The organism is Bradyrhizobium sp. HKCCYLRH1030, assembly GCF_051168395.1.
Lineage (GTDB): Bacteria > Pseudomonadota > Alphaproteobacteria > Rhizobiales > Xanthobacteraceae > Bradyrhizobium.
Map to the genome: position 1 here is coordinate 1 of NZ_JBNPUY010000005.1, position 55,851 is coordinate 55,851.

The 55,851-nt window shown below is 65.6% G+C and carries 54 protein-coding genes (1 of these 54 only partly in view); 23 read left to right on the forward strand and 31 right to left on the reverse strand.

Annotated features, from left to right (window positions below):
• Nucleotides 1-672 precede the first annotated feature (672 nt).
• Together ACQR1E_RS15770 and ACQR1E_RS15775 are read right to left on the reverse strand one after the other, a co-directional pair.
• On the reverse strand, nt 673-969 hold the full coding sequence (locus ACQR1E_RS15770; RefSeq protein ID WP_434897260.1) for a hypothetical protein: 297 nt from the start codon (nt 967-969) through the stop codon (nt 673-675).
• A 78-nt stretch (nt 970-1,047) separates the two neighbouring features.
• A complete protein-coding gene (locus tag ACQR1E_RS15775; protein WP_434897261.1) occupies nt 1,048-2,241 on the reverse strand; it encodes a lanthionine synthetase C family protein in 1,194 nt (397 codons plus the stop codon).
• Between the two features lie 159 nt (nt 2,242-2,400).
• On the opposite strand from ACQR1E_RS15775, the gene ACQR1E_RS15780 reads away from it, so the two are divergent.
• On the forward strand, nt 2,401-2,862 hold the full coding sequence (locus ACQR1E_RS15780) for an SRPBCC family protein (RefSeq protein ID WP_434897262.1): 462 nt from the start codon (nt 2,401-2,403) through the stop codon (nt 2,860-2,862).
• 85 nt (nt 2,863-2,947) lie between these two features.
• Here the strand turns inward: ACQR1E_RS15780 and ACQR1E_RS15785 are convergent, their stop codons facing one another.
• The 4 genes from ACQR1E_RS15785 to ACQR1E_RS15800 all read right to left on the reverse strand — a co-directional run bounded on the left by ACQR1E_RS15785 (nt 2,948) and on the right by ACQR1E_RS15800 (nt 6,117).
• Nucleotides 2,948-3,109: a hypothetical protein gene (locus tag ACQR1E_RS15785; RefSeq protein WP_434897263.1), complete on the reverse strand. Its 162-nt coding sequence runs from the start codon at nt 3,107-3,109 to the stop codon at nt 2,948-2,950.
• 322 nt (nt 3,110-3,431) lie between these two features.
• Nucleotides 3,432-4,802: a hypothetical protein gene (locus tag ACQR1E_RS15790; RefSeq protein WP_316168074.1), complete on the reverse strand. Its 1,371-nt coding sequence runs from the start codon at nt 4,800-4,802 to the stop codon at nt 3,432-3,434.
• Nucleotides 4,803-5,178: 376 nt separating this feature from the next.
• A complete protein-coding gene (locus tag ACQR1E_RS15795; RefSeq protein ID WP_434897264.1) occupies nt 5,179-5,697 on the reverse strand; it encodes a GNAT family N-acetyltransferase in 519 nt (172 codons plus the stop codon).
• 225 nt (nt 5,698-5,922) lie between these two features.
• Nucleotides 5,923-6,117 (reverse strand): hypothetical protein, encoded by a 195-nt coding sequence (locus ACQR1E_RS15800; RefSeq protein WP_315716598.1) that lies wholly within the window; start codon nt 6,115-6,117, stop codon nt 5,923-5,925.
• A 31-nt stretch (nt 6,118-6,148) separates the two neighbouring features.
• Between ACQR1E_RS15800 and ACQR1E_RS15805 the strand changes: the two genes are divergently transcribed.
• Together ACQR1E_RS15805 and ACQR1E_RS15810 are read left to right on the forward strand one after the other, a co-directional pair.
• Nucleotides 6,149-6,514 carry a hypothetical protein gene (locus ACQR1E_RS15805; RefSeq protein ID WP_315825431.1) on the forward strand — a complete coding sequence of 122 codons (366 nt, stop codon included), beginning with the start codon at nt 6,149-6,151 and terminating at the stop codon, nt 6,512-6,514.
• Between the two features lie 355 nt (nt 6,515-6,869).
• Nucleotides 6,870-7,769 carry an NAD-dependent epimerase/dehydratase family protein gene (locus tag ACQR1E_RS15810; RefSeq protein WP_434897265.1) on the forward strand — a complete coding sequence of 300 codons (900 nt, stop codon included), beginning with the start codon at nt 6,870-6,872 and terminating at the stop codon, nt 7,767-7,769.
• A 125-nt stretch (nt 7,770-7,894) separates the two neighbouring features.
• Here the strand turns inward: ACQR1E_RS15810 and ACQR1E_RS15815 are convergent, their stop codons facing one another.
• The 7 genes from ACQR1E_RS15815 to ACQR1E_RS15845 all read right to left on the reverse strand — a co-directional run bounded on the left by ACQR1E_RS15815 (nt 7,895) and on the right by ACQR1E_RS15845 (nt 17,557).
• Nucleotides 7,895-8,674 carry an ABC transporter permease gene (locus tag ACQR1E_RS15815; protein ID WP_315753338.1) on the reverse strand — a complete coding sequence of 260 codons (780 nt, stop codon included), beginning with the start codon at nt 8,672-8,674 and terminating at the stop codon, nt 7,895-7,897.
• Nucleotides 8,671-9,783 carry an ABC transporter permease gene (locus tag ACQR1E_RS15820; RefSeq protein WP_434843241.1) on the reverse strand — a complete coding sequence of 371 codons (1,113 nt, stop codon included), beginning with the start codon at nt 9,781-9,783 and terminating at the stop codon, nt 8,671-8,673. The genes ACQR1E_RS15815 and ACQR1E_RS15820 overlap by 4 nt, the downstream gene beginning before the upstream one ends.
• Before the next feature lie 35 nt (nt 9,784-9,818).
• Nucleotides 9,819-10,913, reverse strand: a complete 1,095-nt coding sequence (locus ACQR1E_RS15825; protein ID WP_316184247.1) for an ABC transporter ATP-binding protein — start codon at nt 10,911-10,913, stop codon at nt 9,819-9,821.
• A 105-nt stretch (nt 10,914-11,018) separates the two neighbouring features.
• On the reverse strand, nt 11,019-12,020 hold the full coding sequence (locus ACQR1E_RS15830; protein WP_434843240.1) for an ABC transporter substrate-binding protein: 1,002 nt from the start codon (nt 12,018-12,020) through the stop codon (nt 11,019-11,021).
• Nucleotides 12,021-12,338: 318 nt separating this feature from the next.
• Nucleotides 12,339-12,791 carry a hypothetical protein gene (locus tag ACQR1E_RS15835; RefSeq protein WP_316168069.1) on the reverse strand — a complete coding sequence of 151 codons (453 nt, stop codon included), beginning with the start codon at nt 12,789-12,791 and terminating at the stop codon, nt 12,339-12,341.
• A 21-nt stretch (nt 12,792-12,812) separates the two neighbouring features.
• Nucleotides 12,813-15,995 (reverse strand): efflux RND transporter permease subunit, encoded by a 3,183-nt coding sequence (locus tag ACQR1E_RS15840; RefSeq protein WP_434897266.1) that lies wholly within the window; start codon nt 15,993-15,995, stop codon nt 12,813-12,815.
• Between the two features lie 323 nt (nt 15,996-16,318).
• A complete protein-coding gene (locus ACQR1E_RS15845; RefSeq protein ID WP_315716606.1) occupies nt 16,319-17,557 on the reverse strand; it encodes an efflux RND transporter periplasmic adaptor subunit in 1,239 nt (412 codons plus the stop codon).
• A gap of 190 nt (nt 17,558-17,747) precedes the next feature.
• Here ACQR1E_RS15845 and ACQR1E_RS15850 point away from each other — a divergent pair, with 190 nt between their 5' ends.
• Both ACQR1E_RS15850 and ACQR1E_RS15855 read left to right on the forward strand, forming a co-directional pair.
• A complete protein-coding gene (locus tag ACQR1E_RS15850; RefSeq protein WP_315716607.1) occupies nt 17,748-18,365 on the forward strand; it encodes a TetR/AcrR family transcriptional regulator in 618 nt (205 codons plus the stop codon).
• 118 nt (nt 18,366-18,483) lie between these two features.
• Entirely contained in the window at nt 18,484-19,959 is a 1,476-nt protein-coding gene (locus ACQR1E_RS15855) for a M81 family metallopeptidase (RefSeq protein WP_434897267.1), read from the forward strand.
• 259 nt (nt 19,960-20,218) lie between these two features.
• Here ACQR1E_RS15855 and ACQR1E_RS15860 read toward each other — a convergent pair whose 3' ends face one another.
• The gene (locus ACQR1E_RS15860; protein ID WP_315825426.1) at nt 20,219-21,844 is read right to left on the reverse strand and encodes an MFS transporter; all 1,626 of its coding nucleotides are present in this window, start codon (nt 21,842-21,844) and stop codon (nt 20,219-20,221) included.
• Nucleotides 21,831-22,964 carry an HlyD family secretion protein gene (locus ACQR1E_RS15865; RefSeq protein ID WP_434897268.1) on the reverse strand — a complete coding sequence of 378 codons (1,134 nt, stop codon included), beginning with the start codon at nt 22,962-22,964 and terminating at the stop codon, nt 21,831-21,833. Before ACQR1E_RS15865 ends, ACQR1E_RS15860 begins: the two co-directional genes overlap by 14 nt.
• Nucleotides 22,965-23,566: 602 nt before the next feature.
• Here ACQR1E_RS15865 and galE point away from each other — a divergent pair.
• Nucleotides 23,567-24,562, forward strand: a complete 996-nt coding sequence (gene galE / locus ACQR1E_RS15870) for a UDP-glucose 4-epimerase GalE (protein WP_434897269.1) — start codon at nt 23,567-23,569, stop codon at nt 24,560-24,562.
• Nucleotides 24,563-24,600: 38 nt separating this feature from the next.
• Here galE and ACQR1E_RS15875 read toward each other — a convergent pair whose 3' ends face one another.
• The 3 genes from ACQR1E_RS15875 to ACQR1E_RS15885 all read right to left on the reverse strand — a co-directional run bounded on the left by ACQR1E_RS15875 (nt 24,601) and on the right by ACQR1E_RS15885 (nt 27,387).
• Nucleotides 24,601-24,858, reverse strand: coding sequence for a hypothetical protein (locus ACQR1E_RS15875; protein ID WP_316207693.1), 258 nt, complete (start codon nt 24,856-24,858; stop codon nt 24,601-24,603).
• 226 nt (nt 24,859-25,084) lie between these two features.
• Nucleotides 25,085-26,353, reverse strand: coding sequence for a sensor histidine kinase (locus ACQR1E_RS15880; RefSeq protein ID WP_434872152.1), 1,269 nt, complete (start codon nt 26,351-26,353; stop codon nt 25,085-25,087).
• A gap of 857 nt (nt 26,354-27,210) precedes the next feature.
• Nucleotides 27,211-27,387 carry a hypothetical protein gene (locus ACQR1E_RS15885; RefSeq protein WP_315716614.1) on the reverse strand — a complete coding sequence of 59 codons (177 nt, stop codon included), beginning with the start codon at nt 27,385-27,387 and terminating at the stop codon, nt 27,211-27,213.
• A 21-nt stretch (nt 27,388-27,408) separates the two neighbouring features.
• Between ACQR1E_RS15885 and ACQR1E_RS15890 the strand changes: the two genes are divergently transcribed.
• On the forward strand, nt 27,409-27,981 hold the full coding sequence (locus tag ACQR1E_RS15890; protein ID WP_434897270.1) for a Crp/Fnr family transcriptional regulator: 573 nt from the start codon (nt 27,409-27,411) through the stop codon (nt 27,979-27,981).
• 77 nt (nt 27,982-28,058) lie between these two features.
• On the opposite strand, the gene ACQR1E_RS15895 is transcribed toward ACQR1E_RS15890, so the two are convergent.
• From ACQR1E_RS15895 to ACQR1E_RS15910, 4 genes are all read right to left on the reverse strand, one after another.
• A complete protein-coding gene (locus ACQR1E_RS15895) occupies nt 28,059-28,808 on the reverse strand; it encodes a Crp/Fnr family transcriptional regulator (RefSeq protein WP_434897271.1) in 750 nt (249 codons plus the stop codon).
• Between the two features lie 191 nt (nt 28,809-28,999).
• Nucleotides 29,000-30,040, reverse strand: coding sequence for a tryptophan--tRNA ligase (gene trpS / locus ACQR1E_RS15900; protein ID WP_434897272.1), 1,041 nt, complete (start codon nt 30,038-30,040; stop codon nt 29,000-29,002).
• A gap of 264 nt (nt 30,041-30,304) precedes the next feature.
• Complete coding sequence (locus ACQR1E_RS15905) at nt 30,305-31,939, reverse strand: ABC transporter substrate-binding protein (protein ID WP_315825421.1); 1,635 nt, start codon at nt 31,937-31,939, stop codon at nt 30,305-30,307.
• Nucleotides 31,940-32,327: 388 nt separating this feature from the next.
• A complete protein-coding gene (locus ACQR1E_RS15910; RefSeq protein ID WP_315716620.1) occupies nt 32,328-32,945 on the reverse strand; it encodes a TetR/AcrR family transcriptional regulator in 618 nt (205 codons plus the stop codon).
• Between the two features lie 103 nt (nt 32,946-33,048).
• Here ACQR1E_RS15910 and ACQR1E_RS15915 point away from each other — a divergent pair, with 103 nt between their 5' ends.
• The 4 genes from ACQR1E_RS15915 (at nt 33,049) to ACQR1E_RS15930 (ending at nt 36,689) form a co-directional block, all read left to right on the forward strand.
• Nucleotides 33,049-33,747: a PspA/IM30 family protein gene (locus ACQR1E_RS15915; protein ID WP_315716621.1), complete on the forward strand. Its 699-nt coding sequence runs from the start codon at nt 33,049-33,051 to the stop codon at nt 33,745-33,747.
• Nucleotides 33,748-33,802: 55 nt separating this feature from the next.
• Nucleotides 33,803-34,078 carry a YiaA/YiaB family inner membrane protein gene (locus ACQR1E_RS15920; RefSeq protein ID WP_315716622.1) on the forward strand — a complete coding sequence of 92 codons (276 nt, stop codon included), beginning with the start codon at nt 33,803-33,805 and terminating at the stop codon, nt 34,076-34,078.
• A gap of 335 nt (nt 34,079-34,413) precedes the next feature.
• Nucleotides 34,414-35,418, forward strand: coding sequence for a hypothetical protein (locus tag ACQR1E_RS15925; RefSeq protein ID WP_315716623.1), 1,005 nt, complete (start codon nt 34,414-34,416; stop codon nt 35,416-35,418).
• Entirely contained in the window at nt 35,415-36,689 is a 1,275-nt protein-coding gene (locus tag ACQR1E_RS15930; protein ID WP_316174951.1) for a hypothetical protein, read from the forward strand. The genes ACQR1E_RS15925 and ACQR1E_RS15930 overlap by 4 nt, the downstream gene beginning before the upstream one ends.
• Here the strand turns inward: ACQR1E_RS15930 and ACQR1E_RS15935 are convergent.
• From ACQR1E_RS15935 to ACQR1E_RS15945, 3 genes are all read right to left on the reverse strand, one after another.
• On the reverse strand, nt 36,616-38,094 hold the full coding sequence (locus ACQR1E_RS15935; protein ID WP_316174950.1) for a hypothetical protein: 1,479 nt from the start codon (nt 38,092-38,094) through the stop codon (nt 36,616-36,618). The two genes, ACQR1E_RS15930 and ACQR1E_RS15935, sit on opposite strands and share 74 nt — an antisense overlap.
• A gap of 532 nt (nt 38,095-38,626) precedes the next feature.
• Nucleotides 38,627-39,478 (reverse strand): SDR family NAD(P)-dependent oxidoreductase, encoded by an 852-nt coding sequence (locus ACQR1E_RS15940; RefSeq protein WP_316171333.1) that lies wholly within the window; start codon nt 39,476-39,478, stop codon nt 38,627-38,629.
• Nucleotides 39,479-39,629: 151 nt separating this feature from the next.
• The gene (locus ACQR1E_RS15945; RefSeq protein ID WP_316171334.1) at nt 39,630-40,019 is read right to left on the reverse strand and encodes a winged helix-turn-helix domain-containing protein; all 390 of its coding nucleotides are present in this window, start codon (nt 40,017-40,019) and stop codon (nt 39,630-39,632) included.
• Nucleotides 40,020-40,119: 100 nt separating this feature from the next.
• Here ACQR1E_RS15945 and ACQR1E_RS15950 point away from each other — a divergent pair, with 100 nt between their 5' ends.
• The 9 genes from ACQR1E_RS15950 (at nt 40,120) to ACQR1E_RS15990 (ending at nt 50,189) form a co-directional block, all read left to right on the forward strand.
• The gene (locus ACQR1E_RS15950; RefSeq protein ID WP_316171335.1) at nt 40,120-41,244 is read left to right on the forward strand and encodes an alkene reductase; all 1,125 of its coding nucleotides are present in this window, start codon (nt 40,120-40,122) and stop codon (nt 41,242-41,244) included.
• 149 nt (nt 41,245-41,393) lie between these two features.
• The gene (locus tag ACQR1E_RS15955; protein WP_316171336.1) at nt 41,394-43,058 is read left to right on the forward strand and encodes a thiamine pyrophosphate-binding protein; all 1,665 of its coding nucleotides are present in this window, start codon (nt 41,394-41,396) and stop codon (nt 43,056-43,058) included.
• Nucleotides 43,059-43,391: 333 nt separating this feature from the next.
• Nucleotides 43,392-44,774, forward strand: a complete 1,383-nt coding sequence (locus ACQR1E_RS15960; RefSeq protein ID WP_315753372.1) for a M20 family metallopeptidase — start codon at nt 43,392-43,394, stop codon at nt 44,772-44,774.
• Nucleotides 44,775-45,195: 421 nt separating this feature from the next.
• Nucleotides 45,196-46,110 carry an amino acid ABC transporter substrate-binding protein gene (locus tag ACQR1E_RS15965; protein WP_434897273.1) on the forward strand — a complete coding sequence of 305 codons (915 nt, stop codon included), beginning with the start codon at nt 45,196-45,198 and terminating at the stop codon, nt 46,108-46,110.
• A gap of 203 nt (nt 46,111-46,313) precedes the next feature.
• Entirely contained in the window at nt 46,314-47,045 is a 732-nt protein-coding gene (locus tag ACQR1E_RS15970; protein ID WP_315736524.1) for an amino acid ABC transporter permease, read from the forward strand.
• A 1-nt stretch (nt 47,046) separates the two neighbouring features.
• The gene (locus ACQR1E_RS15975) at nt 47,047-47,739 is read left to right on the forward strand and encodes an amino acid ABC transporter permease (RefSeq protein ID WP_315736525.1); all 693 of its coding nucleotides are present in this window, start codon (nt 47,047-47,049) and stop codon (nt 47,737-47,739) included.
• Nucleotides 47,740-47,748: 9 nt separating this feature from the next.
• A complete protein-coding gene (locus ACQR1E_RS15980; protein ID WP_315736526.1) occupies nt 47,749-48,480 on the forward strand; it encodes an amino acid ABC transporter ATP-binding protein in 732 nt (243 codons plus the stop codon).
• Nucleotides 48,481-48,631: 151 nt separating this feature from the next.
• On the forward strand, nt 48,632-49,492 hold the full coding sequence (locus ACQR1E_RS15985) for a D-amino-acid transaminase (RefSeq protein WP_315716635.1): 861 nt from the start codon (nt 48,632-48,634) through the stop codon (nt 49,490-49,492).
• Nucleotides 49,493-49,595: 103 nt separating this feature from the next.
• Nucleotides 49,596-50,189, forward strand: coding sequence for a 3-keto-disaccharide hydrolase (locus tag ACQR1E_RS15990; RefSeq protein WP_315753381.1), 594 nt, complete (start codon nt 49,596-49,598; stop codon nt 50,187-50,189).
• Here the strand turns inward: ACQR1E_RS15990 and ACQR1E_RS15995 are convergent.
• From ACQR1E_RS15995 to ACQR1E_RS16005, 3 genes are all read right to left on the reverse strand, one after another.
• Complete coding sequence (locus tag ACQR1E_RS15995; RefSeq protein ID WP_315736529.1) at nt 50,176-50,325, reverse strand: hypothetical protein; 150 nt, start codon at nt 50,323-50,325, stop codon at nt 50,176-50,178. The genes ACQR1E_RS15990 and ACQR1E_RS15995 overlap by 14 nt on opposite strands.
• Nucleotides 50,326-50,402: 77 nt before the next feature.
• On the reverse strand, nt 50,403-51,002 hold the full coding sequence (wrbA, locus tag ACQR1E_RS16000) for an NAD(P)H:quinone oxidoreductase (RefSeq protein WP_315825412.1): 600 nt from the start codon (nt 51,000-51,002) through the stop codon (nt 50,403-50,405).
• 74 nt (nt 51,003-51,076) lie between these two features.
• Nucleotides 51,077-51,775, reverse strand: coding sequence for a pirin family protein (locus ACQR1E_RS16005; RefSeq protein ID WP_315753387.1), 699 nt, complete (start codon nt 51,773-51,775; stop codon nt 51,077-51,079).
• A 130-nt stretch (nt 51,776-51,905) separates the two neighbouring features.
• Between ACQR1E_RS16005 and ACQR1E_RS16010 the strand changes: the two genes are divergently transcribed.
• The gene (locus tag ACQR1E_RS16010; RefSeq protein ID WP_315716640.1) at nt 51,906-52,814 is read left to right on the forward strand and encodes a LysR family transcriptional regulator; all 909 of its coding nucleotides are present in this window, start codon (nt 51,906-51,908) and stop codon (nt 52,812-52,814) included.
• Between the two features lie 23 nt (nt 52,815-52,837).
• Here ACQR1E_RS16010 and ACQR1E_RS16015 read toward each other — a convergent pair whose 3' ends face one another.
• The 3 genes from ACQR1E_RS16015 to ACQR1E_RS16025 form a co-directional block, all read right to left on the reverse strand.
• Nucleotides 52,838-53,305 (reverse strand): YbaK/EbsC family protein, encoded by a 468-nt coding sequence (locus ACQR1E_RS16015; RefSeq protein WP_315716641.1) that lies wholly within the window; start codon nt 53,303-53,305, stop codon nt 52,838-52,840.
• Entirely contained in the window at nt 53,295-54,041 is a 747-nt protein-coding gene (locus tag ACQR1E_RS16020; RefSeq protein ID WP_434897274.1) for a haloacid dehalogenase type II, read from the reverse strand. The genes ACQR1E_RS16015 and ACQR1E_RS16020 overlap by 11 nt, the downstream gene beginning before the upstream one ends.
• A 97-nt stretch (nt 54,042-54,138) precedes the next feature.
• Nucleotides 54,139-55,023 (reverse strand): amidohydrolase family protein, encoded by an 885-nt coding sequence (locus ACQR1E_RS16025; protein ID WP_315716643.1) that lies wholly within the window; start codon nt 55,021-55,023, stop codon nt 54,139-54,141.
• Between the two features lie 254 nt (nt 55,024-55,277).
• Here ACQR1E_RS16025 and ykgO point away from each other — a divergent pair, with 254 nt between their 5' ends.
• Together ykgO and ACQR1E_RS16035 are read left to right on the forward strand one after the other, a co-directional pair.
• The gene (gene ykgO / locus ACQR1E_RS16030) at nt 55,278-55,403 is read left to right on the forward strand and encodes a type B 50S ribosomal protein L36 (protein ID WP_006611362.1); all 126 of its coding nucleotides are present in this window, start codon (nt 55,278-55,280) and stop codon (nt 55,401-55,403) included.
• A 96-nt stretch (nt 55,404-55,499) separates the two neighbouring features.
• Nucleotides 55,500-55,851 carry the 5' portion of a tetratricopeptide repeat protein gene (locus tag ACQR1E_RS16035; RefSeq protein ID WP_316187081.1) on the forward strand. 278 nt of this gene lie beyond the right edge of the window, so 352 of the gene's 630 nt are visible here — the first part of the coding sequence; the start codon lies at nt 55,500-55,502; the stop codon falls past the right edge of the window.

Consider the following 55,851-nt stretch of genomic DNA (forward strand, 5'->3'; position numbering starts at 1 on the left):
AGCGGCAATCCCACGCCAAAATTTCTGCTGTTCCGCACGCCCCGCAACTGGTGGGCGCCCCAATGATCCCAGCTTGCCCCGCGTTGACCGTTTCTTTCGAATGCCCATCGCAACCTCCTCATCGAGTGTTGCGACGACCAATTGAATCCACCACCCGGCATTCCCCGCGCGATGGTTTTGACGGCTGCTTCGCGATCTCCCCGGTGCGCCGGGCTTTCTGGCCACCGTATCGCACAACGTGCTTGCGCACATTGCGCTGGGCATCAGCGTCGGGATGCCAGGACCACGCGACTTGACCGTGCGCATCGACGTCGTTCGTCGGCGCGGCTCAGCCACGCTGCAACATCGACACGCCCACCGCATCCCGCCTCGACGTTCGTGACGACCGCGAAGCGCCCCTCTTGTGAGACGGGACGGGCAGATAGAAGCATGAATTCTGGAAAAAAGAAACAAGAATCTTCATGCTCGGGAGACTGGACAGAGACATGTGTTTGAGGCCGCAGTCAAAACGAGTTTTTCTGGCGTAGGCGATCTGGATGCGGATGAGGGGCAAAGAGACGACCGCGCACCAATGCCGACAAGACCGGCTCCCCGATCTGAACCGGACGAAAGCACTTGGCGCACTCTATTGGAAGGTCGCCGTTGTCATGCAAACGACCTCCAGCAAGAGGGTTAGACGGAGTGTGCCGCAGGTACGACTTTTACCATCTCGTTTTTGAGATCAAGTCCCTTCCATATTTCGAGTTCATCAGAGTCTTCATAGGCAATGCAGAGGCAGACATCGTCTCGCCCACCGGTTCTACGGGCAAATTCGATGCTGTGAATGGGGGCAGAGATAGATAGCGAAGAGTTTAGCGACACGCTGACGATCATGCCGGCCTGAATCTGCCCACCTGCCATCTCGCCAGCCATAACAAACAACCGGCGACTTTCAAGGGCGAAGGTCTCGTTCACACGAAAGCTGAACATCAGGAAGACCTACATCATGATATCGTGCTTGTCTCTTCCTTGCTCGAAACAGACATTGATAGCAGTCCCCAACTTGCTTCAGAACACGTCGATCGTCGGAAACCGTGGCTCTCCGGTGATGCAATCCCAGAGGTAGGCGGCGAGGCCGACGTCGCCGGTCCATAACGAATAGCGTCCGCGGCCGGCGACCATCTGGCCGCCGCGAACCTGCACGATGGCGGTCATCGCGAACTGGCGCGCGCGGTCGAGCCAGACCGGGTCGTGGGTGCGGCGATAGAGCTTGAGGAAGGCGTAGCCGTTTCCGCCGGTGCCGTGGCAGAGGTTCGAGCCCTTGGTCAGTGGTCCGGCGGCCCAGGTGAAGCGTCCGCCGTCCAGCAGCAGCGCGTCGAAGTCCGGCGTCGCGAACGGCGCGTCGGCAAAGGTCGTGACCATGCCCGGGGCACCATGACAGTGCTGACAGAGGAACAGCCGCTTCTCACGCTTGCTTCGCGGTCCCCATGTGGTTCCGATGTCATAGCGCCATGCGTTGGCCGCGAGCGCCTTCGGGACGAAGGCGGCCACATGAGCCCGCTGGGCCGCCGTCAGCCAGTCCCATCCGAGCAACAGCGGGATGACGTTGCCGGCAAAGCCATGAACGGGTCCGAGAAAGCGGTCCTTGGCGCCATATAGATCCTGGGTCCAGAGCGGGCCCTGCGGTGTGTCCTCCAGCTCGGCCAACAGCCGTGCCGCCTGCACCTCGAACAGGCGGCGCCAGCGCGCTTCCCCGGTCATCCCCGCCATGTGGACCGCCGCGACCATCGACCCCGGCAGACCCCACATGAGCTCCCGGATCGGCAGTTCGTTGTTGTTCTCGGCGTGCCAATGGACAAGGTCGGCGAGGCTTGACATCGGCTCGAGCCGCATGGCGAGCAGGGCCGCACCCATCTCGCCCCGGAGCAGCGAGCCATGTTTCTCGTAGTCGGCCGGCGAATTGACCGCGTGGTCCATGACCGTCCGCTCCATCAGCCTCGGCAGCACGGGACGGAAATCCTTGGTCGCTCGGGTTGCGCCGACACGATGCAGGTAGTCGAGGGCCCAGATCACACCCGCGGCGCCCTTGTAGAAGCTGGGATCGCCGTCGGCGGTCCCGTCGTCGCTGGGGTGGGCCGGCCAGAAATGATCGGGATCGAATTGGGCGATCGCATCTGCCGCGATGTCTTCGATCGCGGCCAGGGCAGTCGCTTCGTCCCAGGGAGTCTGGACCAGCGGCCGATGTCGTCCCAGGGTGATCATCGTGTCGGGCTCTCGGGTGCTGTCCGTCGGTCGCGTCAAGCAGGCAGGCCGCGGGGCGCATGATTGGCAACCAGCCTATCCAAAAGCCTGCCGTCGGTACACCATCGGTCCTATCGGATGATGGCTCGAGACGATGCCCAAGGTCCGCGGGGAATGAACATGCACGAGACCCTTTCGATAAGCCGCTACATCAACGCGCCTCGGCCGGCGGTCTATCGAGCGCTGCTCGATCCGCGCGCGATCGCAAGATGGAAGGTGCCGGACGGGATGACCTGCGACGTGCATGCGTTCGACGCCCGTGAAGGCGGCGCGTTGCGGATTTCGCTTACCTATGACGTGCCGACCGGGACCGGCAAGACGACGGCGCACACGGATACGTATCGCGGTCGCTTTGTGAAGCTCGTCCCGAATGAGCAGGTTGTCGAAGTGGACGAGTTCGAGACCACGGATCCGGCGCTACGCGGCGAGATGACGATCACGATCACGCTCGCCGATGCGGATGGCGGGACCAAACTCCTTGCCACGCATGATGGACTGCCCCGCGGCGTATCGCCCGCCGACAACGAGGCCGGCTGGCGGATGGCGCTCGCGAAGCTCGCGGCACTCGTCGAGGCGCGATAGGCCAGGCGTTCCGCTCATGCCCGCGGCAAACATGGGTATGCCCATGTTTGCTGCTGTTCACCGACGCGGAGCAAGAAAAGACCGATCAGAAAAAGCCGTGGCTCAGATCCGTCCCGTAGGTCAGCGCCATCGCCGACACCAGCAATATGGCGGCACAGAGCAGAAGAAGCTGTTTGAGCAGTTCGTGTTTCGGACTGTCGGATGCTTCGGAAAATGCCTTATGAAATGCCTTGGTCAGAGCCGTCATCGCGACCTCGATCTCCTCCCGCCCTTGAGTAGGTCAAGGCAGCAGGCAGAAGGTTCATCTCGGCACAGATGCTGACCGGCATTGGACGCGGAAGTCCCGGCTGTACGAAGGCCGCCCGGTCTCCTCAAGCGCGGCGGCGGCAAGCCCGAGCAGGACGACGAAACCGCCGATCGGCGGCAAATGCTGGACATCGCAGTGGCGCAGGACGGTCGCTCCTGCCGCGGCAATGAGCGCCGTGCCAAGCGCCAAGCCGACGGTGGGACGGTCGCTCAGTGCTTGATCGCCATCCAACCGCCTTCTTGCGAGATCCGGAGCCGCACGCTTATTGAAACACCTTCACGGTGCGACGCTGTTTGGTGGAGACGGTCCAATTGACGTCGCAGGAGTCACCCGCGTTGATGCTGAGCGTCACGTTGAAGCAGACCTTGCTTTCGTCGGCGACCGCGCTCTTTCCGGTAAAGCACCCCGGACGTGTTTCGGAAAAGGAAAGAGCAGCGGTATCGGGTATCAGCTCCCAACCTGCGTCCGCCGCAGCGCATGTTTGCACCGGGCCTGCTGATTTGCCGACCGGCGCGCCTGTAGGATGATCGAGATGCATAGGTCCGCCGTTGACCGATATGCCTTTTGTCTGCACGATCTCCTTCAAGACCGGTGGTGGAGGTAACGAAACGTCATTTGCAGCGAGACTGAGCGACGGCATCTGTACGACGGCGACAAATTCCGAGTTTGGTACTCGCTTGAAGACGTAGATCCGCTCTCCGGGACCGACGCTAGCCTCGACGATCTTGTCTTTCTGGTCGCCGACAACGCCAAACGACTCTCCGCCAATGACCTGAATGATGAGGGGATTGGGGTTCGGGATCGCGCTCTTAGGCTCGAAGCGGATTCGTAAGCTGACGATCTGCTGGCTGGGGCTCTTGGTCACCACAGCGGTCAGGGGCGATCTCGACTGAAGGCAGGCCGTGTAGGCGGCAAGGCCATTTTCATCGACGCCCGACGTCACCAGATGCTTCGCTTCGTCAACGCTATAGTTGAACCGCGTCTCTTGGTACATGCTGGCGCGCTTTGCCGCGAAGCTCTTGAAATCTCCAGCGAAATATTCGGGGATGATTGCGGAGGCAGACTTCTTTGCCTCTTCATAGTTCGCCTCATTGATCAACTTGAGCTGGGCGAGCATGACTGCAAGGGAAGAATCCTCGATGCGCATCGCCTTGAAAGCTTCGATATTGCAATCGCTCGCCTCACTGAAAGCCGCGCCCGAAGATCCCAACAGGGCCACGACAACAAAAATCGCAAGTCTCACGACAATTCTCCCTTTTCGAATGAGATTGAAGGGGCCAGAAAAGAATGTTTTGGTGAAATCGTGAGGCCAACGAAAAGTCGGCCATCCAGTGTCATCAGATTGCGCCTTGCCAAGAGCCAAAGCAATATCAAAACGCGTCGCAATCTCTGCCGGCAGCCCCGCCGTCAGGCGTCTCGAAGCGAGCAAGTGCAAAGGAACGAAATCATCAGCTGCCCGGATCGGCAGTTCGTCGTTCTTCTCGGCGTGCCAATGAATGAGGTCGGCGAGGCTCGACAGTGGCGTGAGCCGCATGGCGAGAAGGGCGGCCCCCACCTCGCCACGGAGCAGCGAGCCGTGTTTCTCGTAGTCGGCAGGCGAGTTGGCTGCGTGATCGATGACCGTCCGCTCCATTAGCCTCGACAGCACGGGGCGGAAGTCCTTCGCACGGCCTGTCGCACCGATACGGAGCAAGTAGTCCAGCCCCCCAGATCACCCCCGCCGCGCCCTTGTAGAAGCTGGGGTCACCGTCTGCCGTCCCGTCGTCGCTGGGATGGGCCGGCCAGAAATTGTCGGGATCGAACTGGGCGATCGTGTCGGCTGCAATGTCGTCGATCGCGACCCGAACGGCCGCTTCGTCCCAGGGGGTCTGGATCAGCGGCCGGTGGCGTCCGAAGGTGATCGTGATGTCGGGCTCCCCTGTGCTGCGCGCATCTCATCAGCTCGTGACTGCGGCCCATGCCGCCATCGCCTTGAATGGGAGAACCGACCGATCCCAGCAGCTCGGTTGTCAGGTGCTGTCAGCCGCACGACTGAAGTCGAGCGCCATGTGCGCCTCGTCGTAGTATCGGCCGCCGTCCTTCGCGGCTTTCAGCTCCAGGCCAAATTCCACGAAGCCGATGCTTTCGTAGAGCCGTCGCGCCGGCACATTGTCCTGGACGACGATCAGCTGAACGATCTCGACCTGCTCGCGCGCGACATCCAGGATGGCATTCGCCAACAGGCGCGCGAGCCCGCTCCGTCGAAAGGCTGGCTTAACGTACATGCCGAACAGCCGGCCCTTATGGGCGTGCTTCGGCCCCTGCTGGACGACGAAGCCCAGCGTGCCGACAAGCTCGCAGTCTCGAAAGGCGCCGAGGGTGTGGGTGTCCTCAAGCCGCCTGGCGAACCATTCGACGCCAAGCCCGTTCTCCAGCTCGAAGGTGCTGCCCATCGATTCCGGGCTGATCGTCAGCGCCTCCAGACGAAGGGCCTTGAAGCATGCCGCATCGTCGGCCCGCAGGCGCCGGATCGTTGCAGCAGGGCTCATGGACCGGCTTTCCATCGTCCTCGCGTGAAAAAATCTTCGCGTGAAAGCGGCGCCCTTGGGCGAGCGCTTCGCCGCATGCGCGTGCTCGACTCCTCGGCCTACGGGCCTTCACAGGCCGACATGCCAGCCGGCCTGCAAACAATGCGGCCTGCCGCAAGCGCAGGCCGCCAGACGTCACCTCACAGGAGCTGACCTCAGATGAGGCCGAGAGGTGAAGCCATCAAACTACTGGGCGCGCTTCAACCGCTTGATCTCGGCGACCTGAAACTTGCCGCCGGCCAGCAGGCTGCTGCAATGCAGCCAGACCTTGTTGCGATCCCAGCCCAGGAACGCCTTGGTCTCCGCACAGTCCGCGTAGTGCTTGTACCTGAGGGTGTCGGAGCAGGTCGTATCGAAATGCGAAAATTCCTGACCGGACAAGCTGCATCCGACCCAAGGCGCATTGCCCGACTTGAAGCTGGTCTCGCAGCCGCCGTTGCAGCTGCTGGCGGCTCTCTCCAGCTTGGCGATCCTGGCTTCCACGGAGTCCGACGCAACTGACGGCGCGCGCGCCGTCGACGACGCCGTCGACCGCGTGCGGCGCGAGATCCCGGTGTCGGCCGTGGTCTTCGACCTCTGGAGCTTTGTCGCCTGCTTCGGTGCGTCGACGGTTACGCCCGGAAGCGAGGGGGCGGAGCCTGGTGTGATTTGCGATGCGGCAGGACCGCACAGCAGGACGGTTGCCAGCACGGCGGCAGCCGAGGACGCGACGACACTCGACGACAATCTCATGACAATATCCCTTCAGGGACGAACCTGCCGTCCCAATACATTGTGACCGCACTATATTACCTATCCGAAAATGGGAAACTTGGCTACTCAGCGCCGAAAAAATTCTGCGAATGATCGTCGTTTGCATCGCGATCGGGTGATGTGCCGGCGACGCATCCAGAGATTGCCGTGTCGCGATGGGAGGCGATTTCGGATCGGCAGAATGACGCGCAGGCTGGACCGCGGGCGGTTGGCCTGACGTCACCCGTCGGGAGGCGGAGCTATCAACGCAGTGCGGCAATAGGCTTCCACGCGGCATTGAGAGCAGGCCGCGTCCCGCGCGACGCTGCAAGTTCCCTGTGGAGCAGCTTCGCTGGAAACTGCTAGAAGCGATCACGCACTCACAGGGGATGACGAGCTCAATGACAGCCAAGCGCGTGGTGTTCACCGGGGGGACCGGCAAGGCGGGCAGGCATGTGCTGCCGCATCTGCAGAGCAAGGGCTATAAGCTGCTCAACGTCGACCTCAAGCCGTTCGATCACCCCGGCATCGGCACGCTGATCGCCGATCTGACGGACAGCGGCCAGGCCTTCAACGCGCTGACCACGCATTTCGGCTTTGCAGGCTTCAACGCCGGCCGGCCGCCGCAGGCGCCGGATGCCGTCGTGCATTTCGCCGCGATTCCGCGGGTGCTGATCGAGCCCGACAACGAGACCTTTCGCGCCAACACCATCAGCACCTACAACGTCATCGAGGCCGCAGCGAAGCTCGGCGTCCGCAAGATCATCGTCGCCTCCAGCGAGACCACCTATGGCGTCTGCTTTGCGGAAGGCGACAAGGACTTCAGGAGCTTTCCGCTCGAGGAGGACTACGACACCGACCCGATGGATTCCTACGGGTTGTCCAAGGTCGTGAACGAGAAGACCGCGCGCGCCTTTGCGATGCGCTATGGCATCGACATCTACTGCTTGCGCATCGGCAACGTCATCGAGCCGCATGAGTACGACATGTTCCCGCGCTTCCTCGCCGACCCGCCGTCGCGCAAGCGCAATGCGTGGTCCTATATCGACGCCCGCGACCTCGGCGAGATCGTGCATCTGGCGATCGAGAAGGACGGGCTCGGCTTCCAGGTCTTCAACGCGGTCAACGACACCGTCACGGCCACCGTTCCGACGCGCGAGCTGCTGCGCCGCTATTGCCCGAATGTGCCGGTGACCCGCGAGATGGGTGACGACGAGGCGCCGCTGTCGAACCGCAAGACGCGCGAGGTGCTCGGGTTCAAGGAAGCGCACAATTGGCGGAAATACGTGAAGGCGGGGTAGGGCAGCCGTAGGGCGGATGAGCGCAGCGTAATCCGCTATTCCGGCTGTTGTGCGCATAGCGGCTGTTCGCGCACGGGGCGGCGGATTACGCTGCGCTCATCCGCCCTACGGACCGGTGCCTTCCCTCACGTCATCCGCCGCCGGAGCGCGAGCATCGCGAGCGACAGCACGATCGTCCCGACGATGAACACGGCCGCCGCCGAGACGATCGCCGGACTGATGTTCTCGCGGATGGTGGCGAACATCTGCCGCGCCAGGGTGCGCTGATTGGGGCCGGCGACGAACAGCGTCAGCACCACCTCGTCCAGCGACGTCGCGAAAGCGAACAATGCGCCGGAGATCATGCCGGGCAGCGCGATGGGAAACGTCACCGAGCGCAGCACCACGGCGGGCGAAGCGCCGAGGCTCGCGGCGGCCCGCTCGAGCTGGATATCGACGCCCTGCAAGGCCGAGGAGACGTTGACCAGCACGAACGGCACGGCGACGACGGTGTGCGCGATGATGACGCCGAGATAGGTGTTGGTGAGCCCGTAGCGCGAGAACATCAGCTGCATGCCGACGCCGAGCACCACCGCCGGCACGACCATCGGCAGCAGGAACACGGTGCGAAGCGTCGCGAACAGCAGCGAGGCGGGCTTGCCGCGCAGGCCGAGCGCGGCGAGCGTGCCGAGCAACGTTGCAAGGGCTGTGGTCCCCGCGCCGATCAGCAGGCTGTTGACGATCGACAGCCGCCAGGAGTCGGCGGTGACCAGCTCGCGAAACCAGCGCGTCGAATAGCCGGGAATGGGATAGTTCAGGAACACGCTGTCGGTCAGCGATAGCGGCAGCACCGCGATCAACGGCCCGAGCAGGAACACGATGACGGCGATCGCGAACAGCAGCTTGACGAGCGGCAGCCATTTCATGCGCGCTGCTCCTCGGTCGAGGTCAGCCGGATGTAGACGGCGTAGAGCAGGATCGTCATCGCGAGCAGGACGAGGCCGAGCGCGCCGGCCATGCCCCAGTTCGCGGCTCCCGTGGCGTAGTAGGCGATCACCGAGCTGATCATCTGATCGTTGGCGCCGCCGATCAGCGCCGGCGTGATGTAGTAGCCGAGCGCGGCCATGAACACGAGCAGGGCGCCGGAGACGACGCCGCGCATCGACAGCGGCAGCAGGACGTGGACGAAGGCGCGCAGCGGATGCGCGCCGAGCGAGGCCGCCGCCGGCATCAGATTGCGCGGGATCGCGATCAGCACGCTGAAGATCGGCAGCACCATGAACGGCAGCAGCACATGCGTCATGGCGATGACGACGCCGAGCCGGTTGAACATCAGCGGCACCGGCGCTGACGTCAGGCCGAGCCCCTTCAAGGTGGCGTTGATCAGGCCGTTGTCCTGCAGCACGACATACCAGGCCGCGGTGCGTACCAGGAGGGAGGTCCACAGCGGCAGCAGCACCGCGCCGAGCAGGATCTGCCGGCGCCAGCCGTCGACCGAGGCGGCCACCATCGCGAACGGCAGGCCGATGAGGATGCAGGCCAGCGTCACCAGCGCCGAGGTCACGAAGGTCCGGATCATGATCAGGCGGTTGGCCGAGGCGCCCTCCGGCATCGCAGCGATATTGCCGGCGGCGTTGCGCTCGAGGTCGACAGCAGCGAGCAGGTTCTTGTCGGTCCAGGGCGAGGCGACGGCCTCGGCGATGGTCGTCCAATAGGAGGTCTCGCTCCAACGCGAGTCGATTGCGGCGAGGTCGACCGCGCCGGTGCCGTCGAGCGCGCGGCGGGTCTTGCCGAGCAGGCTGCGGAATCCGGACTGCGCGCTGTTGAGGCGGCGAACGAGATCGCCGAACTGCTCGTCATTGGTCAGCTTGCGGATGTCGTCGATGAACGCGGCCTGTGCGGTTGCAGGAGGCACGCTCGTGCGGTCCCAGCGCGCCAGCGCCTTGTGGGTGCGGGGCAGGGACTCGGTCGCGACTGGATCGGATACAGCAGACTTCATCATCGTCACCAGCGGCACGACGAAGAACGACAGCATGAACGCCAGAAGCGGCGCCAGCAGCAGAACTGCCGTCAACCGTTGGCGGAGGTCTGGTCGCATGATCCCACCACCCAGACATCCGACGCCGCGAACGACAGCGCGACCTCGCTGCCGACCTCCGCGGCCTGACCGGCACGATCGCCCTTGATGATCAGCCGCTGCGCGCCGGCCGTGGCGACCAGACGCATGTGATCGCCGAAATACACCGCATCCAGGATGCGCGCGGTCAGGCGGTTCGCGGTCGCCGCTGCATGATCGTTGATCCGGATGGCCTCGGGACGGATCGAAACCTGCACCTTGCCGCCATCGATGCGGGCGGCGCCGGCATGCGCCGACAGCGTGAGGCCCGAGTCTGTCGTCAGCCGCATCACCTCGCCCGCGTGCTCGTCGAGCTTGCACGCCAGCAGGTTGGTCTCGCCGATGAACTCGGCGACGAATGACGTGCGCGGCAGCTCGTAGATCTCGCGCGGCGTGCCGATCTGCTCGATCCTGCCGTGGTTGAACACGGCGATGCGGTCGGACATCGTCAGCGCCTCGTCCTGGTCGTGGGTGACGAAGACGATGGTGAGGCCGAGCCGGCGGTGCAGGTCGCGGATGTCGAGTTGCATCTGCTCGCGCAGCTTCTTGTCGAGCGCACCGAGCGGCTCGTCCATCAGCACCACCTGTGGCTCGAACACCAGGGCGCGGGCGAGTGCGACGCGCTGCTGCTGGCCGCCGGAGAGCTGCGCCGGTTTGCGCTCGGCCATGGCCGACAGCTTGACCATGTCGAGCACGCGGGCGACGCGCTGCGCGATCTCGGGCTTGGACGTGCCGCGCATCCTGAGCGGAAAGGCGATGTTGTCGCGCACGCTCATATGCGGGAACAGCGCGTAGTTCTGGAACACCACGCCCATGTTGCGCTTGTGCGGAGGCAGCCCGTCGACCCTGGCGCCGCCGACCTCGATCGTGCCGCTGGTCGGCTGCTCGAAGCCTGCGAGCATCATCAGGAGCGTGGTCTTGCCGGAGCCGGAGGGCCCGAGCAGGGCGACGAACTCACCGCGCGCGATATCGAGATCGAGATCGTCGACCACGGTCAGCGCAGCGAAGCGCTTGACCACATGCCGGAACGAGATGAAGGGGGTATCCATGACGGAGGCTTTCGGCGCGGACCTCGCCGGGACTCATGCACGAGGAGGGCAGGCGCGCGTCGCGACGACGATCATCGCGCGCCCGGTTTGCTGAAGCGGCGAGCCTCAGCGCGCGAGCCAGGCGTTGAAGCGCTTCGACAGCTCTTCAGAATTGTCGGTCCAGAAGGCGACGTCGAGCGCGATCGCCTGCTTCAGATTGTCCGGCGTGGTCGGCAGCTCGGCGGCGAACTTTTCCGGCACCAGCTTGGCAGCGGCGATGTTCGGCAGGCCATAGGCGATGTATTCCGGCAGCTTGGCCTGGTTCTCGGCCTGGCTCGCAAACGCGATGAAGTTCATCGCGGCGTCCTTGTTTGGCGAGCCCTTCAGCACCACCCAGCTGTCGACAGCGTAGATGCTGCCCGGAAACACGAAGCCGAAATGCTTGCCCTCGGTGCGGTTGATGGCGCTGATGCGGCCGTTATAGACCGAGGTCATCGCGACCTGGCCGGATGACAGGAGCTGCAGCGGCTGCGCGCCGGCCTCCCACCACACGATGTCGGCCTTGAGCGCGTCGAGCTTCTTGAAGGCGCGCTCGACGCCCTCCTTGGTCTTCAGCACCTTGTAGACGTCGCTGGCTGGCACGCCGTCGGCCATCAGCGCGAATTCGAGCGTGTATTTGGCGCCCTTGCGCAGGCCGCGCTTGCCCGGAAACTTCGCCGTGTCCCAGAAGTCCGCCCAGGTCTTCGGCCCATCCTTGATCTTGTCGCCGTCATAGGACATGCCCGTCGACCACACGATGGCGCCGACGCCGCAATCGCTCACGCCGGCCGGGATGAAGCCTTTCTTGTCGCCGATCTTGCTCCAGTCGATCTTCTCATAGATGCCGTCGCTGCAGCCGAGCTCGAGCTCCTCGGCCTCGACCTGCACCGCATCCCAGTTCGGCACCCCGGCCTTCACCTTGGCCTGCAGCACGCCATAGCCGCCGTCCCAGCTCTCGTCGAGCACGGTGGCGCCGAGCTTGGCGGCGAACGGCTGGAAGTAGATCTTGCGCTGCGCGTCCTGATAGTTGCCACCCCACGACACCACCGTGAGATCGCGCGCCTGCGCCGCCGCGGCGACGCTCAGCATGGCTGCCGCCGCCACCAGCACCGTCTTCGAGACGGTGAGGGCCGCGCGTGGCGTCCCGTTCGACACCTTCACACCCGTGGGGCTGGTCCGCCGTGAAAACATGCTCGATGATCCGTCGCGCTTTGAAAGGTTCAAAAAAGCTATCGGCTGTTCCCAGCCGTGGCAAGCGCGAGTTTTGATCGTGAGATGATGCCATTTTGGCGCTAGGCGCCGCGCCGGCCGCGTTGCGGCAGGGCGTGTTGAGATCGTCCGCTGCCGGCGCATGGTCTGGTCCGGCGGGGGTCACGCCCCCGGGGACGTGTTTGGAGCGTTGCGGTCCTACAATCCGGCGCTGCAGCCTTGATCGTCCGGGCAGGCAAGCGCCGGCACCGGTTCGCTCCCCGCCGAATTGTCGACGACGAGACCGAGCGCCGGTGTGCTCGTCGCCCGCGCACGGGTCGGAGCCGGCAGCCGCCGCGATGCACCGTGGGCGCCGATGCGTTCAAAACCCTCTGCTGTCTTCATCAGTCTGGCGGCGACAAGATGATTCAAAAAATCCATGTTGCAACTCCGTGTGGTCAAATGACCCGGCGGCCTGGTGCGGGACAGGCCGCCGGGTCGGCGCAACGTGCTGGAGTTGGCGTCCTCCATCTCGCTGCGCTGGTCTGTGATCCGTTTCACAGTCGTGTAGAATTGATCGTGAATCGGATCATCCGTGGAGCGTGATCGGGACGCCGGCTGCCATTTGTCTCTACGAATCAAGAGACGATCGCGTTTCCGGGCGCTCGACATCACGCGCGTTCACATTCTTGTTTACTCCGCGGGTTGAGCCGCCACCGTGCCGTGGCCGCCATGCTGGGTGAGGGGCTTCATGCCGGTCAGCGTCCGCAGCAGCACGTAGAACACGGGCGTCAGGAACAGGCCGAACACGGTGACGCCGATCATGCCGGAGAACACCGCGACGCCCATCGCGCGCCGCATCTCCGAGCCGGCGCCGGTCGAGAGCACCAGCGGCAGCACGCCCATGATGAACGCCATCGACGTCATCAGGATCGGCCGCAGCCGCAGGCGGCTGGCCTCGATCGCGGCGCGCAACGGCGTCCGCCCGGCGAATTCGAGCTCGCGCGCGAATTCGACGATCAGGATCGCGTTCTTGGCGGAGAGGCCGACGAGCACGATCAGGCCGATCTGGGTGAAGATGTTGTTGTCGCCCTTCGAGAGGTAGACACCGAACATCGCCGCCAGCAGGGCCATCGGCACGATCATCAGGATCGCCAGCGGCAGGGTCAGGCTCTCATACAGCGCGGCCAGCACCAGGAACACCAGCAGGATCGCGAGCGGAAACACCCACAGGCCGGAGTTGCCGGCGATGAACTCCTGGTAGGTCAGGTCGGTCCATTCGAAGGCGAAGCCGGGCGGCAGCACCTCGGCCGCGACCCGCTCGGCGGCCGCCTGCGCCTGGCCGGAGGAGAAGCCGGGCGCCGCTGCCGCGTTGATATCCGACGACAGGAAGCCGTTGTAGCGGATGGCGCGTTCGGGACCTGCGCTCTGTCGCACGTTGAGCAGCGCCGACAGCGGCACCATGTCGCCGGAGGCGGAGCGCACCTTGAGCTGGCGGATATCGTCGGCACGGGCGCGGAACGGCGCGTCGGCCTGCACGCGCACCGAATAGGTGCGGCCGAACTTGTTGAAGTCGTTCACGTAGTACGAGCCGAGGTAGATCTGCAGCGTGTTGAAGACCTCGGTGACGGGCACGCCGAGCTGCAGCGCCTTGGTGCGGTCGATGTCGGCGAACAGTTGCGGCACGTTGACCTGGAAGCTGGAGAACACGCCGGCGATCTCCGGCGACTTCTGCAGGCCGGCCATGAACGCCTTGGTGACGTCGTTCAGAGCTTCGTAGCCGAGGCCGGCGCGGTCCTCGATCTGCAGCTTGAAGCCGCCGATGGTGCCCAAGCCGTTGACCGGTGGCGGCGGGAACATCGCGATGAAGGCGTCCTGGATGCCCGCATATTTCTTGTTGAGCTCCATCGCCAGCGCGCCGCCGGACAGCGATGGATCCTTACGCTCGTCGAACGGCTTCAAGGTCGAGAACACGATGCCGGCATTGGAGGAGTTGGTGAAGCCGGAGATCGACAGGCCGGGGAAGGCGACCGAGCTCTCGATCCCGGGCTGCGTCAGCGCGATGTCGCTCATCTTGCGGATCACCTCCTCGGAGCGGTCGAGCGTGGCGCCGTCCGGCAGCCGCGCGAAGCCGACCAGATACTGCTTGTCCTGGCCCGGCACGAAGCCGCCCGGCACCTGCTTGAACAGCACGGCGGTGGCGCCGACCAGCAGGACATAGAGGATCATCACCGCGGCCTTGCCGGTGATCACCTTGGACACGCTGCCGCTGTAATTGTTGGAGGCGCGGACGAAGGCGCGGTTGAAGCCGCGGAAGAACCAGCCGAGACTCTGGTCGAGGATGCGGGTGAGGCGATCCTTCGGCTCGTGGTGGCCCTTGAGCAGCAGCGCCGACAGGGCCGGCGACAAGGTCAGCGAGTTCACCGCCGAGATCACGGTGGAGATCGCGATCGTCAGGGCGAACTGCTTGTAGAACTGCCCCGTGAGGCCGGAGATGAAGGCGAGCGGCACGAACACCGCGACCAGCACCAGCGCGATCGCGATGATCGGTCCCGACACCTCGCGCATCGCCTGATAGGTGGCGTCGCGCGGCGACAGCCCGCTCTCGATGTTGCGCTCGACGTTCTCGACCACGACGATGGCGTCGTCGACGACGATGCCGATCGCGAGCACCAGGCCGAACAGGCTGAGCGCGTTGATCGAGAAGCCGAACAGATGCATCACGGCAAAGGTGCCGACAATCGAGACGGGCACCGCCAGCAGCGGGATGATCGAGGCGCGCCAGGTCTGCAGGAAGAGGATCACGACGATCACGACCAGCACGATGGCCTCGAACAGCGTGTGCACGACGGCCTCGATCGAGGAGCGCACGAACTGGGTCGGGTCGTAGACGATGTGGTACTCGACGCCCTCCGGCATCGTCTTCTTGATCTCGGCCATGGTGGCGCGGACGTTGTCCGAGATCTGCAGCGCGTTGGAGCCGGGCGCCTGGAAGATCGGGATCGCCACCGCCTGCTTGTTGTCGAGCAGCGAGCGCAGGCCATATTCGGAGGCGCCGAGCTCGATGCGGGCGACGTCGCGCAGCCGCGTGATCTCGCCATGCGTGCCGGTCTTGACGACGATGTCGGCGAACTGGTCCTCGTTCGACAGCCGGCCCTCGGCATTGACCGAGAGCTGCAAATCGAGGCCCTTGACGCTCGGTGATGCCCCGACGACGCCGGCCGCGGCCTCGACGTTCTGCGCCTGGATCGCCTTGACGATGTCGGACGCCGACAGACCGTGCTCGGCCGCCTTCTGCGGATCGACCCAGACCCGCATCGAATAGTCGCCGGCACCGAACAGCTGCACGTCGCCGACGCCGTCGATGCGCGCCAGCCGGTCCTTGACGTTGAGCACCGCGTAGTTGCGCAGGTACGTCGTGTCGTAGCGGCCGTTCGGCGAGATCAGATGCACGACCATGGTGAGGTCGGGCGAGCTCTTCTTGGTGATGACGCCGAGCTGGCGCACGACATTGGGCAGCCGCGGCTCGGCCTGCTGCACGCGGTTCTGCACCAGCTGCGTGGCCTTGTCCGGATCGGTGCCGAGCTTGAAGGTGACCGTGAGCGTCATCGCGCCGTCGGTGGTCGCCTGGCTGCTCATATAGAGCATGTTCTCGACGCCGTTGATCTGCTCCTCGATCGGCGTCGCCACCGTCTCGGCGATCACCTTCGGATTGGCGCCGGGATAGGTCGCGCGCACCACCACGGAGGGCGGCACGACGTCGGGGTATTCGGAGATCGGCATGGAGAACAGCGCGATCAAGCCGCCGAGGAAGATCAGCGTCGACAGCACGCCTGCGAAGATCGGCCGATCGATGAAGAATTTGGAGAGGTTCATGAGAGGCCCCGTGGTCGGGAGAGGTCGGTCGTCGTTATCTGACTTGGTCTAAGGGCTGGCGCGGTGCCCGCCCTCCCCTGGAGGGGGAGGGTCGGCTCGCATGAGCGCAGCGACATGCGAGACGGGGTGGGGTGGCGGCCCCTCCGCGCGTGCGGTGCTCAATTGAGACGAACCCGCGACGCACGGATGCTGAGGAGGTGCGAGCAGGTTTTCACCAACTGAGACCGTCACCCCACCCCGCCGCGCGCTGTGCGCGCGTCGACCCTCCCCCTCCAGGGGAGGGTGGGCATCGCGTGTGTGGTGACGGTTTAGGTCCATCGAAATCAGCGCTGCGCAAGCCGCTTGTTGTCAGACGCCGCTCCATCGCGTGCGCCCATCGCGGCCACCTGCGTCTTCAACAACGCACCTGGCCGCACCCGCTGAAGGCCATTGACCACCACGCGCTCGCCGGGCTTGAGGCCGGCGGAGATGATGCGCAGGCCATCGACGCTGCCGCCGAGGCTGACCGGGCGATAGACAGCGCGCTCGTCGTCGCCGACCACCATCACGAATTTCTTGTCCTGGTCGGTGCCGATGGCGCGCTCGTCGAGCAGCACCAGCGATTGCTGCTGCGGCTGGCCCATGCGCACGCGCGCGAACTGGCCGGGGATCAGCCGGCCGTCCTCGTTCTTGAACACGGCGCGGACGCGGATCGTGCCGCTCTGCCCGTTGACCTGATTGTCGATCAACTGGATATGGCCGGATGCCGTGATGCCGCCCGAGGTCGTCATCTCGACCGGGATTCGGTCGAGATTGCCGCGTTTGCCCGAGCCGTCGGCAATCGCCGACAATGCGCGCAACACCAGCTCTTCGGTGGCGTCGAAGCTCGCATAGATCGGGTTGACGGACACCAGCGAGGTCAGCACCGGCGAGGCCGACCCGGCGGCGACGAGGTTGCCGACCGTGACCTCGATCCGGCCGACCCGGCCGTCGACCGGCGCGCGCACCTGCGTGTAGTCGAGATTGAGCTTGGCTGTCTGCAAGGTCGCTTCGGCGGCCTTGACGTTGGCGATCGCTTCGCGATTGCCGTTGTCGCGCTGGTCGTAATCGCGCTTGGTCACGATGGAATTGCCAACCAGCTGCGCGCCGCGCTCCAGTTCGTTGGCGGCGAAGGCGGCGCGGGCGCGCGCCGCTTCCAGTTGCGCCTGCGCCCGGTCGACCTCGGCGGCGTAGGGCGCCGGGTCGATCTTGAACAGGACGTCGCCAGCCTTGACCAGCGAGCCCTCGGTGAAATTGGTGCCGAGAATGGCACCGGCCACCCGCGGCCGGATCTCGACCCGCTCGACGGCTTCAAGCCGGCCGGAGAACTCGTCCCACAGGCTCGCCTGGCGCGGCTCGACGACGGCAACCGTCACGGGGACGGCCTGTTCGGGGGCCGCGGCGCGGGCCGCATTCGGCGCGGAACTGAAGTGGAAATATTGGGAGCCGGCATAGGAGCCGGCGGCAATCACCAAGCCGGCGGCGGCGACGGTGCTCAGCCACCGCTTCAGGCGGCCGGAAGAACGAATTTCGGACGAAGGCATTGGCGCGCTCCAGATTTGTAGTGCTCGCTACAAATGTGGCGCTGGCAACCCGTTCGCAAGAGACTTATGTAACGGATGCTACGAAAATAGTAGCCCGACTTTCGGCGAACTGCGCCAGATCAAAGAAATCGCGTTCAAGAACAACTAGATAAGAATCAGACGGGGCGGAGACGGAACAGGAGTTTTGCAGATGGGCATCGGACGGCCCCGGACTTTCGATCGCGACACCGCGTTGGACCAGGCGATGGAGGTGTTTTGGCGCCATGGCTATGAGGGCGCCACCATCGCCCAGCTCACCGACGCCATGGGCATCAACCCGCCCAGCCTCTATGCCGCGTTCGGCAGCAAGGAGGCCCTGCTCAGGGCCGCGCTCGACCGCTACACGGCGCGACGGGAGGCCTGGATGGACGAGGTGCTGAGCGCGCCGACCGCCCACGAGGTCACCGCGCGGATGCTGATGGGCGTCGCCGAGAAACAGACCGATCCCTCCAATCCGCCCGGCTGCCTGCTGGTGCAGGGCGGTCTCGCCTGCGGCTCCGGCTCTTCCAACGTGCCGTTCGAGCTCGCGGCCCGCCGCGCGCAGACCGAGGAGCAGCTCCGGCACCGTTTCGAGCGCGCCAAGCGCGAAGGCGATCTGGCTGAAGCCGCCGACCCCGCTGCGCTCGCGCGCTATGTTTCCGCCGTGATCACCGGCATGAGCGTGATGGCGTCGTCAGGCGCCGACCGCGAGGCATTATCCCAGGTCGCCGTCGTCGCGATCAAGGCGATCGAGGATCAGTCGGTGAGGGCGCCGGCGGCGGCGAACTGATCGACATCATGCGCTGAGCGACGGGTGCTCTGCCGTCGCAAAGTCTTGTGCTCGTGGGCGCGATGCGATCCCCTGCGGCCGCCTCATTGTCATCGCGCGAACCAAGAGCAATTCCTCCATGCGTGTCTTCTCCGCCGCCCTTGCCACCGAGACCAACACTTTTGCGCCGATGCCGACGGGGCTCGCGACCTTCCACGAGCGCGCCTACTTCCCGGCCGGAACGCATCCGGACAAGATGCAGATGCATGGCGGGCCACTATGGGCGGCGCGGCAGGTCGGGCCATCGAAAGGTTGGACCTTGATCGAGGGGCTGGTCGCCGCAGCGGTGCCGAACGGGCTCGTCACCCGCGCCGCGTTCGAAACCCTACGCGACCAGATCCTCGCCGACCTCGAAGCCGCGCTGCCGGTCGACATGGCGTTGATCGGCCTGCACGGCGCGATGATCGCCGACGGCTATGATGATTGCGAGGGCGAGCTGCTCGCGCGCATCCGCGACATCGTCGGACCCGATGTGGTCATCGGCGCGACGCTCGACCCCCACGTTCACATGAGCGAGCTGATGGTCAGAAGCGCCAATCTTCTGATCTGCTGGAAGGAATATCCGCACACCGACATTCTCGAGCGGGCCCAGGATCTGGTGAAACATTGCACCGAGCTCGCCGAGAAGCGGCTCAAGCTGCGCTCGGCGCTGGTCGACACCGACATGATCGTGACCCTGCACACCACGCGCGAGCCGGTGCGCAGCTTCGTCGACCGCGTCACCGCGCTGGAAGGCAAGGACGGCATCATCTCGGTCTCGATCGTTCACGGCTTCGGCTGGGGCGACACGCCGTCCATGGGCACCAAGGTGCTGGTCTATAGCGATGCCGCCGTCGATCCCGATGGCGCCAAGGCGCAGGCGCTGGCGCGCAAGCTCGCGGACGAGCTGATCGGCATGCGCGAGGCGGTGACCGAACGCATGCCCGGCGTCGATGCTGCGCTCGACCAGGCCTTGGCGAAGGACGGCACCATCGTGCTCGGCGATGCCAGCGACAATCCCGGCGGCGGTGCGCCCGGCGATTCCACGTTCATCCTGCGCCGGCTGCTCGACCGCAACATCGGCAATGCCTGCCTCGGTCCGCTCTGGGATCCGATCGCGGTGCGCATCGCCTTCGATGCCGGCGTCGGCGCCAAGCTGCCGCTGCGGATCGGCGGCAAGATCGGGCCGCTGTCGGGTGATCCCGTCGATGCGACCTGGGAGATCAAGGCGCTGAAGAAGAATATGGTGATGACGGGCCTTGCCGGCACGCCCGCCAAGCTCGGCGATTGCGCGTTGATCGGGAGCAATGGCGTCGAGGTCGTGATCACGACGTTCCGCTGCCAGGCGTTCGGCACCGACTTCTTCACGCAGCTCGGCTGTGATCCTGCCACGCGCAAGCTCATCGTGGTGAAATCCGCCCAGCATTTCCGTGCGGCATTTGCGCCGATCGCGGCCGACATCATCATGGTCGATGCGCCCGGCGTGGTCGCGCGCGACGTCACGACGTTGCCCTACAAGAAGATCAAGCGTCCGAAATGGCCGCTCGATGAGTTGCCGCAACCATCGCGAGCATGATGTCCCAGAATGCGACGATCATCGCACCGCCATTAACGTTCGGAACGCGGCTGGAACGAACCGCGTCCGAATCGCTTGCGAAGCACGGTTTGAAATCTGTTCACGGCTAGATGTCGTAGCTCTCGGAGATGGCGCGCAACATGCAGCGCCGGCGATTCTGATCGTGCGGCTCGGCTTTCGTCAGAAGGTTAAAGGCGCAGAGGCGCGCCGGCGTTGTTGGAGAGAACGCGACGCCCCCGCATGCTGCGGGCGGGCCCGCTCACGTCGTCGACGTTCCGAACCGTCGCATCCACGCCGCCCTCAGACCGATCGGTGTCGGCGAGAACGGGCCCGGCGGTGCGCGCGTGATCAGGGCGACCAGCAGGAGCGCGGCGATCGCGAGCCAGAAGCACAGCCAGAACGCATCGAGATAAGCGAGCACGTTGGCCTCGCGCTGCACCTGCGCGGCCAAGGTCCCGACGGCGCGGGCCTTGGCCTGGCCGCCGCCATGCGCGGCGAAATAGCCGGTCAGTCGTTGCAGCGCGCGCGCGACGTCGAGATCGCCGCTCTGGATGTTGAGGCCGAGATAGGCCGAATGCACCTGCTCGCGCACCCGCAGCCACGTTCCCATCAGGGCGACGCCGATTTCGGCGCCGCCGAGCCGCATCACCTGGATATAGGCCGCAAAGGACGTCGCCCGCGCCGGATCGGAATTCGACAGCGCGAGGATGATGATCGGAAGCAAGGTCAGGGCCTGTCCGATCGACTGCAGCACGACGATGACGATGAAATCCTCGCGCGCCCAGGCATGGGTGATCTGGGTGCCGAGCAGATTGGCCGCCGCGAAGGCACTGAGACCGAGCACGACGACGATGCGAGGATCGAGATGGCGAAGCAGGACGATCGACAGCGGCACCAGCACGACCATCGGCAGCGCGCCGTAGAACAACAGCAGCGAGCCGCTCTGCTCCGGCCGCAACTGCGTGATGGTGACGAGGAAGTTCGGCACCAGCGACGCATTCGAGAGGCTGGTCAGCGTGTAGAGCAGGATCACGACCAGCGACAGCCCGATGTTGCGCGAGAACAGCACGTTGAAATGCGCCCATGGCTGCGGGGCGAGCGCCTCGTTGACGAGGAACAGGACGAACAGCGCGGCGCCACCGCACAGCAGCGCCATCACCGTGCCTGATTGCAGCCAGTCGAGTCGGTTGCCCTGGTCGAGACCGGCATAGATCATCGCCACGGCGCTGCCGAGCAGCAGCATCCCGCCCCAGTCGGCGTTCTCGAGCAGCGCGCGGTTGACGGGCTCGGCCGGGGTGCCGAGATAGACCATCAGCGCCATCAGCGGCGCCAGCACGACGCCCTGCCAGTACAGCCACTGCCAGCCGAGATGCTCGACATAGAAGCCGACCAGCGAGGTCGAGGTATCCAGCGCGAAGCCGACCCGGATCGCATAGATCGAGATCGCCGGCAGCCACCAGCGGATCGGCAGGTTGCGGAAGATGATCATGAGCGTGGCCGGCACGAAGGTGCCGAGCAGCATGCCGTGCAGGATCGCGAGCGCGATCAAGGTCGGATAGTCGCGCACGAACGGAATGATTAGGGACAGCACCGCATAGATCAGGCTGGGAATACCCAGCACACGGCGCAGACCGAACACGGTCGCGAGCCACGCCACGGCCGGCGCGATCACGATCTGCGAGCCGATCGCCGCGGTGGACAGCCAGGCGCCCTCGTCAAAACCGAGCGAGAACGCGCCGCGCAGATCGGGCAGGCCGACCGAGGTCAGCCGGCTGTCGAAATTCGCCAGGAACGAGCCGAGCAGGACGGCGCCGACGGCAAACAGCGGATGCGCCGCCTGGCCGCCGCGCGACAGCGGTCCGCGATCGGTCTCACTTGGCGCCATCGGCCTGGCCGGTGGTGCGGATGTGGGTCACGACCGACATGCCCGGCAGCAGCCGCGCGAGCAGCGGCTGGTCGCCGTCGAGGGCGATGCGGACCGGAATGCGCTGCACGACCTTGGTGAAGTTGCCGGTGGCATTGTCGGGCGGCAGCAGCGCGAATTGCGAGCCGGAGGCCGGCGCGATCCGCTCGACGCGGCCATGCAGCCTCTGGCCCGGGAACGAATCCACGGTGATCTCGACCGGCTGGCCGGGCGCGACATGGGTGAGCTGCGTTTCCTTGTAGTTGGCGATGACGAAGACATGCGGCAGCGGCACCACCGCGATCAGGCTGCTGCCGATATTGACGTAGTCGCCGACCTGCACCTGGCGCTGTCCGACGACGCCGTCGAACGGCGCGGTGATCCTGGTGTAGCCGAGCTTGAGCCGCGCGGCGGCGAGCGCGGCCTTGGCGCCGGCGAGATCGGCGCCGCGCTGCTTCTTGGTGCCGGTGAGCACCTCGAGCTGATGACGCTGCGCGGCGATCACCGCGCGGCTCGCGCGCACGTCGGCCTGCGCCTTGGCATAGGCGGCGGTGGCTTGTTCCAGCCGCTGCTTGGTACCCGCTTCGCTCTGCGACAGCGACTGCTGGCGCTCTTCCTCCTGCCTGGCCTGCACCTCGGCCGCGCCGGCCGAGACCTGCTGCGCCTCGGCCTGGGCGATGGTCGCGTATTGCAGCTCGACCTGGTTGCTGAGGTTGTCGAGCGCCGCCTGCGCCGCTTCGACATTAGCCTCGGCCTGCGACACCTGTGCCTCGTAGTCGGCCGGATCGATCTGGACCAGCAGGTCGCCGGCCTTGACCTGCTGGAAATCGCTGACCGCAACCTTCGTCACCTCCCCGGCCACGCGGCTCGAGAGCTGCGTCAGGTCGGCGCGCACATAGGCATCGTTGGTCGATTGGGACGTTGCGTTGCCGGTCCAGGCGTTCCAGCGCGTGGTCGCGAGCGCCACGAAGGCGAGCGCTGCGATCACCGCAAGCAGTGGAACGCCGAGACGCGCCCAGAGCCCGGGTGCTGCGGCGGACGAGGGTGCCGGCGTCGATGCAGCGCGCGCCGCCGCGTCGACGTTGCTCGGTGTTTCACTCAAGGGACGCCTCCTGCATCGGCCGACGCTGATCAGTCCGACGACTCGTACCCCATTCTGCGCCGCGTGCCACCTGGACTCTGGGTCGTGAGCCATGCGTCGCGGGGCATGGACATCTGCGCGCCGAACGGAACCCGCGGGCGATCGGACCGTGATGAACCAGCTAACAGGCCAGCAGGTTGAGCACAGGCACAGCCCGCGATCGCCGCGCCGGGATCGCGCCAGCGACATCGGCGCTGGATTCGCTGCCGCGACCAGCCCGCGCATGATGTCCCAGAATGCGACGTCGCGCGCGCTCACGTTAACGTTCAGAACGCGACTTGAACGAACCGCGTCCGAATCAGCGGCGCAGCCCGGTACGAGGTCTGTTCACGGCTAGATGTCGTGCCGTCATCGCGTGACATCAGCTATTCGGCGTCACTTGACCGCAATTTGGACGACCGGCTGGGTGCGAGAGCGTTAAGAGCACGGAGCGGCCTGCCGCCAAGCGGTTGTCGGTGACGCCGGCCGGCGCGCGCTGCCCGGTTGCAGCGGTCGCCTCGCTGGGTCACATTTCTCATCCGCGACTTGGGTCCAGCCGTTTGCTGATCAGAAGGCTTTCATGCATGGGTCACAACGGAGCGATCCTGGTTGCCGGCGGCGCCGGCTACATCGGGGCTCATTGCTGCAAGGCTGTCGCCGGGGCCGGCTACGTGCCGATCTGCTATGACAATCTGTCCACCGGCCATCGCCGCTTCGTGCGATGGGGACCGCTGGTGGTCGGCGACATTGCCGACAGCGCCAGGGTGGCTGACACCATCCGCGCCCACGCGGTCGACGCGGTGATGCACTTGGCCGGGCCGAGCACGATCGGCGAATCCGTCGCCGATCCGCACAAATATTATCTGAACAACGTCGTCGGCACCTTGGGCCTGCTGCAGGGCATGCGCGAGGCCGGCTGCGCGCGGCTGGTGTTCTCCTCGACCGGCGCGGTCTATGGCGACGCCGGGCGGGATCCGATTCCCGAGAGCGCCGCGGGATCGGCCCTGAATCCATACGGCCGCTCGAAATACATGATCGAGCAGATCCTGGCGGACTATCAGGCAGCCTACGGCCTGTCGGCCATCGTGCTGCGCTACTTCAACGCCGGCGGCGCCGACGCGTCAGGCCTGATCGGTGAGTTGCGCGATCCCGAGACGCACCTGATCCCGCGCGCGCTGATGGCGATCCTCGGCCACGTGCCGGACTTTGCGATCTTCGGCACCGACTATGACACACCCGACGGGACCGCCGTGCGCGACTACGTTCACGTCGATGATCTCGCGGCAGCCCACATCGCGGCGATGGAGCGTCTGCTGCAGACCGGTTCGGGCGGCACCTACAATCTCGGGACCGGCCGCGGCCATTCGGTGCGCGAGATCGTCGATGCAATCGGCAGGGAGACCGGCGAGCGGGTCCCGCTGATGGTGCGCGCGCGCCGCGCCGGCGATCCACCGGTCCTGGTCGCAGATCCCCATCTTGCCCGGCAGGAGCTCGGCTTCGCGGCGCATCGGTCCGATCTCGGCACGATCATCCGCTCGGCCTGGACCTGGCACCAGACCGCGCACCCCCGGATCGCATGAGGCCGATGCCGCGTGCCGGGGGCTCGTCGGGGAAGCTGTTACGCCGCGGCCGGCGGCGTGTGGGCGAACTCGTCCACGAAGCTCATCTCCGCGCGCTCGTCGTCGACCGACCAGCAGCCGATCTCGGAAGCGCCCCGGAAGAAGTGGACACTGTGGACCGGTGAGCGGAAGTCGTCGCCGCGAATGATCCGGAGCAGGGTCTGCGCCACGCGGCGGTGATCGCCGGGGAGCCTGAGGTCGAAGAATGCGTCGCCATAGCCCGGCAGGATGGTGCCGGCCGAATCGCGAACTTCCATGCGCAACTGTGCCATGCTCGCATTCAACGACAGCAACGGTTTCCGCCCGGTAAATGCCGCCGTGCCTGCGCAGGTGGTCTCACCATGGAGCGCGTAGCGCGCTGGTCGCCATCAGCGAAGCGTGGACGAGGTGCTCTGACAAGAGGCGCCGTTCGAGCAAGCGGCCAGCCTTGTCAGCAGCGGATCGCATCGGCCGCGGTGGCCGTTGGGATGATCGCGCAAGGGATCACCGGGCCTTCTCCAGCACCGGGCGCTCTGTGGTGACGAGGGCTGCCGGGACAACCGCTTCATTGCGGGGGAGGATCGGCAGTTCGAACAGGACACGCGTGCCAGTCGGCTGGTTGGCGCTCAGGGTGAGACGGCCGCGAAGCTGCTGGACCATCCCCTTGATCATCCGGAACCCCAGGCTTGTGCGCGGTTGATCGATGTCGAAACCATCGGGCAGACCGACGCCCTGATCGGACACGCTGAGCTGCAGGCAACCGTCGATGTCGCGGGCGGAGATGTCGATCGGTCCGTCCTGGCCAGGATAGGCATGTTTCACGGCGTTGCTGACCAACTCATTGAGCAGGAGACCGAGAGGCACGGCGTGATCGGCCGACAGCCGCATCGGATGGGCATCGCAGTTCAGGATATGCGCTCCCGCGACGCGTTGCAGCCTCTTGCAGAAGTCTATGAGGAAGACGTCGACGTCGATGAAGCCGATCTGTGATGCCCGCGAGAGATGATCATGGACCTGGGCAATGGCTGCTACGCGCGATCCGGCCTCGCCGAGGGCAAGCTTGGCCTCAACGGAATCCGTCCCGAATGCCTGCACCCGGAGCATGGCCACGACGGAAGACAGGCTGTTCTTGACGCGGTGACCCATTTCGCGCGTCAGCATGGTTTGATGGTCCAAGGCGTCCCGGAGCCGCGTCTCCTCATGCAGGCGCTCGATTGCAATCCCGACGATGTCGGCGAATTCGGTGAGGAAGGCAGCGTCCGCCTCGTCGAAGCGGCGGGGGGCCGGACTGTCGACCTGGAGCACGCCGAAATAGCCGCCGCCTCGTCCGCCGCGTTCGATCCGGACGCTGATCGACGTCTTGATGCCGCGGTCTACTGGAAGCCCCGGTATCTCGAAGCGACCATCCGGGGGGGCGCGACCGGTGATGATGGCTTGACCCGTCTGGAAGGCGCGCCCGGCAGGCGAGGTACTGTCCACGACGAACGATGATTGTTCGACCGAGCTCGGCCATCCGTACCCCGCGCGGACCAGCTGTCTCTTTCCGTCCGCCACGAATTCCATCACCATCGCGAACGGTGCATTGAGGCCCTTGGCACCGAGCGCGGCGGCGCGCTGAAGAGCGACGTGGATGTCGCGGGTCTGCAATGCAGCACGACTGAATTCGGCGAGCGCAGATTGTTGGATGAGCCTGTAGCTGCGCATGTCATTCCGGACGCCCGCGCGCTCGAGAAGGATCGGAAAAGCGGTATCTTGGCTCTGATGTCCCAACACGCGGATTCTCCAAAACAGAACGCACCCCGACTACAAATTCCCCGCGGCTCTCTTCCTTACGATTTGATATTTTAGGGCTATTGTGTTGCCGTTCACCGGCCGGAGTCTGAGCAAAAGCGGACATGGTCCAGTTTGCCGCAGCGCAATTCGTCGCGAGCCGAATCGAGGCGAAAGGCTCCCCGGCTCGCGTCGAGGGGGCGCTTGGCAGTTGCTCCTGACGCTTGCCGTGCCCGCGCGCTCATCCAGAGGACCTTCCACGGAGAGCGGGCACCGACGCCGCGGCGAGACGCGCGCTCTTGCAGCCCGTCAGAGGGTGGGCGGCACCATCCTCACGGAAACCGCCATATGCGCGATCGGCCAGCCTTGAGCCGGACGGCAGGCCGGGTTGGCGCGCCGGCCAGATCCGCTCATTCGGCGGCGATTCTTTTGGGCCGCTCGGTGGTGTGGCCCACCGACAGCGAGCCGTGGGGCGTGTGACAGATGGATCCCGTCGAAGGGGTGTGTCCTGTCCGAATCCGTCAACGACCTCAATTTCATCCGTGAATGCCTGCGTCTGGCGGCGGATTTCACGCAACTTGCGCGCGATGCCGTCGATCCGGACCTGCAGGCGCATTGCCTGCGGATGGCCGCCTTCTGGACCGATCGGGCCGCCGGAAATCCCGGCGCGGAATCGGACGATCCGAGTCAGTGAAATCGCCGGATGCGTGATGAGCGAGCAGGGCCGTTGTTGCGGCGCGGCGGGGAAGCCTTGCGTGCGGGAGCTCGTGAGCAATTTTGCTCAGACTTGCCGGTCGAGAGCGCCCAAGAAACGGGGGCGACGGCGCGGACAGCCGCCTCTGCGCCGTGGCCTCCGTCCCTCATCGTGGCTTGTCAGTTTTGGAATGATCAAGGCGCAAACCGATCGCGATCTGCGGAGCAATCAGCTGCTCGATGCCCTGGCGCCGGACAGCCGCGGCCGGATCGAGCCGCACCTCGAGCCCGTTGATTTCAAGCTCGGCGCCGTGGTCTGCGAGGCGGGCGGCCATCTCCGGCATGCCTATTTCCCGAGAGGATCGGTGTTGTCGCTGTTGACCGTGCTGGAGAACGGCGACGCCATCGAGACGGCCAATATCGGTCGCGAGGGCGCCTTCGGCCTCTTCGCCGCCATGTACAGCCGGGCCTCCTTCAACCGTTGCATCGTTCAACTCGAAGGGCATACCGTCCGGTGTCCGATCGAGCTGCTGCAGCACGAGTTCGACTCCAGCGAACATGTGCGCAATCTTCTCGTCAGCTACTCGGAGACGCTGCTGTCCCAGGTTCAGCAGACGGTGGCCTGCAACGCCATGCATTCGACGGATGAGCGCATCTGCAGATGGCTGCTGATGATGCACGACCGGGCCGAAGGGGCGGTGCTTCCGTATACGCACGAGTTCCTGTCGCAGATTCTCGGGGCCAATCGCAAGTCGGTGACGCTTGCCGCGCAATCCATGCAGGCGGCCGGTCTGATCAGCTATCGTCGCGGCACCATTCAGGTGCTCGACCGGCCCGGCCTCGAGAAAGCATCGTGCGAATGCTACGCCATCGTCAAGCAGCGGTTCGATGCGTTTCTCCAGCCGCCTACGACGGCGGTGCGCAGTCAGCTGCAATGACGTGATGGTGGCAATGATGTGATGGTGGCGTGGATCGAGCCGAGCAGGGCGGCCCAGCTCGATCTCGCGATGCCCGGTCACAAGCTCTTCAGCGGACCTTTGCCTCCGACCGACTTGTCGCCTGCGATATGCGGCTGATCGTGCAGGACGACGTTCAGCAGGGAGCTGTTGATCTCGAGGTGGCCGTTGTAGTCGATGAAGCCCAGCTTGCGGAACTTGTTCATGAAGTGACTGACGCGCGAGCGGGTGGTGCCGATCATGTCGGCCAGCATCTCCTGGCTGACCTTCGCGATGACCCGCTGCGGCTTGCCGTCGTTGCCGAAATTGGCCAGCAGCAGTAGCGCCCGCGCAAGGCGCTTTTCGCTCGAATTGAACAGCTGATCGATGAGATCGGCCTCGACGCGGATCGTGCGGGCGAGAATGTGCGAAACGAAGATCTCGGAGAACGCCGGCTGCTCACGCAGGGCGCTCAGCGCAGCCGATTTGGTGATCCGCAGGATTTCGCTGTCCGTGATGGCCGACGCCGCCGCCAGCCGATGAGACTGGCCGGCCAGGCACCCTTCGCCGAAAAAATCGTCCCGACCGAGCAGCGCGATGACCGCCTCCTTGCCCTGCTCGGAATGGACGACGATCTTGACCGTGCCCGTGATGATATAGAACAGCACATCGGCGGGGCTGCCCTGGGAAAAGATCTGCTGGTCCTTTCGGTATTTCCCGATCGTCCGGCCCGGGCCTTCGGTCTTGAGGAACACCGCCGGATCGAAAGCCTGCTTCCTTGGCGGCGGCTTTGCGGCCGTCTGCGGCTTTACGATGGGTCGCTTCGCCATGTGTTCTCCCGGGTGAAACGCGAGTGCTGGATGCTTCGAAGCCGGATCTCGGCATCACGGTTGGGCAGGCGCTAACACAGCATAGCGCCTTTCGCGGACGCTTGACAGCGCGGCGTCTATTTCAACGGGACACGCACTGCCGCTTCGTGTTCCAGTGACGCAGCGGCGCGAGAATTAGTTAATTCATGTTATCAAGCATTAGCATCGCACCGCTCATGCAGCGCGAACAGGCCCAGGGCCTCGCGGACGTCACGCAAGGTCGTATCGGTGACGGTGCGCGCCAGTTGGGTGCCGCGCCTGACGATCTCGAGAACGTGGCCGGGATCACGCGCAAACGCCGCCCGCCGGTCGCGGATCGGCGCGACCACGGCCTGCAGCACGTCATCAAGTCGCTGCTTCACGACGCTGTCGCCGAGGCCACCGCGGACGTAGCGCGCCTTCAGGTCCGCAACCGCCGCAGGATCGTCGTCGAACGCGTCGAGATAGGTGAAGACGACATTGCCTTCGACGCGGCCCGGATCGGCGGCCCTGACGTGGCCGGGATCGGTGAACATGCGGCGGACGGCATCGCGAATCTGGTCCGCGGTGGCGGAGAGCGGAATCGTGTTGCCCTGTGATTTGCTCATCTTGGCCTTGCCGTCCACGCCAGGCAGGCGTCCGACGCTCGGGATCAGTGCGCGTGCCTCGGGGAGCACTTCCGTGCCCGCCTGGCGGTTGATGCGGCGGACGATCTCGTTGGTCTGCTCGATCAGCGGCGCCTGGTCGTCTCCGACCGGCACGATGGTCGCCTTGAAGGCGGTGATGTCGGCGGCCTGCGCAACGGGATAGCACAGGAAGCCGGCCGGAATATCGCGGCCGAAGCCGCGCGCCTGGATCTCGTCCTTGATGGTCGGGTTGCGCTCGAGCCGCGCCACCGTGACGAAGTTCATGTAGAGCAGCGTGAGATCGGCCAGCGCCGGCAGGTGCGATTGCAGGCAGATGGTCGTCATCTCCGGATCGATGCCGACGGCGAGATAGTCGGTCGCGATCTCCAGGACGTTCCGGCTCACCTTGGCCGGATCGTGGGCGTGGTCCGTGAGCGCCTGGGCATCGGCCAGCAGCAGGAATTGCCGATGCGTCGATTGCAGCGCGACGCGGGTTTGCAGCGAGCCGACATAGTGGCCGAGGTGCAGCGGGCCGGTGGTTCTGTCGCCGGTCAGGATGACGGGACGTTCTGGCATTGAGAGTGGCATCGTGGTTCTCCAGGAGTGAGAACCGCCGCTCGATCGAACTCTTCGATGCTGTTGATGACAAGAACCGCGTCGCAGGCCGATGAACGGCGGCGACGGGCGAATGAATGACGAGGCCGTGCCGCTCCTAGATGGAGCGCCACCACGTGTTCGCGTGCAAGGTCTCAGTCTTGATCATGCGACCGATATGGCCGAAACCGCCGATGAATGCAACCCGCTCAGGCACGCTGCGCAGAGCGCGGCCTCAGGCCAGTTCAGCCATTCCGCCTATTCGAGATCAATCGCATGATACTGGCCGGTCTTGTCGAGCTGCGTGCCCCAGACCTTGTGCAGCGCCTGGTGGTCGGAGGGGCCGAAGCTCACCTTCGATCCGACGCCCAGCTCGTAATTCTGCATCGATTCGAGGACATCGACCAGCGTTTCCGTGTCCACCGCGGGACCGGCGCGGCGCAGCCCTTCGATCAGGATGTTGGCCGTGAGATAGGCTTCCAGGGACGAGTAATCCGCCGGCTCTCCCGGAAAATATCTGTCGAGCGCCTTCTTGTAGTTCAGGGTGACGGACGCGTAGCCGTCGACCGCCGGCGTGACCTGGGTGCAGATGACGCCGTCCGCATAGCGCGGGCCGAGCACCATCAGCTCACTGGCGAGGCCGGTGCTGCCGACGCCGGAGATCGTCGCGTAGGTCATATCCGGATAGAGATCGCGGGTCTTCTCGATGAACTTGGCCGCGGCGCGAAAGGTGGCGACCAGCACCACCGCCTTGATCGCATGCTTCTGCCGGCGCAGTTGCGCGATGGCCTCGTCGACATTGACGGTGTTGCGGCTGTAGCTCATGCGGAAGGCGTCGCCCGCGCCGCCGCGCAGCCCGTGCATCGCCCTGCTGACGCCCTCCCACCCCGCGTCGCCATAGGCATCCTGCTGGGTGAGAACTCCGATCTCCTGCGGACGCAGCTTGCGGATCTTGACGAGATAGTTCACGAGCGCATGGGCTTCCTCGGCGTAGCCGGCGCGGTAGTTGAAGACGTAGCGGTCCGGCGGATCGCGGCGAAGCGAAGGAGCCCCGGTGAAGGCGCCGAAATACAGCGCATGATGCTCGAGCGCGTACGGCACCGAGATCAGGGCCGTCGGACTGCCGTAGTTCTCGACGAATCCGAACACCTTGTGCTGCTCGTAAAGCTCCTTCATCGCGTTCAGCGTCCGCGTCGGCTCATAGGCATCGTCGGCCGTGTAGAGCTTGAGCTGCCGGCCATGCACGCCGCCTTCCTCGTTGACCTGAGCGAATGCGAGGTCGATGCCGAGCTTGAGCTGATGGCCCATCTCCCTGGCCGGCCCGGAAAACGGCGCCGCCATTCCGAAGCTGATTTCGGTATCGGTCACGCCCTGGACCGGGGCGCGCGTGCTGGTCGGCTGCGCCGACGCGGCATTGGCCACCCGCGTGTCGAACTTCGGCACACGGTCGTCCTCCCTCAGCGGCATGTTCTGGTCCGGCGCGACCGCCGGAGCGGCGCTCGCGAGCGCTCCGGTCCGGAGAGTATCCTGGACTGGCGCAACGGTCTGCGCGGCTTGGACCGGCGGCGATGGGACTGTTGCCGTCGTTGTCGCCGCCGCGCTGCTCTTGGCGGAGAGCGCAGCGGTCCACCGCGTCGGAAGTCTCGTCGCTGCAAAGCCGGCCACGCCCGCGGCAACAGCCACGAGCCCCATCACGCTCAACGCGCCGAGGAGACGCCGTTCCCGTGGCGGCGGAGGAACCTCCTGCACGCCGTAACGGGACGAGAATTCAGCAGGGGTAGGCCGATCGTGCTCGTCGCGCCACGGTTGTTCATACAGCGGACGCCGGCCGTCGTCGTAGCCGGACGGGAATGGCGGATCGCGGTCGTCATTGGGCGCACGCAGATGTCTCACGATTTTCCCCTTGGCTCGCGCGTCATGGACTCGTTGGAGTTTTTTCTGGATCGCGCGGCATACGCTGCAGGTTCTGCCGGCCGGATGAGCGTGGCCATGCGCCGAGATCTGCACATGTCACACGAACTAACACTCGTCGCCGAGCGTCAGTGGAACGGCAGTTCCAGACATGTTGTCTGGAACAAGTCCGAACGTCGGCATGATACTGCGAAGCAATGGGGCGGTTGTTTGTTCTCGCCGTCAATTCCAGCTGAACAAGGAGGGAGCCGCGCCGCCATGGCAGCAAATTGGCTCTGACAGCAAGCAGGAGAGAAGTGCCGTGAAGCAGTCGGACTTGTTGTTGGCATCAGCATCCGATGACGCTGCGCCCCCGACGCCGAGCTCCGCGTCACCGGCCGGTCGTCTCCTCCGCCACCAGTCCCGTCACCATCGCCTTCACCATGGTCGCGATCTGCGCGCGCAAGGCCGCGAGCGGCACAGCGATCAGCTTCTGCTCCAAGCCGAGCGCGACCATGCCGTGGACGGCCGAGAACAGGCTGCGCGCGGTGACGCTGATGTCGTCGAAAGAGCGCCGTGGAAACAACGCCGCCAGTGGCTGGTGGATGTGACGGAACAGGTGCATCTGGTCGGCGATCGCCCAGTCGGGCAGCGGCTTCTCGGGCGGCATGCGGTGCTCGAACAGTGCGCGCCAGAGCTCGAGATTGTGGGCGGCGAAGTCGCAATAGGCGATCGCGATGCGCACCAGCGCAGCCTCGGGGCCGGGAGGGCCCGCGCTCTCGGCTGCGGACAGGTCGGCGTCGAGCCGCGCCAAGGTGCGTGATCCGACCATCAGCACCAGTTCGTCGACGTCGGCGACGAGATTGTAGACCGCGCCATTGGCGACGCCGATCTCCTGGGCGAGATCGCGCGTCTTCAGACCCGCGAGACCCCGCGTCCGGATCATCCGCTCGGCGGCCTCGATCAAGGCTTCGCGCTGTTTCGCACGTCTTTCCAGTGTCTTGGACATTGTTAACCAAAATATTGAGCGATGCTCAAAATAATTCTTGAGCGTCGCTCATGGTTGCGCTAGAAGAAACGTCATGAGCGATGCTCATAACAGGGAGTTCACAATGTTCAAGACCGTTCTCACGCTGTTTCGGGGCACCGTGGCCGTCGCGGAGGAGGAGCTGCAGGACCGGACCGCGCTGGTGATCCTGGATCAGCAGCTGCGTGACGCCGCCGCCGCCGTCGATCGCAGCAAGCGCGCGCTGGCGCTGGCCATTGCGCAGGACCAGCAGGAGGGCAAGCGGCTCGAGGCGACCTTGGCACGGATCACCGATCTCGAGGTGCGCGCCACCGCAGCGCTCGACGGCGGCCGCGAGGATCTGGCCCGCGAGGCGGCGCAGGCGATCGCCGGCCTCGAGGCCGAGTGTGACGCGGCGCGGACGGCGCGGGCGCTGTTCGCGACCGAGATCACCAGGCTGAAGAAACATGTCGCCAACGCCGAGGCGCGCATTGCCGAGCTCGATCGCGGCCGGCGGATTGCGCGCGCCTCCGAGGCCGTGCGCAATCTGCGCCGCGGCGGCATCGAGGCGGCGCGTCCTTACGAGTGCACGCTGCCCGAGGCCGAAGCGACGCTGAAACGGCTGCGGGAGCGGCAGATCGAGGCGCAGGCCGCCGACGAGGCGCTCATGGAGCTCGATGCCGCGACGGGGCCGATCACCACGGCCGAGAAGCTCGCCGAGCAGGGCTTTGGCCCACGCATCAAGACCACTGCCGACGACGTGCTGGCGCGGCTGAAGGCCGGCCGCGCCGCACCGGCCAACTGATTTTCGTCACGACCAATCGAACGCATCAACAACCACGTCATCATAGGAGCCGACCATGAACCAGAACACCCAGCCGCACAGCAGCGCCTTCATCACCTTCTCCTACGCCTCGTTCGCCGCCTCCGCCTTCCTCGTCGCTCTCGGCGTCTTCTTCATGCCGATCGATCTCTGGATGAAGGGCTATCTGACGATGGGCATTGTCATGCTGGTGCAGACCTGCGTCACCCTGACCAAGACGCTGCGCGACCGCCACGAGAGCGGCAAGCTCGTCAATCGCATCGAAGACGCTCGCGCCGAGCGCCTGCTGATGGAGGTGTCGAAGGCAGCTTAGGGCGGCCGCAGTCGTCTCGCTCTCTTGGCCTCTCCCCGCTCTTGTCCACCGTAGCTCGACGAGCGAAGGCGGATGCGGGGAGAGGCCGGATTGCATCGAAGATGCAATCCGGGTGAGGGGAAGTTTGCGGGGCAAGCTCCGACTTCGGCGAGACAGCGCCGGCAGGCGGTGGGCGCGAAGGCGTCCGCCGCTCACGTCGTTCAACCTGCGTTTACCCTCGCTCACGCTCCGTCCCGCGTCGTTATCGTGAATTAACAGCACCAGGGCATAAGGCGGCCAGGGCGGCCGTGATCCCGGCTGCGCCGCTTCCTGATCACGCCGTGCTAGGTTGAGGCATGAACATCGTCGCAGCAGTGGGGCGTATCCGACGCAGCATCGGCTTCTGGCTGACCGCGCTCGGCCAGGAGGCGATGGACCTGTCGCTACGCACCCATGCGGAGTTGCGCACGCGCATCGTCGAGAGCCCGGGCACGACCCTGGACGATGCGGCGCTGGCGGCGCTCGTGGCCGATCTCCGCACCATTGCCGGCAAGACGCTGCCCGCCGGCGAGCTCACCTACGGCATCTTCTCCGGAGCGCGCGAGCCGCTCGCGCGCGCCATCATCACGGTGGTGTCGGAGGAGGCGGGCGGCCGGCCGATCGCCTTCAATGCGCTCGCGGTGATGCAGGTCGAGCGCGATGGCGACAGCCAGCAGGTGATCCATCTCGGATTGGTCATGGTCGATCCGGAAGCGCGCGGCAAAGGCCTGTCCGGCGTGCTCTACGGCCTCACGACGCTGCTGCTGTTCGTCCGCGACGGGCTGCGGCCGAAATGGATCTCCAACGTCACGCAGGTGCCGGCGGTGGCCGGCATGGTCTGCGAGACCTTCTCCGACGTCTATCCGTCGCCGCTGCCGCAGGCCCGACAGAGCTTTGCGCATCTTCAGCTCGCGCGCGGCATCATGCGGGCGCATCGCGCGGTGTTCGGTGTCGGCGACGAGGCCGGGTTCGACGAACAGCGCTTTGTCATCACCAACGCCTATACCGGCGGCTCCGACGCGCTCAAGAAGACGTATGACGATGCGCCGAAGCATCGCGACGCCGTCTACAACGGCTTCTGCGCGCGCGAGCTGGACTACACCAGGGGCGACGACCTGCTGCAGCTCGGCCGGATCGATCTCGCCGCCGCCCGGCGCTATCTGCTGCGCGAAATCCCCTCGGGCTCGCTGCCGGCGCTGCTGGCGACCTCGGGCGTGCTGGCGCTGCAGCGGATGATCCTGCCGCTGGTACATTGGCTCGACGACACCAGGACGTTCGGCACGCTGCGTCCGCGCCTGCCGCCCGGCGAGCCCGCGCCATGACGGCCGGCATCGTTGCGGACTCCGTCGTCAACCTCTGCGGCGCGATCGGCCTCGCGGTGGCCGCCGCCATGCTGCACCGGCGCGACCCGAGGGGACCGCTGACGGCGCGGCTCGTCGTTCTGCTCGGGACCGTCGCCTCGCTGTTCCTGCTGCGCGGCGTCGCCTGGTGGACGGACAATGCTTTTCTCGACCGCATCTCGCTGGTTCCGGCGGCGCTGATCCCGCTCGGCGCGCTGGTGGTGACGGAAGGTCTGCTGCGCCGACACGCGCATCGCGCGCTCAAGGCGATCGCGCTGGCCGGCGGCGTGGTGCTCGCGCTCGCCGGCGCGCTCGGTCCGGCCGAGTTCGAAAGCCACCACACGGTCATGCTGTCGGCCTTTCAGCTCGCGGGCTTTGCGACCTGCGCCTGGCTGCTGCTTCGCCGCGACCGCGCGCGCCTGCTGGCCTGGGAGAACCGCGCCATCGATCGCGTCGCGTTCGGCGCCATCATCGTCATCCCCTTCATCATCACCGATTTTCGCGTACTGGCGCCGAGCATGCCGGTGCGGCTCGGCGCATTGGGCGCGCTGCTGGCGGTGACCGCGATCCTCATCGCCGGCGCCAGCGCGGAGACGCAGCGTCAGGGCGGGCTGCTGACATTGTTGCGGATCCTCGGCGCCGCCCTGCTCGGCGCTGCCGCGGCCGCGCTGTCGCCGGACGTCGATGCGGCGCAACTGATGCGCTTCTGCGCGGTCGCGGTGGCCGGCGTGCTCACGATCGGGCTGATCGGCGATGCCTTGCGCGCGATGCTGCAAGCGCGCGAGCCGGGCGTACTCGACTCGATCGGGGCGTCGATCGCGGCGACGCCCGACGACCTGATCGCCGAGCTCACGCGCCAGCCGGTCTTCGAAAGCGCACGCCGCTGTCGCGAGGCTGAGCTGACCGCCTATGATCCGCCGCTGCTGCGCGACTTTCTCGCGTCAAGCCGCGTGCTGCGCCGGGCCGATGCGCCGTGGCGCCGGGCGGCCACCGACCCCGCCGTCGAGCGCATGGTGGCGCTGATGGATGCGCGGCATGCGACGCATGTGATCGTGCTGTCGCACCAGCCGGTCGATCTCATCGTGCTCGCGGTCTCCGTGATCTCGGCCGATCCGGCCACGGAAACCGCGCTCGCGCTCGTCAGGCGCCTGCTGGTGCAGGCGCCCGAGCGACAGGTGATCACGCCCACATGTGATGATGCTGATGCTGTGACATCTCCATCGTCGGCCCCTCCATCATCGGACCGTCCATGACCAGGGTTGCCGGGGCGGCGCTGGCGTGTGCTGCCGGCGCGGCGCTGGGAAGCATGATCACGTTCGAGGCCGGCGCGCTGGTGACCGCGGCCAGCAGCGCGGCGGCGTCGGCACTGTTGCCGCCGCCGGTGGTCGCCAGCACCTGGCCGATCGTGGTGCCGTCGACATTGTAGGCGCCGCCATTGACCGGGATGTTGTTGCCGCCGACATCGGCTGCGTTCTGGTGCATCTGGTCGGCGGCCGCGGCGACCAGCGCCTTGTTGCCGGCCTGGAAGCCCTCGAGGATCTTGGCGATCTCGGCGCCGAGCGTGCTCTGGTCGCCGAGCAGCTCGTTGTCGAAGCGGGCCTGGAAGATGCCGCCCTGCGCCGCGTCGAAATCGGTGACGTCCTTCTTGAAGGTCATCAGGTCGGCGGTGACCTGCGCCATCGCGGCGGCGTCGCCGGAATTGACGGCCGCGATCGCAGCCTTGCCGAGCGCGTTCGACTGGGCGATGAACATGGCCCAGAAATCGGTCTGTGCCTGGTTGTCCTGATAGGCCGGCGTCGGGTTGAGGAAGTCGCCGAAGCCGCTCCAGCCGTTCAGGCCGTTCTGCTGCGCCATGTTGGCGAGATTGGTGTCGCCGGCGACGATGTCGATGATGTCGAGGAAGTCGTCGTTCAGCGCGCGGCCGATGTCGACATTGCCGGCCGCGCCGTTGATGTGGGTGTTGACGAGCGCGAGCTGGTCGATGATGGCGAGCGCGTGCACGCCGGTCAGGCCGCCGAACTGCAGCGGATTGGCGGCGACCAGCGCATTGAGGCCGGCGATCAGCGCGTCGACATCGTCCTGGATGACGTCGACGTTGCTCTCGTTGACGCCGCCGATCAGCCGGTTGGCGGCGTCGTTGAAGATCAGGCCGAGCTCGGCCAGCGTGCCCTTGGCGGCGGTTGCGGCCGTCACGCCTTCGGGCAGCAGCGCCGGCGCCTGCAGGAAGCCGGTGACGCCGTCGGCGTTGGTCGCATTGCCCGCAAGGTTCGGATCGTTGTTGACGACGTTGAGGATGTCGAGGTGCGCGTTGCGCAGCGCGGTCTCCGCGGCGGCGATGCTGCCGAACGCGCCGCCGCCGGTCACCGAAGCCATCGCGGCATCCTGCGCGACCGTGATGTCGGCGAGGATCTTGTTGATGTTGGTGAGCGTCTGCCCGGTGAACTGGCCGGCGGCAACCATCGCCTTCAGACCATCCTGAATCACGGTGAGATCGCCGGTGTAGTTGTAGACGCTGCCAAGCCCCTGGCCGCCTTCCTCGACCACGTTGCGCCACAGCCCGCCTTCGAGAAAGCGCGTCGCGTCGTTGAAGACGACGCCGAGATCGGCAAAGCCGAGCGCGGGCGTCGGCGGCGTGGGTGTGGGCGGCGTCGGAGGCATCGGAGGCATCGGCGCAGGAGCCGGCTGGCAGTGATGATCGTGATGATGATGGTGGTGGTGGTGGTCGCTGTGATGATGGTGACCGTGGTGACTGTCGTGATGGTGACGGTGATGGCGCGACATGTCCGACGTACTCCCCAAAGCTGCGCACCACTGCGGATGAGCCGAAGCAATGCGGCGCGGCTGACGCGGGTGCGGATGATGAGGGCCATCTGCTGCCTGCTTCGTGGCTGCTTCGCGCAGGGATTGTGGAATGCGTCTGCGTCAGATTGTCGTGCGGCGTACGGGTGGTGCTCCCGCAGAGCTGCGACATCTCACCGCTTGACGGTCGAGGCGCGCTTCGGGAGCCGGCTCTCAGCGACGATGTCGCGCCCGCGGCAAATCAGTGAGTTGCAAGAGCGTTCGACCGTAGCGATTCGGTCGATGGTAGACGTTCCGAGCGCACGCGGACCGCCTTGCGACGATCCGACGCGTCCGGGAACTTGTGATGAGACCGGGAGCAGCTACGCGCCGCCGCTCCGATGTGGCCGGATCATGGCGATTTCTTTACGAACGCGGCGAATGCGTCGGCGTAGTCGGCATGCCAGCGCGACAGCGGCGGCCGGTTCTCGACGATGTCGCCGGCCGCCCACAGGATGCGCCGCTCGTCCAGCGCGCGCGGCACGTCGTTGTCAGGGCACAGCACGTAGAAGTCGCCGGCCGCGACGCGCTCCAGCATGAAGTCGACCGTCTGCTCCGGCGTCCAGGCGGCGGCCGGCTTCTCGACGCGGCCATTCGCCGTCAGCGGCGTGAACACGAAGCCCGGAATGAACAGATGCGCCGTCACCTGGCAGCCGGGCGTGTTGCGCAGCTCGTGCTGCAGCGCCTCGGTGAACGCCTTCACGCCGGCCTTCGAGACGTTGTAGGCGGGATCGCCGGGCGGCGTGGTGATGCCCTGCTTGGAGCCGGTATTGATGATCAGCGCCGGCTTGCTCTGCGCGATCATGTTGGCTGCGAACACCTGCGCGCCGTGGATGATGCCCCACAGATTGACGTCGAGGATGCGCTGCCAATTGTCGTCGGCAAGCATCTTGCTGCCCGGCTGGATGCCGGCATTGTTCATCAGCACGTCGATCGCGCCGAAGCGCTGCCGCACCGCCGTTTCGAGCGCGACCACGCTGTCCCGGTGGCTCACATCGACCGTGGCGGTCATGACCGCAGCCTCGCCACGCTTGGCCGCAGCCGCAAGCCTGGCGGCGGCGTCGCGCAGCCGGGCCTCGTCGACATCGGCGATGCAGACGTTCATGCCGCGCTCTGCGAAGCGCGTGGCGGCGGCGAGCCCGATGCCGGAGGCGCCTCCGGTGACGACGGCGGTGTGGTCGGCGGACAAGGCAGGGTGAGACACGGCAGGTTCTCCGGCATGACGACGAGATGCTGGTGTATGACGTCTTGGCGCGGCCGCAAGATCATCCGGCTGACGGCAAGACGGTTTTTTGCGGCTGCAACGCGAGGCGCATCAGTCCGGTCGCGGATGCATCGCGTCGGCTGGAACCGGCTTACGACGCGGCCCTGGCCCCGCGGGTCTTCCTTGGCTTCTCGATGTCGCTGCGCAGCGCGGCGAGATCCTTCCTCACGGCGTCAGCTGCGTCACGCTCGATGCGCCGGTAACGTTCGACCAACTGCGTGCCGAACGCCGTCAGCGCCGCGCCACCGCCATTGCGGCCGCCGGTCTGGCGCGCCACCGCCGGCTGCCGGCACACCCGGTTGATCTCGTCGACGAGGTCCCAGGCCCGCTTGTAGGACATGTCCATCGCGCGCCCGGCCGCAGAGATCGAGCCGTGTCGCGCGATGTTCTCCAGCAGCGCGATCTTGCCCGGCCCGATCCGGCCGCCGTCATCGAGATCGATGCGCAGGCTGAGCGAGGGCAGGGCGTTCGCTTTCGGCATGGAGGGTCTGCTCGTACTGACGTGGGGCGGACATTGCCACCATCATGTTTTGCGAACAAGATGATCCAAATCGACAATCGCAACGACATCTGGGGACGAAATGCTGCCTGCGCTGTTTTCACCGCTTACGATCGGTCCTTATCGCCTCAAGCACCGCGTCGTGATGGCGCCGTTGACCCGCATGCGCGCCGCAAGGGAGACGCTCGCGCCGCGGCCGCTCAACGTCGAGTATTATGCGCAGCGCGCGACGCCGGGCGGCCTGATCATCGCCGAGGCCTCGCCGGTGCTGCCGACCGGCACCGGCAGCCCGAACGTGCCGGGCATCTACAGCGCGGTGCAGATCGCCGGCTGGAAGCAGGTCGTCGACGCCGTGCATGCCAAGGGCGGATTCATCTTCCTGCAGCTCTGGCACGTCGGCCGCGTCTCGCACTCCTCGTTCCAGCCCGGCGGCGTGCTGCCGGTGGCGCCGTCGGCGATCGCGATCGGCGACGATCTCAAGGCGATGACGGCGGAGGGCAAAGGCGCAGCTTACGAGACGCCGCGTGCGCTCGACACCGACGAGATCCCCGCGCTTGTCGCCGCCTATGGCCAAGCCGCGCGCAATGCGATGGCCGCCGGCTTCGACGGCGTCGAGGTGCACGGTGCGAACGGTTACCTGATCGAGCAGTTCCTGCAGACCCGCAGCAACCAGCGCACCGACCGCTACGGCGGCGCAATCGCGAACCGCTGCCGCTTCCTGCTCGAGGTGACCGAGGCCGTGATCGCCGCCTGCGGCGCCGACAAGGTCGGCGTGCGGCTGTCGCCCTATGGCATCGCCAATGGCTCCGGCGAGGCCGAGCCGATGCCGCTCTATACCTACGCGATCGAGGCGCTCAACAAGCTCGGCATCGCCTATCTGCATCTGATCGAGCCGCGCTCCTCCGGCGCCGGCCGCGCCGACGTCAACTGGCAGAACGTGCCGTCGGCCATCGCTCTGTTCCGGCCGGTGTGGAAGGGCGTCCTGATCGGCGCCGGCGGCTTCACGGGCGAGCCGGCCGACGCCGCGATCCGGGCCGGCCTCGCCGACGCCATCGCCTTCGGCCGCACCTTCATCTCCAACCCGGACCTGCCCGCCCGGCTGCAGCACGGCTGGCCGCTGACGCCCTATCACCGCCCGACCTTCTACGGCGGCGAGGAGAAGGGCTACACGGACTATCCGGTGTATCAGGAGATGGCGAAGGTGTAGTCCGCGCTCTCTCCACCGTCATTGCGAGGAGCGCAGCGACGAAGCAATCCAGAGTCGCGTACGCCGCCCTGGATTGCTTCGCTTCGCTCGCAATGACGGAGAGAGAGCTCGCCCGCATACTGAGGCCGCGTTGCTCGGAGGAAACCTGAATGAAGAACCGCATCACCGGACGCTCGGCCTTCCTCACGCTGCTCAAGGACGAGGGCATCACTCATCTGTTCGGCAATCCCGGCACCACCGAATTACCGATCATGCATGCGCTGAAGGATCATCCCGATCTCACCTACGTCATGGCGATGCAGGAGAGCCTGGTGGTGGCGATCGCCGACGGCTTCAGTCGCGCCTCGGGACGCCTCGTCGCCTGCAACGTCCACGTCGCGCCGGGTCTCGGCAACGCCATGGGCGCGCTCTACAATGCGCAGTTCACCGGGACGCCGATGATCCTCACCGCCGGCCAGCAGGAGCAGGGCCACGGCCTGATGGAGCCATTGCTCTACGGCCCGCTGGTGCGGATGGCCGAGCCGCTGGTGAAATGGGCGGTCGAGGTGACGAGGCTGGAGGACCTGCCGCGCATCATCAGGCGCGCCGCCAAGGTGGCGACCACGCCGCCGACCGGTCCCGTCTTCATCTCGCTGCCCGGCGATATCCTCAATGCCGAAGCCGGCATCGAGCTCGGCCGTTCCACCCGGGTCGATGCGCGCGTGTTGCCGGCCGCGGACGCGTTGCAGGGGCTGGCGCAGCGCATTCTCAAGGCGCAGCGGCCGGTGGTCATCACCGGCGACGAGGTCGTCAAGAGCGATGCGCTGCGGGAGGCGGCCGAGTTCGCGTCGGCGATCGGCGCTCCCGTGCATCAGCAGTCCGCGCCCTATGGCGCGCATTTTCTGTCCGAGCATCCCTGCTACATCGGCTCATTGTCGCGCGCGCAGCAGCAGGTCCGCGACCTGCTCGCGCCACACGATCTTCTCATCGTGCTCGGCGCCGATCCCTTGCGGATGTCCGTGCACAGCGAGATCGAGCCGCTGCCCGAGGGCTTGCCGATCGTGCAGATCGGCCTCGTCGATTGGGAGCTGGGAAAGAATTTCGGTGCCGAGATCGCGCTGAAGGCCGACGTTCGCGAGACGCTGCTTCAGCTCACGCCGCTCTTGCGCGAGCTCGGCGGTGCGGCCCTGCAGGCGCGTGCGCAGGAGCGCGTGGCCGAATTGTCCTCGAAGAACTGGAGCGCGCGGCGGCGCAAGCTGGCCGCGCAGATCGAAGCGGCGCGCGAGCGGACGCCGATCGATCCGGACTACCTGGCGCTGCAGGTCGCCGAGGCCATGCCGGAGCACGGCATCATGGTCGACGAGGGCCTGACCTCGGCGCGCTACATGACGGCGCTGTGGCCGTATCGCGACCGCTACAACTATCACGCGCTCGCCTCGGGGGGCATCGGCTGGGGCCTGCCGGCCTCGGTCGGCGTCAGCCTCGCCAATCCCGATCGCCCCGTGGTCTGCTACTCCGGCGACGGCAGCGCGATGTATTCGATCCAGGCGCTGTGGACCGCAGCGCATCACAAGCTGCCGCTGTCGGTGGTCATCGTCAACAATGGCGGCTACCGCATCATCAAGCAGCGGCTGCTGTCGTTCCACGGTGACGACAACTATATCGGCATGGATTTTGTCGATCCGCAGGTGGATTTTGCCGGGCTCGCCCGCTCGCTCGGCTGCGAGGCAATGCGCATCAGCGATCCCCGTGAATTGCAGCCGACGCTCTCGGCGGCGTTCCGCCGCCCCGGCGCCAAGCTGATCGAGGTGATGGTCAGCAACGCGGTGAACTGAGCGTTACTCCCGTCGCGCGGGGAATGCCGGACGTCCGGCCGAACCTGTGGTGACTGCCGCCTGCTTTTCTTCTGCAGGCGAGCCATGGGTGAGGCCTTCGCCGGGCATCCCCGCGCCCTCCGCCTTGCGAGGGCACCGGACCGGCAAACCTCGGACGCTCCTGGCGCCGCGAGAACGGAAGCGCGCATCCCGACACACGCCCATCATCGATCTCTGCGACAAGTTCCGAAATCCGAGACTTGCTTGATGTCAGCATTGAATTCAAACCCAGCCCCTTCCGCTCGTCGCGCGATCCCGATATGACGCCGCCTTCGTTGTGACTGGAAAAGCGCCATGACCAGGATTGATGCAATCGCCCGTGCCCGTCAGAGCCTGACGAGCGGTGACTTCTTGGCCGAGCTCGGCCGCCGGGTCGCCTATCGCACCGAGAGCCTCAATCCCGAGCGCAAGGACGACCTCGCGGCCTATCTGACCAACGAGCTGACGTCGTCCTTTGCTGCGCTCGGCTTTTCCTCCGAGATCGTGCCCTCGCCGAGCGGCAAGTCGCCCTTCCTGATCGCGACCTACCACGAGAGCGACAGCGCCCCGACGATGCTCAGCTATGGCCACGGCGACACCGTCGACGGCATGGCCGGCGAATGGCGCGACGGCCGCGATCCCTGGGCGGTGACGCCAGCGGGCAATCGTCTCTATGGCCGCGGCACCGCCGACAACAAGGGCCAGCACAGCATCAACATGGCGGCGCTGCGCGCGGTGCGCGAGGCCCGCGGCGGCAAGCTCGGCTTCAATGCCAAGTTCATCATGGAGATGGGCGAGGAGATCGGCTCGCCCGATCTCGCCAGGGTGGCCGATCTGCATCGCGACGCCTTGAAGGCCGACGTCTTCATCGGCTCGGACGGCCCGCGGCTATCGACCGCACGCCCCACCATCTTTCTCGGCTGCCGTGGCGGCATCCGGTTGCATCTCGACGTCAACCTGCGCGAGGGCGGCAACCATTCCGGCAATTGGGGCGGCGTGCTCGCCAATCCCGCGACCATCCTTGCCAATGCCATTTCCACGCTGGTCGACGGCCATGGCCGTATCAAGCTCGATACCTTGAAGCCGCCGCGCCTCACCAATGCCATCCGCGCCATCCTCGCCGACGTGAAGGTGGAGCCGACCGCCGACGAGCCGGCGCTGTCGGACCATTGGGGCGAGGAGGGGCTGACGCCGGCGGAGCGGCTCTATGCCTGGAATACGCTCGAGGTGCTCGCGATCTCCTCCGGCAATATCGACAAGCCGGCGAATGCGATCCCCGGCCGCGCCCGCGCCGTGCTGCAGCTGCGCTTCGTGGTCGGCACCAAGGTCGACAGCATCGTGGAGGACGTGAGGAGCCATCTCGTCGCGCACGGCTTCCCGATGGTCGAGGTCAGCATGACGCAAGGCTTCGCGGCCTCGCGCGCCGACATCGACAGCCCCTGGATCAAATGGGCCGCGGAGTCCATCAAGATGAGCACCGGCAAAGCGCCCGCCGTGCTGCCGAACTTCGGCGGCTCGCTGCCCAATGACGTGTTTGCCGACGTGTTGAAGATGCCGACCATGTGGGTGCCGCATTCCTATCCGGGCTGCTCGCAGCACGCGCCGGATGAGCACATCCTGCTGGATGTCACGGACGAGGCGCTCGGCCTGATGGCCGGGCTGTTCTGGGATCTTGGTGAATTGCGGAAGCCGCTGTGAGCAGAGAAGGAGGCATGAGCACATATCGCCTGGCGTCTGGTGAGGAGCGCCGCGCCGGCCAGGAAGACGGAAGGCGGGGTTGCTGCGCGCGGCGCGTCTCGAACCATGAGGCCCGTGTGCCGTGCGGTTGCATTGCCGCGCGCGGGAACCGCCCGCCTGCAACTTTCGTCTGGTCGCGGGGCCTGCGAGCCCCTCGTAGTTTACCATCCCGACGTTCGGCGCTGCTGTTTCAGCCCGGACGTCTTGTCGAAGGGGACGCGGGACAGGCAATTTGTCGCAATCGTCCGAGGACGTCCCGCCGCGGGGCGGTCTATGGTGCCCGCGCTCGTCCGGCCGGAGATCGTCCGGGGGCGGGGGCCATTTTGAGTTCGCTGTGGTTTATGCAAGCATCCGGCGATCAGCCGGATTGAGGAGATCAGTTATGAAGCAGCTTCGCCTATTCGGTCTTGCCGTCGCCGCCGCGCTCTGCGCCGGCCAGGTGCAGGCCGAGGACCTGACGGGGACCCTGAAGAACATCAAGGAGACCGGCACCATTACGCTCGGCGTCCGCGACTCCTCGATCCCGTTCTCCTATCTCGACGACAAACAGAAGCCGATCGGCTTTGCCATCGACATCTGCATGGGCATCGTCGATGCCGTGAAGAAGGAGCTCAAGCTCGACAAGCTCGACGTGAAGCTCAACCCGGTGACGTCATCGACCCGCATCCCGCTGCTCGCCAACGGCACCATCGATCTGGAATGCGGCTCGACCACCAACAATGCCGAGCGCCAGAAGCAGATCTCCTTCACCAACACCCACTTTCTGACGGCGAGCCGCTACGTCTCGAAGAAGGCGAGCAAGATCAACGCGATCGACGATCTGAAGGGTAAATCGGTCGTGTCGACCGCCGGCACCACCAACATCAAGCAGTTGACCGAAGCCAACGCGGCGCGCAACCTCGGCATCAACATCATCCCGGCCAAGGATCATGCCGAGGCCTTCCTGATGGTGGAGACCGATCGCGCCGTCGCCTTCGTGATGGACGACATTCTTCTGGCGAGCCTCGTCGCCGGCTCCAAGGATCCGGCCGCCTATGTCGTCTCCAAGGACGCGTTCTCGAAGCCCGAGCCCTACGGCATCATGCTGCGCAAGGACGATCCGCAGTTCAAGAAGGTGGTCGATGCGGCGACCGCCAAGATCTACACCAGCGGCGAGGGCGCCAAGCTGTATGACAAATGGTTCATGCAGAAGATCCCGCCGAAGGGCCTGAACCTCAACACCCCGCTGTCGGCCGAACTGAAGGCCGAGTTCGCCAAGCCGTCGGACTCGCCGGATCCGGATTCGTACAAGCCGTAACGTGAGGCCGCAGCTCTCGCGCCGAATTCGATGCGCCCCCCTCCCCCTTGCGGGGAGGGGGCGGGGGTGGGGGTCTCAGGAAAGACTGCCCGTGTGGACCCCCCACCCCGACCCTCCCCCGCAAGGGGGGAGGGAGCGCAGCGAGTTTTTGGCAAAGACTGTGTAATGCGACTTGCGAGCTAATTCCCTCTCAGGATGTCCCCGTGAACTACACCTGGAACTGGCACATCTTCCTGGAGCCGAACCCGACCGGGGCCGGCACCTATTTCGACATGCTGCTGGCGGGGCTGAAGGTCACCATCGTGACCTCGCTGTCGGCCTGGGTGATCGCGCTGATCTGCGGCACGATCGTCGGCATCCTGCGCAGCTTGCCGTCCAAGCTGGCGACCTGGATCGCCTTCGCCTATGTCGAGTTCTTCCGCAACATGCCGCTTTTGGTGCAGCTGTTCCTGTGGTTCTTCGTGCTGCCGGAGCTGTTGCCGCCCACGATCGGCCTGTGGCTGAAGCAGATGCCCAATGCGCCATTCTATACGGCGGCCGTCGGCATCGGCCTGTTCATGTCGGCGCGTGTCGCCGTGCAATTGGCGGCCGGCATCGGCTCGCTGCCGCGCGGCCAGAAGCTGGCGGCGACCGCGCTCGGCCTCACCACCTTGCAGGCCTACCGCTACGTGCTGCTGCCGATGGCTTTCCGCATCATCCTGCCGCCGCTGACGTCCGAATTTCTCAACACGGTCAAGAACAGCGCCGTCGCAATCACGATCGGTCTGATCGAACTGACGGGCGCTGCGCGCGCCATGCAGGAATTCTCGTTCCAGGTGTTCGAGGCCTTCAGCGCCGCCACCTTGATGTATCTCGTCATCAACGTCATCGTCGTGATCGGCATGCGGCTCCTGGAGCGCGCGGTGGCGGTCCCTGGCTACATCACGGGCAAATGAGATGCTGGCCAATTTCGATTTCGACGTCATCCGCCGCTCGCTGAGCTATCTTTTCATCGACGGCATGACCTTCACGCTGACCTTGACGGCGCTGTCGGCGACGGGCGGTCTTGTGTTCGGCACCCTGATCGCGCTGATGCGGCTGTCCGGCTATCGGGTGATGGGCTTTATCGCCGGGCTCTATGTCGACTTCATGCGCTCGCTGCCGCTGGTTCTGGTGATCTTCTGGTTCTACTTCTTGGTGCCCTATATCGGGCAGTGGATCACCGGCTCGTCGCGGCCGATCAAGGTCGGCGCGTTCGCGTCCTCCCTGATCACCTTCATCCTGTTCGAGGCGGCCTATTTCTCCGAGATCATGCGCGCCGGCATCCAGTCGATCTCGCGCGGCCAGCCGGCCGCGGCCTCGGCGCTCGGCCTGACCTATGCGCAGACCATGCGCTACGTCGTGTTGCCGCAGGCGTTCCGCAACATGCTGCCGGTGCTGCTGACCCAGACCATCGTGCTGTTCCAGGACACGTCGCTGGTCTACGTGCTCTCGATTCCGGACTTCCTCGGCGCTGCTTCGAAAGTCGCCCAGCGCGACGGCCGCCTGGTCGAGATGTACCTGTTCGCGGCCCTGGTCTACTTCACCATCTCCTGTGTCGCGTCCTACGGCGTCCGCCGCCTGCAGTCGCGCATCTCCATCATCAGATAGTCGGCTCCCATGATCGAAATCAGCCACGTCAACAAATGGTACAGCCCGAGCTTCCAGGTGCTGAAGGACTGCACGACCTCGGTCGCCAAGGGCGAGGTGGTGGTGGTCTGCGGCCCCTCCGGCTCCGGCAAGTCGACCCTGATCAAATGCGTCAACGCGCTGGAGCCGTTCCAAGACGGCGTGATCACGATCGACGGCCTCAAGGTCAATGATTCCAAGACCAACCTGCCGAAGCTGCGCTCGCGGGTCGGCATGGTGTTCCAGCACTTCGAGCTGTTTCCGCATCTCAAGATCATCGACAACCTCTGCCTCGCCCAGCAGAAGGTGCTGGGTCGTGGCCATGAGGAAGCGACCGCGAAGGGCATGAAGCTCCTGGATCGCGTCGGTCTCAAGGAGCAGGCGCAGAAGTTTCCGGCGCAGCTCTCCGGCGGCCAGCAGCAGCGCGTGGCGATCGCACGTGCGCTCGCCATGGATCCGATCGCGATGCTGTTCGACGAGCCGACCTCGGCGCTCGATCCGGAGATGATCAGCGAGGTGCTCGATGTCATGGTTGATCTCGCCCGCGAGGGCATGACCATGATGGTCGTGACCCACGAGATGGGCTTCGCCAGGAAGGTCGCGCACCGCGTCATCTTCATGGACCGCGGCGAGATCGTCGAGGACGCCAAGAAGGAGGATTTCTTCGGCCAGCCGCGCAGCGAGCGGGCGCAGCAGTTCTTGTCGAAGATCCTGTCGCATTAGTCCGGTGAGTCATTCCGGGGCGCCCGCAGGGCGAACCCGGAATCTCGAGATTCCGGGTTCGATGCTGCGCATCGCCCCGGAATGACGGCGAGAGTAACAATTGGTGTACGCAGATGGCTTTGCGTGCGCAGATGAGAATGGAGACACGTCCTTGGACCCGATCGCTTACGTCAACGGCGCCTTCGTGCCCCTGTCCGAGGCCAAGGTCTCGGTCCTCGATCGCGGCTTCCTGTTTGCCGACGGCATCTACGAAGTGGCGGCGGTGCTCGATGGCAAGCTGGTCGACAGTGCCCCGCATCTTGCCCGCCTGGAGCGCTCGGTCGGCGAGATCGGGCTGGCGCTGCCGGAGAGCCTGGCGCGGATCGAGGAGCTGCAGAAGGAGCTGGTCGCACGCAACCGGCTCGACCAGGGTATGGTCTATCTGCAGGTGACGCGCGGTGCCGACAAGGGCCGCGACTTCCCGTTTCCCAAGGGCGACGTCAAGCCGACCTTGGTGATGTTCGTCACCGCCAAGGACATCATCAATGCGCCCTCGGCGAAGACGGGAATTGGCGTCATCACCGTGCCCGACATCCGCTGGGCGCGCCGCGACATCAAGAGCGTGGCGCTGCTCGCGCAGGTGCTCGCGAAGCAGGCGGCCGCCGCGGCCGGGGCCGGCGAGGCGTGGATGGTCGAGGACGGTCATGTCACCGAGGGCGGCTCGTCCTCGGCCTTCATCCTGACCAAGGACGACGTCATCGTGACGCGGCCGAACTCGAACGCGATCCTGCCGGGCTGCACCCGCAAGGCCGTGGTGAAGCTCGCCGAGGAGCGCCAGCTCAAGGTCGAGGAGCGGCTGTTCACGGTGGAGGAGGCGCTCGGGGCGAAGGAAGCCTTCATCACCAGCGCGAGCTCGTTCGTGCAGCCGGTAGTCACGATCGACGGCAAGCCCGTCGGCGACGGCAAGCCGGGACCGGTGGCGGCGCGGCTGCGCGAGATCTATGTCGATTTTGCGCGCGCCACGGCGGTGTAGTTGGAGGAGACGATAGAGCAGGTGCAGCATCGAAACCCGTTTGCATTGTCCGGCGCTTTGCTATCGTGGCGACGAACGAAACAGAAATCAGGGAGGAGTTTCGATGCGGTATCGCTTGAGAGGGCTCGCGGCCGGACTATTGATTGCGGGCGCAGGAATGACGGGAGCGGCATTGGCCGATGACGGCTGGGTGACCCTGGTCGACTCCACGACCAAGGCCGACTTCACCGAGGTCGGCAAGGCCAATTGGGAGATGAAGGACGGCGCGCTGTCGGCCGACAAGCTCGATGGCAAGGATCCATCGTATCTGGTGACCAAGGAGAGCTACAAGGACTTCCAGATCAAGGCCGAGTTCTGGGTCGATGACGCCGCCAACAGCGGCATCTTCATCCGCTGCGACCAGTCGGCGAAGATCGACTCCAACATCTGCTACGAGGTCAACATCTTCGACAAGCGGCCCGATCCGAAATACGGCACCGGCGCGATCGTCGACGTGTCCAAGGTCGATCCGATGCCGAAGGCCGGCGGCAAGTGGAATACCTATGAGATCACCGCCAAGGGTACGCGGCTGACCGTGATCCTCAACGGCGAGAAAACCGCCGATGTCGACGACAGCAAGCACGCGGCGGGACCGATCGCCCTGCAGTACGGCTCGGGCGTCGTGAAGTTCAGGAAGGTGCAGATCAAGCCGCTGTAGCGGCCGTGCATTCCGGGCAGCGGCGCTGGCCGCGGCTCGCGCGGTACAGGCTCTTGCAGTACCAGCGGCGCGCCATCATCTGCAGGGGATGGCGGGCCAACCGGGCCAGCGTCACCAGTTCGAGCATGGCGGGCATTGCAGCCTCCTTGACATCCTTCCGACTTTTGCGAGATGGGGCGGCACTTCGTTTGCGGAAGTGCCGCCGCAGTCGCATCAGCCATGCAGCTTCTTTGCGGTCTCGGCGATGACGCGGCCCTGATAGCGCGCCCCCGCCAGCTCGTTCGCGCTCGGCTGCCGGCTGCCGTCACCGCCGGTGATGGTGGTGGCGCCATAGGGCGAGCCGCCGGTGACCTCGTCGAGCTTCATCTGGCCGGCGAAGCCGTAGTTGAGGCCGACGATGGTCATGCCGAAATGCAAGAGGTTGGTGATGATCGAGAACAGCGTGACCTCCTGGCCGCCGTGCTGGGTCGCGGTCGAGGTGAAGGCGCCGCCGACCTTGCCGTGGAGCGCGCCCTTGGCCCACAGGCCGCCGGCCTGATCGAGGAAGTTGGCCATCTGCGAGGCCATGCGGCCGAAGCGGGTGCCGGTACCGACGATGATCGCGTCGTAGTCGGCGAGCTCCTCGACCTTTGCTATCGGAGCGGCCTGGTCGAGCTTGTAGTGGGAGGCCTTGGCGACGTCGGCCGGCACCAGTTCGGGCACGCGCTTGACGTCGACGGTGGCGCCGGTCTCGCGGGCGCCTTCGGCCACCGCGTTGGCCATCGCTTCGATGTGGCCGTATGCGGAGTAGTAGAGAACGAGAACCTTGGTCATGGCAGTCTCCGTGGGGACGAGGATGATCGGGGAGAGCGTCCCGGCCGGATGCCCGGCCGGGATCGCGTGAGAGGTCAGGCGGCGTCGACGAGCACCAGCTCGGAATCTTCGAGCGCGGTGATCTTGAGCGTGGCCTCGTCGCGGATGGCGGCGCCGTCACGGGCGTTGACTCGGACGCCGTTCACTTCGACGCTGCCGGCTGCGGGCACCAGATAGATGTGCCGGGCCTTGTCGGCGCTGTACTCGGCGGTCTCGCCGGCCTTCAGCGTGGTGCCGAGTACGCGCGCCTTGGCACGGATCGGCAACGCGTCGCCGTCATCTGCGAAGCCGCTCGCCAGCGTGACCAGCTTGCCGGAGCGGTCGGACTTCGGGAACGGCTTGGCGCCCCAGGTCGGTTGTCCGCCATCGGTGGTCGGCTCGATCCAGATCTGGAAGATCCGCGTCGTGGTCGGCTCCAGATTGTATTCGGAGTGGCGGATGCCGCTGCCCGCACTCATCACCTGGACGTCGCCGGCCTCGGTGCGGCCCTTGTTGCCGAGGCTGTCCTGATGGGTGATCGCACCCTCGCGGACATAGGTGATGATCTCCATGTTCCGGTGCGGATGCGCCGGGAAGCCGGTGTTCGGCGCGATCTCGTCGTCGTTCCAGACGCGCAGGGCGCCGTGGCCCATGTTGCTGGGGTCGTAGTAGCTCGCGAACGAGAAATGGTGCTTGGCCTTCAGCCAGCCGTGGTCGGCGCCGCCCAGCGCCGCAAAGGGCTTCAATTCGATCATGGGTCTGCTCCTGTGGTTGCAACGGCCGGCCGGGGCCGCCGTGCTGTTGGGCATTGGAATAAGGAAGCGACCGGAGTATAGAAATAGAAACTATTGAAACCTATTGTTTCCAAAAACGAGATTTGAGGCGATGGCGCGACTTCCGGATTTCGAGGCGATGGCGATCTTCGCCAAGGTCGTCGAGCTGCGCTCCTTCGCGGGCGCCGCGCAGGAGCTGGGCCTCTCCAAGGCCTCCGTCTCCAAGGCGGTGAGCCGGCTGGAGGAGCGTCTGGGTACGCGGCTGTTCAACCGCACCTCGCGGCGCTTGGCGCTGACAGACGCCGGCCAGCGCCTGTCCGAGCGTGCCGCGCAGCTGCTCGCCGATGGCGAGGCTGCCGAGACCGAGGCGCTCGCGCAGTCGCTGACGCCGCGCGGCCTGGTGCGCTTCGCGGTGCCGATGACGTTCGGCGTCAAGAAGATCGCGCCGCTGCTGCCGGCGTTCCTAGAGCAATATCCGGAGGTCTCGATCGACCTCCACATGAGCGACGCCACCGTCGATCTGATCGGCGAAGGGTTCGACCTCGCGCTGCGGATCGCGCGGCTTCCGGACTCGTCGCTGGTCGCGCGCCGCCTTTGCCCCATGCCGCGCTACACGGTGGCGGCGCCGTCCTATCTGAAGCGCCACGGACGGCCGACGCATCCGATGCATCTCGCCGAGCACAAATGCTTCGGCTACGCCTATCTCTCCACCGCCGGCGTCTGGCACTACACCAATGCGGCCGGCGAGCAGGCCAGCGTACGGCCGGCGGGACAGCTGCGCGTCAACAATGGCGAGGCGCTGTTGCCGGCGGTGCTCGCGGGGCTCGGCATCGCGGACCTGCCGGATTTCATCGTTGGCGACGCGATCGCGTCTGGCGAGGTCGAGGTGGTGCTGAAGGGCTGGAGCCAGCCCGAAGGCGCAATGCATCTGGTGATGCCGCCCGGCGGCCCGCGCCCCGCGCGGGTCGAGGTGCTGACGGAGTTTCTGGTGAAGGAACTCGCGAAGGGGAAGAAGCGATGATCGCGGCCGCCGATCCCAGCCGATCAGGACTGCACCTCGCATACATCGACCCATGCGGCTCCCGTCAGCTCGGCCAAGCGATCCGGCGTGATCTTCACCGCGCTGTGGGTCGAGCCCGCGGCGGGCACCACGATGTCGAAGGCCTTCAGCGAGACGTCGCAATACACCGGTAGCGGCGACTTCAAGCCGAACGGGCAGACGCCGCCGACCTCGTGTCCGGTGATGTCGGCGACCTCGTCGAGGCCGAGCATCTTCGGCTTGCCGCCGAACAGTGCCTTCACCTTCTTGTTGTCCATGCGCGCGTGGCCCGCGGCGACGATCAGGATGACGCGCTCGCCGACGCGCAACGACAGCGTCTTGGCGATGCGGGCCGGCTCCACGCCATAGGCTTCCGCCGCGAGCGCCACGGTTGCGGAGCTCTGGCTGGAGACGAGAACGTCGATGTCGGGGGCTTTTTCGGCGAAGAAGGCGCGGACGGATTCAAGGCTCATGCGTGTTGACGATCTCAGGCAATTCGGAAAGCGCAGCAATACGATGATCGGGCGCAAAACCCAACTCGTCCATCTGGGTCCGCAGCGCCTTGAACATCGTGAGCGGGGATACGAGATCGGTCTTGATGCAGGCGGCCGCCATGGCTTCGGGAGTGACGCGCTCGATCCAGGCAACGTTGAGGCCGAAGGCCTTGGCGCCGCAGATGTCCCATGGATTGGAGGACACGAACAGCACCTCGTCGGGCGCAAGCCCGAGTGTCTCCTCGATCAGCGCATAGGCTTGCGAGCTCGGCTTGAAGATCTTGTGGGCATCGACGCTGATGACGGCATCGAGCAGCGTGTCGAAGGCGCTGGCTTTCACCAGGCCGTCGAGCATCGCTGGGCTGCCGTTGGAGAGGATCGCGAGCCGGCGGTCCTTCATCGCGGCGAGCGCGGCACGTGCATCAGGGTAGGGATCGAGATCGAGATATTTGGCGATGATGCGATCGCGTGTGATCGCATCCGCCTGCAGGCCGAGAACGCGCAGCGTATAGAGCAGCGACTCGCGGGTAACGACCGAAAAATCCTCGTAGCGCTGCATCAGCGAGCGCAGCCAGGTGTATTCGAGCTGCTTGATGCGCCAGATCTGGGTGATGATGTCGCCGTGGCCGGGAAAGGCCTGCTCGGTGACCGCCGCTACCGACTGGATGTCGTACAGCGTGCCATAGGCATCGAAGACCACGGCTTTGAAGGGCACGGCGCTCACCTCATCAGAGAAGCAGGCGCGATGGCCGATGGCCGCCGCGCCCGCGGATGATAGCACGATCCTCGACGATACGAGCCGTCGGACGGCCTCAAATCCCGAGCAGCCTGCGCGCGTTGGCCTTCAACACTTTCGGCCGGATCTCCTCGCGGATGTCGAGCTTGGCGAAATCGGCGAGCCAGCGGTCGGGCGTGATCACCGGCCAGTCGGAGCCGAACAGCATCTTGTCCTGCAGGATCGAGTTGATGTAGCGCACCAGGATCGGCGGGAAGTACTTTGGCGACCAGCCGGAGAGGTCGATGTACACGTTCGGCTTGTGGGTCGCGACCGACAGCGCCTCCTCCTGCCAGGGGAAGGAGGGGTGGGCGAGAATGATCTTGAGGTCGGGGAAGTCGGCCGCGACGTCATCCATGTACATCGGGTTCGAGTACTTCAGCCGCATCCCCATGCCGCCCGGCATGCCCGAGCCGACGCCGGTCTGGCCGGTGTGGAACAGCGCGATCGCGCCGCCGTCGTTGATCGCCTCATACAGCGGATAGGCCAGCCGGTCGTTGGCGTAGAAGCCCTGCATGGTCGGGTGGAACTTGAAGCCGCGGACGCCATACTCCTCGATCAGCTTGCGCGCCTCGCGGACGCCGAGCTTGCCCTTGTGCGGATCGATGCTGACGAAGGGGATCAGCACATCGAGATGGTCGGAGGCGACCTCGAGCATCTCGTAATTGTTGTAGCGGCGGAAGCCGGTCTCGCGCTCGGCGTCGACCGGGAAGATCACGGCGGCGATGTTCTTGGAGCGGTAATAGGCCGCCGTCTCCGGCACCGTCGGCGGGTGCTTGTGCGGCGACTTGAAGTAGTCGGCCATCTGGGCCTGGAAATCGTCGTAGCCGTCATCCGCATGCATGCCGCAGGGCTCCTCGGCATGGGTGTGGATGTCGATGGCGACGACATCGTCGATCTTGGGCAGAGCGAGTTTGGGCATGGGCGTTCCCGGCGGTTGGTTCTTGGCTTTGGAAAATTGATTATAGGATATAACAAATTTGGCAATCGCCAAGTTGGATCGAGGGGCCCGTCGCCGGCCGGTCCTGTTGAAGCCGGGGCCCGCCATGATTGACATCCGGCGGGCTGGTGGTTAGAAACCGGCCAATCCGGGCGACTTGGTCGCTTGCGGAACTCCCTTTGTATTTGCCACTTCCGGCCTGTCCAACACGGCCTTTCAACGTATCAGGATGTCCCATGAAGGTCCGTAACTCGCTGAAGTCGCTGCGTGGCCGCCATCGCGCCAACCGTCTGGTCCGCCGCAAGGGCCGCGTCTACGTGATCAACAAGGTCCAGCGCCGCTTCAAGGCTCGCCAGGGCTGATCCCGTAGATCTCCCCTCGAGAAGAGGGGCCTTCTCACAGGTCTTTGAGGCGCGTGCTGCTTTGCAGGACGCGCCGACTGCGTTTAGACTTGGGGCATGGCCAAGCGATCCTTGCGGGCGATTCTTCTCGCCGTTGTCGTCATTTCGGTACCGCACCTTGCGCAAGCGCAGGGCGAGCCGCGCGCGACGCCCAAGCCGAAGCCGCCCGAGGCGCCCGCCAAGCTGCCCAAGGTCGGAGCCGACAAGACCAAGGGCCTCGATTTCCTGTTCGGCGCCCTGAAGGCGGCGCCCGACGAGATCAGCGCCAAGCATGTCGAGGCGCGGATCTGGGCGATCTGGCTGCAGACCCCCAGTGACACCGTCGCCCTGCTGATGGCGCGGTCCAAGGCAGCGATGGACGCGAAGCAGAACGAGGTTGCGCTCAAGCTGCTCGATTCGGTCATCAAGC

Coding starts and splice junctions, on each gene's coding strand:
- ACQR1E_RS15770 (WP_434897260.1), bottom strand. CDS start 969: ATGTTCAGCTTTCGTGTGAACGAGACCTTCGCCCTTGAAAGTCGCCGG.
- ACQR1E_RS15775 (WP_434897261.1), bottom strand. CDS start 2,241: ATGATCACCCTGGGACGACATCGGCCGCTGGTCCAGACTCCCTGGGAC.
- ACQR1E_RS15780 (WP_434897262.1), top strand. CDS start 2,401: ATGCACGAGACCCTTTCGATAAGCCGCTACATCAACGCGCCTCGGCCG.
- ACQR1E_RS15785 (WP_434897263.1), bottom strand. CDS start 3,109: ATGACGGCTCTGACCAAGGCATTTCATAAGGCATTTTCCGAAGCATCC.
- ACQR1E_RS15790 (WP_316168074.1), bottom strand. CDS start 4,802: ATGGAGCGGACGGTCATCGATCACGCAGCCAACTCGCCTGCCGACTAC.
- ACQR1E_RS15795 (WP_434897264.1), bottom strand. CDS start 5,697: ATGAGCCCTGCTGCAACGATCCGGCGCCTGCGGGCCGACGATGCGGCA.
- ACQR1E_RS15810 (WP_434897265.1), top strand. CDS start 6,870: ATGACAGCCAAGCGCGTGGTGTTCACCGGGGGGACCGGCAAGGCGGGC.
- ACQR1E_RS15815 (WP_315753338.1), bottom strand. CDS start 8,674: ATGAAATGGCTGCCGCTCGTCAAGCTGCTGTTCGCGATCGCCGTCATC.
- ACQR1E_RS15820 (WP_434843241.1), bottom strand. CDS start 9,783: ATGCTGTCGTTCTTCGTCGTGCCGCTGGTGACGATGATGAAGTCTGCT.
- ACQR1E_RS15825 (WP_316184247.1), bottom strand. CDS start 10,913: ATGGATACCCCCTTCATCTCGTTCCGGCATGTGGTCAAGCGCTTCGCT.
- ACQR1E_RS15830 (WP_434843240.1), bottom strand. CDS start 12,020: ATGCTGAGCGTCGCCGCGGCGGCGCAGGCGCGCGATCTCACGGTGGTG.
- ACQR1E_RS15835 (WP_316168069.1), bottom strand. CDS start 12,791: ATGTCGAGCGCCCGGAAACGCGATCGTCTCTTGATTCGTAGAGACAAA.
- ACQR1E_RS15840 (WP_434897266.1), bottom strand. CDS start 15,995: ATGAACCTCTCCAAATTCTTCATCGATCGGCCGATCTTCGCAGGCGTG.
- ACQR1E_RS15845 (WP_315716606.1), bottom strand. CDS start 17,557: ATGCCTTCGTCCGAAATTCGTTCTTCCGGCCGCCTGAAGCGGTGGCTG.
- ACQR1E_RS15850 (WP_315716607.1), top strand. CDS start 17,748: ATGGGCATCGGACGGCCCCGGACTTTCGATCGCGACACCGCGTTGGAC.
- ACQR1E_RS15855 (WP_434897267.1), top strand. CDS start 18,484: ATGCGTGTCTTCTCCGCCGCCCTTGCCACCGAGACCAACACTTTTGCG.
- ACQR1E_RS15860 (WP_315825426.1), bottom strand. CDS start 21,844: ATGGCGCCAAGTGAGACCGATCGCGGACCGCTGTCGCGCGGCGGCCAG.
- galE (WP_434897269.1), top strand. CDS start 23,567: ATGGGTCACAACGGAGCGATCCTGGTTGCCGGCGGCGCCGGCTACATC.
- ACQR1E_RS15875 (WP_316207693.1), bottom strand. CDS start 24,858: ATGGAAGTTCGCGATTCGGCCGGCACCATCCTGCCGGGCTATGGCGAC.
- ACQR1E_RS15885 (WP_315716614.1), bottom strand. CDS start 27,387: ATGCCGGAGATGGCCGCCCGCCTCGCAGACCACGGCGCCGAGCTTGAA.
- ACQR1E_RS15895 (WP_434897271.1), bottom strand. CDS start 28,808: ATGGCGAAGCGACCCATCGTAAAGCCGCAGACGGCCGCAAAGCCGCCG.
- trpS (WP_434897272.1), bottom strand. CDS start 30,040: ATGCCACTCTCAATGCCAGAACGTCCCGTCATCCTGACCGGCGACAGA.
- ACQR1E_RS15910 (WP_315716620.1), bottom strand. CDS start 32,945: ATGTCCAAGACACTGGAAAGACGTGCGAAACAGCGCGAAGCCTTGATC.
- ACQR1E_RS15915 (WP_315716621.1), top strand. CDS start 33,049: ATGTTCAAGACCGTTCTCACGCTGTTTCGGGGCACCGTGGCCGTCGCG.
- ACQR1E_RS15920 (WP_315716622.1), top strand. CDS start 33,803: ATGAACCAGAACACCCAGCCGCACAGCAGCGCCTTCATCACCTTCTCC.
- ACQR1E_RS15925 (WP_315716623.1), top strand. CDS start 34,414: ATGAACATCGTCGCAGCAGTGGGGCGTATCCGACGCAGCATCGGCTTC.
- ACQR1E_RS15930 (WP_316174951.1), top strand. CDS start 35,415: ATGACGGCCGGCATCGTTGCGGACTCCGTCGTCAACCTCTGCGGCGCG.
- ACQR1E_RS15935 (WP_316174950.1), bottom strand. CDS start 38,094: ATGCCTCCGACGCCGCCCACACCCACGCCGCCGACGCCCGCGCTCGGC.
- ACQR1E_RS15945 (WP_316171334.1), bottom strand. CDS start 40,019: ATGCCGAAAGCGAACGCCCTGCCCTCGCTCAGCCTGCGCATCGATCTC.
- ACQR1E_RS15950 (WP_316171335.1), top strand. CDS start 40,120: ATGCTGCCTGCGCTGTTTTCACCGCTTACGATCGGTCCTTATCGCCTC.
- ACQR1E_RS15955 (WP_316171336.1), top strand. CDS start 41,394: ATGAAGAACCGCATCACCGGACGCTCGGCCTTCCTCACGCTGCTCAAG.
- ACQR1E_RS15960 (WP_315753372.1), top strand. CDS start 43,392: ATGACCAGGATTGATGCAATCGCCCGTGCCCGTCAGAGCCTGACGAGC.
- ACQR1E_RS15965 (WP_434897273.1), top strand. CDS start 45,196: ATGAAGCAGCTTCGCCTATTCGGTCTTGCCGTCGCCGCCGCGCTCTGC.
- ACQR1E_RS15975 (WP_315736525.1), top strand. CDS start 47,047: ATGCTGGCCAATTTCGATTTCGACGTCATCCGCCGCTCGCTGAGCTAT.
- ACQR1E_RS15980 (WP_315736526.1), top strand. CDS start 47,749: ATGATCGAAATCAGCCACGTCAACAAATGGTACAGCCCGAGCTTCCAG.
- ACQR1E_RS15990 (WP_315753381.1), top strand. CDS start 49,596: ATGCGGTATCGCTTGAGAGGGCTCGCGGCCGGACTATTGATTGCGGGC.
- ACQR1E_RS15995 (WP_315736529.1), bottom strand. CDS start 50,325: ATGCCCGCCATGCTCGAACTGGTGACGCTGGCCCGGTTGGCCCGCCAT.
- wrbA (WP_315825412.1), bottom strand. CDS start 51,002: ATGACCAAGGTTCTCGTTCTCTACTACTCCGCATACGGCCACATCGAA.
- ACQR1E_RS16005 (WP_315753387.1), bottom strand. CDS start 51,775: ATGATCGAATTGAAGCCCTTTGCGGCGCTGGGCGGCGCCGACCACGGC.
- ACQR1E_RS16010 (WP_315716640.1), top strand. CDS start 51,906: ATGGCGCGACTTCCGGATTTCGAGGCGATGGCGATCTTCGCCAAGGTC.
- ACQR1E_RS16015 (WP_315716641.1), bottom strand. CDS start 53,305: ATGAGCCTTGAATCCGTCCGCGCCTTCTTCGCCGAAAAAGCCCCCGAC.
- ACQR1E_RS16025 (WP_315716643.1), bottom strand. CDS start 55,023: ATGCCCAAACTCGCTCTGCCCAAGATCGACGATGTCGTCGCCATCGAC.
- ykgO (WP_006611362.1), top strand. CDS start 55,278: ATGAAGGTCCGTAACTCGCTGAAGTCGCTGCGTGGCCGCCATCGCGCC.